The organism is Caulobacter sp. GW821-FHT09B11 (assembly GCF_059418205.1).
Map to the genome: position 1 here is coordinate 1 of NZ_JBWKPK010000030.1, position 55272 is coordinate 55272.

The 55272-nt window shown below is 69.4% G+C and carries 51 protein-coding genes (1 of these 51 only partly in view); 25 read left to right on the forward strand and 26 right to left on the reverse strand.

Annotation, left to right across the window (positions count from 1 at the left end; genetic code table 11):
• The first annotated feature begins 390 nt into the window (after window positions 1–390).
• Window positions 391–1941 carry an alpha-N-arabinofuranosidase gene (locus AC07N1_RS19820; RefSeq protein WP_494673404.1) on the forward strand — a complete coding sequence of 517 codons (1551 nt, stop codon included), beginning with the start codon at window positions 391–393 and terminating at the stop codon, window positions 1939–1941.
• 222 nt (window positions 1942–2163) lie between these two features.
• On the opposite strand, the gene AC07N1_RS19825 is transcribed toward AC07N1_RS19820, so the two are convergent.
• The 3 genes from AC07N1_RS19825 to modA all read right to left on the reverse strand — a co-directional run bounded on the left by AC07N1_RS19825 (window position 2164) and on the right by modA (window position 5764).
• Window positions 2164–4236 (reverse strand): transglycosylase domain-containing protein, encoded by a 2073-nt coding sequence (locus tag AC07N1_RS19825; RefSeq protein WP_494673350.1) that lies wholly within the window; start codon window positions 4234–4236, stop codon window positions 2164–2166.
• Window positions 4237–4337: 101 nt separating this feature from the next.
• The gene (gene modB, locus AC07N1_RS19830; protein ID WP_494673351.1) at window positions 4338–5000 is read right to left on the reverse strand and encodes a molybdate ABC transporter permease subunit; all 663 of its coding nucleotides are present in this window, start codon (window positions 4998–5000) and stop codon (window positions 4338–4340) included.
• A gap of 5 nt (window positions 5001–5005) precedes the next feature.
• Complete coding sequence (gene modA, locus AC07N1_RS19835; RefSeq protein ID WP_494673352.1) at window positions 5006–5764, reverse strand: molybdate ABC transporter substrate-binding protein; 759 nt, start codon at window positions 5762–5764, stop codon at window positions 5006–5008.
• 117 nt (window positions 5765–5881) lie between these two features.
• Between modA and AC07N1_RS19840 the strand changes: the two genes are divergently transcribed.
• From AC07N1_RS19840 to cobA, 8 genes are all read left to right on the forward strand, one after another.
• The gene (locus tag AC07N1_RS19840) at window positions 5882–6667 is read left to right on the forward strand and encodes a TOBE domain-containing protein (RefSeq protein ID WP_494673353.1); all 786 of its coding nucleotides are present in this window, start codon (window positions 5882–5884) and stop codon (window positions 6665–6667) included.
• A 150-nt stretch (window positions 6668–6817) separates the two neighbouring features.
• Window positions 6818–7396, forward strand: a complete 579-nt coding sequence (locus AC07N1_RS19845) for an ANTAR domain-containing response regulator (protein WP_110121845.1) — start codon at window positions 6818–6820, stop codon at window positions 7394–7396.
• Entirely contained in the window at window positions 7393–8559 is a 1167-nt protein-coding gene (locus tag AC07N1_RS19850; protein ID WP_494673354.1) for a CmpA/NrtA family ABC transporter substrate-binding protein, read from the forward strand. The genes AC07N1_RS19845 and AC07N1_RS19850 overlap by 4 nt, the downstream gene beginning before the upstream one ends.
• A 254-nt stretch (window positions 8560–8813) precedes the next feature.
• Window positions 8814–10037, forward strand: coding sequence for a nitrate/nitrite transporter (locus tag AC07N1_RS19855; protein WP_494673355.1), 1224 nt, complete (start codon window positions 8814–8816; stop codon window positions 10035–10037).
• A gap of 25 nt (window positions 10038–10062) precedes the next feature.
• Window positions 10063–12528 carry a nitrite reductase large subunit NirB gene (nirB, locus tag AC07N1_RS19860; RefSeq protein ID WP_494673356.1) on the forward strand — a complete coding sequence of 822 codons (2466 nt, stop codon included), beginning with the start codon at window positions 10063–10065 and terminating at the stop codon, window positions 12526–12528.
• The gene (gene nirD / locus AC07N1_RS19865) at window positions 12525–12878 is read left to right on the forward strand and encodes a nitrite reductase small subunit NirD (protein ID WP_110121841.1); all 354 of its coding nucleotides are present in this window, start codon (window positions 12525–12527) and stop codon (window positions 12876–12878) included. The genes nirB and nirD overlap by 4 nt, the downstream gene beginning before the upstream one ends.
• A 4-nt stretch (window positions 12879–12882) precedes the next feature.
• Window positions 12883–15564, forward strand: coding sequence for a molybdopterin-dependent oxidoreductase (locus AC07N1_RS19870; RefSeq protein WP_494673357.1), 2682 nt, complete (start codon window positions 12883–12885; stop codon window positions 15562–15564).
• Window positions 15557–16351, forward strand: coding sequence for a uroporphyrinogen-III C-methyltransferase (gene cobA, locus AC07N1_RS19875; protein WP_494673358.1), 795 nt, complete (start codon window positions 15557–15559; stop codon window positions 16349–16351). Before AC07N1_RS19870 ends, cobA begins: the two co-directional genes overlap by 8 nt.
• Before the next feature lie 4 nt (window positions 16352–16355).
• Here cobA and mdoH read toward each other — a convergent pair whose 3' ends face one another.
• A complete protein-coding gene (gene mdoH / locus AC07N1_RS19880; protein ID WP_494673359.1) occupies window positions 16356–18260 on the reverse strand; it encodes a glucans biosynthesis glucosyltransferase MdoH in 1905 nt (634 codons plus the stop codon).
• Window positions 18261–18482: 222 nt separating this feature from the next.
• Window positions 18483–19637 (reverse strand): cystathionine beta-lyase, encoded by a 1155-nt coding sequence (metC, locus tag AC07N1_RS19885; protein ID WP_494673360.1) that lies wholly within the window; start codon window positions 19635–19637, stop codon window positions 18483–18485.
• A gap of 157 nt (window positions 19638–19794) precedes the next feature.
• Here metC and AC07N1_RS19890 point away from each other — a divergent pair, with 157 nt between their 5' ends.
• Window positions 19795–20340, forward strand: a complete 546-nt coding sequence (locus AC07N1_RS19890; RefSeq protein WP_494673361.1) for a hypothetical protein — start codon at window positions 19795–19797, stop codon at window positions 20338–20340.
• 39 nt (window positions 20341–20379) lie between these two features.
• Here the strand turns inward: AC07N1_RS19890 and AC07N1_RS19895 are convergent, their stop codons facing one another.
• From AC07N1_RS19895 to AC07N1_RS19935, 9 genes are all read right to left on the reverse strand, one after another.
• The gene (locus AC07N1_RS19895) at window positions 20380–21873 is read right to left on the reverse strand and encodes a GDL motif peptide-associated radical SAM/SPASM maturase (RefSeq protein ID WP_494673362.1); all 1494 of its coding nucleotides are present in this window, start codon (window positions 21871–21873) and stop codon (window positions 20380–20382) included.
• Between the two features lie 101 nt (window positions 21874–21974).
• Window positions 21975–22154: a DUF1843 domain-containing protein gene (locus AC07N1_RS19900; protein ID WP_494673363.1), complete on the reverse strand. Its 180-nt coding sequence runs from the start codon at window positions 22152–22154 to the stop codon at window positions 21975–21977.
• Between the two features lie 8 nt (window positions 22155–22162).
• On the reverse strand, window positions 22163–22342 hold the full coding sequence (locus AC07N1_RS19905) for a DUF1843 domain-containing protein (RefSeq protein ID WP_494673364.1): 180 nt from the start codon (window positions 22340–22342) through the stop codon (window positions 22163–22165).
• Between the two features lie 235 nt (window positions 22343–22577).
• Complete coding sequence (gene sseA, locus AC07N1_RS19910) at window positions 22578–23438, reverse strand: 3-mercaptopyruvate sulfurtransferase (RefSeq protein WP_494673365.1); 861 nt, start codon at window positions 23436–23438, stop codon at window positions 22578–22580.
• A 93-nt stretch (window positions 23439–23531) separates the two neighbouring features.
• On the reverse strand, window positions 23532–24122 hold the full coding sequence (locus tag AC07N1_RS19915) for an N-acetylmuramoyl-L-alanine amidase (protein ID WP_494673366.1): 591 nt from the start codon (window positions 24120–24122) through the stop codon (window positions 23532–23534).
• Window positions 24123–24197: 75 nt separating this feature from the next.
• The gene (locus AC07N1_RS19920; RefSeq protein ID WP_494673367.1) at window positions 24198–25196 is read right to left on the reverse strand and encodes a cysteine synthase A; all 999 of its coding nucleotides are present in this window, start codon (window positions 25194–25196) and stop codon (window positions 24198–24200) included.
• A 113-nt stretch (window positions 25197–25309) separates the two neighbouring features.
• The gene (locus AC07N1_RS19925) at window positions 25310–25594 is read right to left on the reverse strand and encodes a hypothetical protein (RefSeq protein ID WP_494673368.1); all 285 of its coding nucleotides are present in this window, start codon (window positions 25592–25594) and stop codon (window positions 25310–25312) included.
• Between the two features lie 10 nt (window positions 25595–25604).
• A complete protein-coding gene (locus AC07N1_RS19930; protein WP_494673369.1) occupies window positions 25605–26831 on the reverse strand; it encodes a class I SAM-dependent methyltransferase in 1227 nt (408 codons plus the stop codon).
• An 88-nt stretch (window positions 26832–26919) separates the two neighbouring features.
• Entirely contained in the window at window positions 26920–28374 is a 1455-nt protein-coding gene (locus AC07N1_RS19935; RefSeq protein ID WP_494673370.1) for a cryptochrome/photolyase family protein, read from the reverse strand.
• Window positions 28375–28459: 85 nt separating this feature from the next.
• On the opposite strand from AC07N1_RS19935, the gene kdsA reads away from it, so the two are divergent.
• From kdsA to AC07N1_RS19955, 4 genes are all read left to right on the forward strand, one after another.
• A complete protein-coding gene (gene kdsA, locus AC07N1_RS19940) occupies window positions 28460–29341 on the forward strand; it encodes a 3-deoxy-8-phosphooctulonate synthase (protein ID WP_487289585.1) in 882 nt (293 codons plus the stop codon).
• A 236-nt stretch (window positions 29342–29577) separates the two neighbouring features.
• Window positions 29578–30579, forward strand: coding sequence for an ADP-glyceromanno-heptose 6-epimerase (gene rfaD / locus AC07N1_RS19945; protein ID WP_494673371.1), 1002 nt, complete (start codon window positions 29578–29580; stop codon window positions 30577–30579).
• Between the two features lie 14 nt (window positions 30580–30593).
• On the forward strand, window positions 30594–31832 hold the full coding sequence (locus AC07N1_RS19950; RefSeq protein WP_494673372.1) for an FAD-dependent oxidoreductase: 1239 nt from the start codon (window positions 30594–30596) through the stop codon (window positions 31830–31832).
• 87 nt (window positions 31833–31919) lie between these two features.
• Window positions 31920–33404 (forward strand): hydroxymethylglutaryl-CoA synthase family protein, encoded by a 1485-nt coding sequence (locus tag AC07N1_RS19955; RefSeq protein WP_494673373.1) that lies wholly within the window; start codon window positions 31920–31922, stop codon window positions 33402–33404.
• 7 nt (window positions 33405–33411) lie between these two features.
• On the opposite strand, the gene AC07N1_RS19960 is transcribed toward AC07N1_RS19955, so the two are convergent.
• The gene (locus AC07N1_RS19960; RefSeq protein WP_494673374.1) at window positions 33412–33798 is read right to left on the reverse strand and encodes a type II toxin-antitoxin system VapC family toxin; all 387 of its coding nucleotides are present in this window, start codon (window positions 33796–33798) and stop codon (window positions 33412–33414) included.
• Entirely contained in the window at window positions 33795–34055 is a 261-nt protein-coding gene (locus AC07N1_RS19965) for a type II toxin-antitoxin system VapB family antitoxin (RefSeq protein WP_494673375.1), read from the reverse strand. Before AC07N1_RS19965 ends, AC07N1_RS19960 begins: the two co-directional genes overlap by 4 nt.
• 58 nt (window positions 34056–34113) lie before the next feature.
• Between AC07N1_RS19965 and AC07N1_RS19970 the strand changes: the two genes are divergently transcribed.
• Complete coding sequence (locus tag AC07N1_RS19970) at window positions 34114–35316, forward strand: acetyl-CoA acetyltransferase (protein ID WP_494673376.1); 1203 nt, start codon at window positions 34114–34116, stop codon at window positions 35314–35316.
• 33 nt (window positions 35317–35349) lie between these two features.
• The gene (locus AC07N1_RS19975; protein ID WP_494673377.1) at window positions 35350–36468 is read left to right on the forward strand and encodes a DUF3089 domain-containing protein; all 1119 of its coding nucleotides are present in this window, start codon (window positions 35350–35352) and stop codon (window positions 36466–36468) included.
• A gap of 201 nt (window positions 36469–36669) precedes the next feature.
• On the opposite strand, the gene recG is transcribed toward AC07N1_RS19975, so the two are convergent.
• The gene (gene recG / locus AC07N1_RS19980) at window positions 36670–38745 is read right to left on the reverse strand and encodes an ATP-dependent DNA helicase RecG (RefSeq protein ID WP_494673405.1); all 2076 of its coding nucleotides are present in this window, start codon (window positions 38743–38745) and stop codon (window positions 36670–36672) included.
• Between the two features lie 100 nt (window positions 38746–38845).
• On the opposite strand from recG, the gene AC07N1_RS19985 reads away from it, so the two are divergent.
• A complete protein-coding gene (locus tag AC07N1_RS19985; protein WP_494673378.1) occupies window positions 38846–39580 on the forward strand; it encodes an alpha/beta fold hydrolase in 735 nt (244 codons plus the stop codon).
• On the opposite strand, the gene AC07N1_RS19990 is transcribed toward AC07N1_RS19985, so the two are convergent.
• Genes AC07N1_RS19990 through tcyJ form a run of 4 tightly spaced genes read right to left on the reverse strand, consistent with a single transcriptional unit; the run spans window position 39577 to window position 42152 of the window.
• Complete coding sequence (locus AC07N1_RS19990) at window positions 39577–39900, reverse strand: hypothetical protein (protein ID WP_492856204.1); 324 nt, start codon at window positions 39898–39900, stop codon at window positions 39577–39579. The two genes, AC07N1_RS19985 and AC07N1_RS19990, sit on opposite strands and share 4 nt — an antisense overlap.
• 60 nt (window positions 39901–39960) lie before the next feature.
• Window positions 39961–40701 (reverse strand): amino acid ABC transporter ATP-binding protein, encoded by a 741-nt coding sequence (locus AC07N1_RS19995; protein ID WP_494673379.1) that lies wholly within the window; start codon window positions 40699–40701, stop codon window positions 39961–39963.
• Window positions 40698–41351: a cystine ABC transporter permease gene (gene tcyL / locus AC07N1_RS20000; RefSeq protein ID WP_494673380.1), complete on the reverse strand. Its 654-nt coding sequence runs from the start codon at window positions 41349–41351 to the stop codon at window positions 40698–40700. Before tcyL ends, AC07N1_RS19995 begins: the two co-directional genes overlap by 4 nt.
• A 3-nt stretch (window positions 41352–41354) precedes the next feature.
• Window positions 41355–42152 (reverse strand): cystine ABC transporter substrate-binding protein, encoded by a 798-nt coding sequence (gene tcyJ / locus AC07N1_RS20005; protein ID WP_494673381.1) that lies wholly within the window; start codon window positions 42150–42152, stop codon window positions 41355–41357.
• A gap of 168 nt (window positions 42153–42320) precedes the next feature.
• Between tcyJ and AC07N1_RS20010 the strand changes: the two genes are divergently transcribed.
• On the forward strand, window positions 42321–43517 hold the full coding sequence (locus AC07N1_RS20010; protein WP_494673382.1) for a M48 family metalloprotease: 1197 nt from the start codon (window positions 42321–42323) through the stop codon (window positions 43515–43517).
• A 43-nt stretch (window positions 43518–43560) separates the two neighbouring features.
• On the forward strand, window positions 43561–44046 hold the full coding sequence (locus AC07N1_RS20015) for an SRPBCC family protein (protein ID WP_494673383.1): 486 nt from the start codon (window positions 43561–43563) through the stop codon (window positions 44044–44046).
• On the opposite strand, the gene AC07N1_RS20020 is transcribed toward AC07N1_RS20015, so the two are convergent.
• The gene (locus AC07N1_RS20020; RefSeq protein ID WP_494673384.1) at window positions 44033–45148 is read right to left on the reverse strand and encodes a beta-ketoacyl-ACP synthase III; all 1116 of its coding nucleotides are present in this window, start codon (window positions 45146–45148) and stop codon (window positions 44033–44035) included. The two genes, AC07N1_RS20015 and AC07N1_RS20020, sit on opposite strands and share 14 nt — an antisense overlap.
• 307 nt (window positions 45149–45455) lie before the next feature.
• Between AC07N1_RS20020 and AC07N1_RS20025 the strand changes: the two genes are divergently transcribed.
• Window positions 45456–45992, forward strand: coding sequence for a porin family protein (locus tag AC07N1_RS20025; RefSeq protein WP_494673385.1), 537 nt, complete (start codon window positions 45456–45458; stop codon window positions 45990–45992).
• 79 nt (window positions 45993–46071) lie between these two features.
• On the opposite strand, the gene AC07N1_RS20030 is transcribed toward AC07N1_RS20025, so the two are convergent.
• Complete coding sequence (locus tag AC07N1_RS20030; RefSeq protein ID WP_494673386.1) at window positions 46072–46590, reverse strand: DUF805 domain-containing protein; 519 nt, start codon at window positions 46588–46590, stop codon at window positions 46072–46074.
• 125 nt (window positions 46591–46715) lie between these two features.
• On the opposite strand from AC07N1_RS20030, the gene AC07N1_RS20035 reads away from it, so the two are divergent.
• Window positions 46716–47102: a hypothetical protein gene (locus AC07N1_RS20035; protein WP_494673387.1), complete on the forward strand. Its 387-nt coding sequence runs from the start codon at window positions 46716–46718 to the stop codon at window positions 47100–47102.
• Complete coding sequence (locus tag AC07N1_RS20040) at window positions 47075–48037, forward strand: sterol desaturase family protein (protein ID WP_494673388.1); 963 nt, start codon at window positions 47075–47077, stop codon at window positions 48035–48037. The genes AC07N1_RS20035 and AC07N1_RS20040 overlap by 28 nt, the downstream gene beginning before the upstream one ends.
• A 121-nt stretch (window positions 48038–48158) precedes the next feature.
• On the opposite strand, the gene AC07N1_RS20045 is transcribed toward AC07N1_RS20040, so the two are convergent.
• Together AC07N1_RS20045 and AC07N1_RS20050 are read right to left on the reverse strand one after the other, a co-directional pair.
• Window positions 48159–49484, reverse strand: coding sequence for an oligogalacturonate lyase family protein (locus AC07N1_RS20045; RefSeq protein WP_494673389.1), 1326 nt, complete (start codon window positions 49482–49484; stop codon window positions 48159–48161).
• Window positions 49481–51442: a rhamnogalacturonan lyase gene (locus AC07N1_RS20050; RefSeq protein ID WP_494673390.1), complete on the reverse strand. Its 1962-nt coding sequence runs from the start codon at window positions 51440–51442 to the stop codon at window positions 49481–49483. The genes AC07N1_RS20045 and AC07N1_RS20050 overlap by 4 nt, the downstream gene beginning before the upstream one ends.
• 348 nt (window positions 51443–51790) lie before the next feature.
• Between AC07N1_RS20050 and cysT the strand changes: the two genes are divergently transcribed.
• From cysT to AC07N1_RS20065, 3 genes are read left to right on the forward strand one after another with little or no spacing between them, the layout of a single operon-like run.
• Window positions 51791–52660 carry a sulfate ABC transporter permease subunit CysT gene (cysT, locus tag AC07N1_RS20055; RefSeq protein ID WP_494673391.1) on the forward strand — a complete coding sequence of 290 codons (870 nt, stop codon included), beginning with the start codon at window positions 51791–51793 and terminating at the stop codon, window positions 52658–52660.
• Window positions 52660–53502, forward strand: a complete 843-nt coding sequence (gene cysW / locus AC07N1_RS20060; protein ID WP_494673392.1) for a sulfate ABC transporter permease subunit CysW — start codon at window positions 52660–52662, stop codon at window positions 53500–53502. Before cysT ends, cysW begins: the two co-directional genes overlap by 1 nt.
• A gap of 12 nt (window positions 53503–53514) precedes the next feature.
• Entirely contained in the window at window positions 53515–54534 is a 1020-nt protein-coding gene (locus tag AC07N1_RS20065) for a sulfate/molybdate ABC transporter ATP-binding protein (RefSeq protein ID WP_494673393.1), read from the forward strand.
• Between the two features lie 129 nt (window positions 54535–54663).
• Here AC07N1_RS20065 and AC07N1_RS20070 read toward each other — a convergent pair whose 3' ends face one another.
• Window positions 54664–55272, reverse strand: partial view of a transglutaminase family protein gene (locus AC07N1_RS20070; protein ID WP_494673394.1) — the 3' portion only. 378 nt of this gene lie beyond the right edge of the window; only the last 609 of its 987 coding nucleotides appear in the window; its start codon lies beyond the right edge, outside the window; its stop codon occupies window positions 54664–54666.

Genomic DNA, 55272 nt, shown 5'->3' on the forward strand with positions numbered 1-55272 from the left:
CCTCTGGGGGAGCTGTCGCGGAGCGACTGAGGGGGAACCTCCCCTTGTGGGGGAGGCGGCCGAAGGCCGGTGGGGGGATGTTTTCAGCTTTCGAGGTGTTGGAAAATCCCGCACCAACTCCCCCCTCCGGTCGCTACGCGACCGCCTCCCCCACAGGGGGAGGTTCCGCCACCTTCTCCCGCAAGGGGAGAAGGACGCTCCCAATCATCCGACAAGCCCCGAAGCGCCGTGCACCGACTATGTCGTTGTATTGCTGGCCCCCGCACAACCCCCGCCTCGATTGACGCTCCACGCCGCCAAGTATACTCAGACAAATAACAACGTGCCGTGTCGCCACCCGTGCGACCGAGCCGCGTGGCGACCAGAGGGAGAAATCAAGTGAACTCGAAGATGCTGAAGCACGCCCTGATGGGCGGCGTCGCCGCGGTGCTGCTGGCGGCCGGCGCGGCCGGCGCCCAGACCAAGGTCGGCGGGACGCTGCGCGCCGACCAGCCCGGCGCGGTCATCCAGCCCGAGGTCTACGGCCAGTTCGCCGAGCACCTGGGTCGCGGCATCTACGAAGGCGTCTGGGTCGGTGAAGACAGCAAGATCCCCAACATCAAGGGCTACCGCAAGGACGTGGTCGAGGCCCTGAAGGCCCTGAAGGTGCCGGTCGTGCGCTGGCCGGGCGGCTGCTTCGCCGACGACTACCACTGGCGCGACGGCATCGGCCCGCGCGACAAGCGCCCCGTCCGCGTCAACGTCCTGTGGGGCGGCGTCGAGGAGCCCAACAGCTTCGGCACCCACGAGTTCATGGACTTCGCCGAACTGATCGGCGCCAAGACCTATCTGGCCGGCAATGTCGGCGCCGGCACGCCGCAGGAAATGGGCCAGTGGCTCGAGTACCTGACCTCGCCCACCCAGTCGACCATCGCCAACGAGCGCCGCGCCAACGGCCGCGACAAGCCCTGGAAGGTCGACTTCTTCGGCGTCGGCAACGAGAACTGGGGCTGCGGCGGCCAGATGACGGCCGAGCACTACACCAACCTCTACCGCAACTTCGCCGAGTTCGTGCGCGCCCCGCGCGGCAACCGCCCCGTCAAGGTGGCCAGCGGCGCCAACGCCCAGGACTACGACTGGACCGAGGTCCTGATGAAGGGCGCGGCCAAGAACATGAACGCGCTCAGCCTGCACTACTACGTCATCCCGACGGGCGACTGGGGCAAGAAGGGCTCGGCCACCGTGTTCGACGAGCAGGCCTGGGGCGACACCCTGGTCCAGGCCGAGAAGATGGAGGAGCTGGTCTCCAAGCACAGCGCCATCATGGACAAGTACGACCCCGAGAAGAAGGTCGGGCTCTATGTCGACGAATGGGGCGTCTGGTACGACGTCGAGCCGGGCACCGAGCCGGGCTTCCTCTACCAGCAGAACACCATGCGCGACGCCATGGTGGCCGCCACGACCCTCAACATCTTCCACAAGCACGCCGACCGGGTGCGCCTGGCCGCCATCGCCCAGATGGTCAACGTGCTGCAGGCGATGATCCTGACCGACAAGGACAAGATGGTCCTGACGCCCACCTACTGGGTGTTCGACCTCTACAAGCCCTTCCAGGGCGCGACCTTCCTGCCGCTGGAGATCGATGCGCCGCAGTACACCATCGGCAAGTCGTCGGTCCCGGCCGTCACGGCCACGGCCGGCAAGGGCGTGGACGGCCTGGTCCACCTGGCCCTGACCAATGTCGATCCGAACAAGACGGCGACCATCTCGGTGAAACTGACGGGTCTTTCGGCCAAGACCGCCAAGGGCCGCGTCCTGACCGGCCCCGAAATGTCGTCGCGCAACACCTTCGACAAGCCCGACGCCGTCAAGCCGGTCGAGTTCAAGGGGGCGACCATCAAGGGCGACATCCTGACGGCGACCCTGCCGGCCAAGTCGGTGGTGGTGCTGGACCTGAACTAAACCACCACACAGCCCGAAACGACGAAGAGCGCCGGCGTAAGCCGGCGCTCTTTTCGTTCGGCTCTCAAAGTCCGTCATCCCGGCCGAAGCGCGCAGCGCGTAGAGCCGGGACCCAGGGGCGGCCGCAAAGCGTCGGCGACCCCAAGGCGCTGGATCCAACCGCGGCGCCCAGTCCCCTGGGTCCCGGATCGGCCTGCGGCCGTCCGGGATGACGACCGAGGATTACGGGAGCGTAGGGCCGCGCGGCTCGGCCGCCGGGGCAGGAGCCGCCGGAGCCGGAACCGGCACGGGCGCCGGCGATGCAGGAGCTGTCGGATCCGTCGGAACCTCGCCCTCGACCGGCTCAGCGGCGGGGGCGATCGGCAGGCCGTCGGGACCGATCAGCGGGTCGGCCAGGCTCGGATCCTCGGCGGCTGTGGTCGCGTCGTCCTCGACCGGCTTGGGCGCGCCGCCGGTGGCCGACAGGGCGAAGGCCTTCCAGATCTTGGCCGGCAGGCCGCCGCCGACAACGCCGTTCATGGCGCTGTTGTCGTCGTTGCCGACCCAGACGCCGATGACCAGGTCGCCGACATAGCCGACGAAGATCGCATCGCGGTAGCCCTGCGTCGTGCCGGTCTTGCCGAAGGCGCCGGGGATGGCGGCCTCGACGCCGGTGCCGCGGTGCACGGCCGAGCGCAGCAGGTCGCGCATGCCGGCCAGTTCGGCCTTGGAGAGGGCGCGGGGCTTCTTCGACGGCTTCCAGTCGGCCAGGCCGTGGGCCACGACCGGGGTCTCGCCGGCGGCGATGGCGGCGTAGGCGCTGGTCAGCTGCACCAGGCTCATCGGGCCGGTGCCCAGCGCCAGGGTCAGGTCGTCGGGGATCGGTTCGGTGACGCCCAGGTCGCGGGCCGTGGCGACGATGGCCTTGCGGCCGACCTGCTGGGCCAGGCGCACGGCCGCCACGTTGGACGAGCCGGCGAAGGCGGTGATCAGCGGCACTTCGCGGCCGGCGTACTTGCCCTCGTGGTTCTTCGGGCTCCAGCCGCGCACGTCGACCGGCGCGTCGAGGATCGGCGAGGTCGGGGTCATGCCCTGGCGGATGGCGGCCAGGTAGACGAACAGCTTGAAGGCGCTGCCCGGCTGGCGACCGGCGTCGGCGCGGTTGAACTGGCTGGCCTTGTAGTCGCGGCCGCCGACCATGGCGACGACCCGGCCGTCGGTGCGCATGGCCACGATCGCGCCCTGGGTGACGTTCAGCACCTTGCCGTCGCGGGCGATGGCGTCGTTGAGGATCTTCTCGGCCTTGGCCTGCAGCTTGGCGTCCAGGGTCGTCTTGACGATGGTCTCGCCATAGCGGGCGTCATAGGCGGCGCGGGCCTGCGGGAACACCCAGTCGGCGAAGTACGAGCCGGTCGGCAGCTTGTCGCGCGGCGGGATCGGACGGATGTCGCGCTTGGCCTTGTCGGCCTGTCCTTGCGTGATCACCTCGGTCTCGACCATGGCGCCCAGCACGACGTCCATCCGCTCGCGGGCGCCTTCGAAGTTCTCGGTGGGGGCAAGGCGCGAGGGGGCCTTGACCATGCCGGCCAGCATGGCGGCTTGGCCGACGCTGAGCTGCTCGGGCGTGGTGTCGAAATAGTGCCGGGCCGCGGCCCGCAGCCCGAAGGCGCCTTCGCCGAAATAGACCGCCGACAGGTAGCGCGACAGGATCTCTTCCTTGGAGAGCCGGGCCTCCAGCCACAGGGCGATCAGCGCCTCCTGCGCCTTGCGGCGAAGATTGCGGTCGTTGCTGAGGAAGGCGTTCTTGGCGAGTTGCTGGGTGATCGTCGAGCCGCCTTCGGACACCCCGCCGGCCTTGGCGTTGGCGCCCACGGCGCGGGCGATGGCCTTCGGGTCGATGCCCATGTGCGAATAGAAGCGCCGGTCCTCGATGGCGATGAAGGCCCCCGGCACATAGGCCGGCAGCTTCGAGGCCTCGATCGGGGCTTCCTTGTACGAGCCGCGCCGCGCGATCGGCGTGCCGTCCGAGGCCATCAGCACCATGGTCGGGTTGCTGGCCGGCTCCAGGGCCCGGCCCAGCGGCAGCGACCACAGGAGCCAGGTCACGACCGCGACGATGGCCAGCACGAAGACGCCGGCGCCGATCTGCCAAGGCCGCTGCTTCCAGATCGGAACGCGCGGGGCGGGGGCGGGCGCTTCCGTCGTCGCGGGCGGCGCCTCGGCCTCTTCCGTTTCAGGAGCGACCGCTTCCACGGTCTCCTCGACCTTGGGGGCGTCGTCGTCGGAACCGGTGTTCGGAGCGGCGGGATCGGACATGCGCGATGGAACTCGAAAGCGGCCGAGAGGGGCGAAGGCGCGTCAATAGCACAGGCGTAGCGGTCGCCCAGCGTCCGCGTGCCAAATAGGGAAACGCCCGTTCAGGCCGGAGCGCTCCGTCGCCGTTCCAGCAGCAGCAGGGTCAGCGCCGCCAGGAAGCCGAAGGCCAGCAGCAGGGCAGAAAGCTGATGGGCCTTGTCCCACTCCAGGCTCTCGACCAGGCGGTAGATCTCGATCGACAGCACCTGAGTCTCGCCCGGAATGCCGCCGCCCAGCATCATCACCACTCCGAACTCGCCGATCGTGTGGGCGAAGGCCAGCAGGGCGGCCACGGCGTAGCCGGGCAGGGCTAGCGGCAGGGCCACTCGCCAGAAGGTCGCCACCTTGCCGGCGCCCAGCGTCGCGGCCGCTTCCAGCGGCTCGTCGCCGATGGCCAGGAAGGCGTTGCGCAGCGGCTGCACGGCGAAGGGCAGGGAGTAGACCAGCGAGCCGATCACCAGCCCCTCGAAGGTGAAGGCCAGGGTCCGCACCCCGAACGGCGCCAGCAGAAGCATCAGCGGGCTCTTCGGTCCCAGGGCGATCAGCAGGTAGAAGCCCAGCACCGTCGGCGGCAGCACGATCGGCAGGGCGACCAGGGCGCCGACCACCGGCTTCAGCGCCGACTTGCCCCGCGCCAGCCACCAGGCCAGCGGCGTCGACAGCGCCAGCAGCAGCACGGTGACGACCGCGGCCAGCTTCAGGGTCAGCCAGACGACCTCGACCATGGCCGTCAGCGCACCTCGTAGCCGTAGCGACGGATGATCGCCTTGGCTTCGCGGCTCTTCAGGAAGGCCAGGAACGCCTTTGCCGCCTCGCTGTTCTCGCCGGTCTTCAGCAGCACCGCCTGCTGGTCGATCGGGGTGTGGTCGGCCTTGGGCACGATCCAGCGCGAGCCGCCCTTGTCGTCGATCACCTGCGACAGGGCCACGAAACCCAGTTCCGCCGCACCGGTCTGGACGTACTGATAGGCCTGGGTGATCGACGACCCGGTGACGATCTTCGGCTTCAGGGCGTCTTGCAGCTTGAGCTTGGTCAGGGTCTCGACCGCCGCCAGGCCGTAGGGCGCGGCCTTGGGATCGGCGATCGACAGCTTCTGGAAATTCCCCTTGGCCAGCACCGCGCCCTTGCCGTCGACCAGGCCCGGGATCTTGCTCCACAGCACCAGGCGGCCGGTGGCGTAGGTGAACCGCGAACCGGGCACGGCCAGGCCGTCGGTCTGCGCCTTCTGCGGCCGCTCGACATCGGCCGACAGGAAGACCTCGTAGGGCGCGCCGTTGGCGATCTGGGCGTAGAACTGGCCCGACGAACCGAAGCTGAGCGTCGCCTTGTGACCCGTCTTCTTCTCGAACTGGGCGGCGATGGCCTTGGCCGGTTCGGTGAAGTTGGCGGCCACCGCCACCTTTGTCTCGCCCGCGTAGGCCGCGCCGGCGACCAGCGACAGCGCTCCGGCCACGATGGCGGCGAGCAGGGGGCGGCGGGCGAGCGACATGCGGATCTCGATCAGGTTATGTAACTCGACTTCATAACGAGCTTTCGAGCGGCGTCAGACTGTTTTTTCGTCAGCGGCCGGGCGACAAGCGGGCGAACGGAGTCGAAAGGCGTCTCGATGAGCGAAGCGGGCGATCTGAGCGCCAGCCTGATCCTGCGGCGCGGGGCGCTGGCCCGTGTCGGGCTGGAGCGCATCGCCCTGGTCGAGGCGGTGGCCGAGCTGGGCTCGATCAGCGCCGCCGCCAAGCGCCTGGGCCTCAGCTACAAGGGCGCCTGGGACGCCGTGCAGGCGCTCAACAACCTGTTCGACGCGCCGCTGATCGCCGCCAGCGCCGGCGGCAAGTCCGGCGGCGCGGCCCAGGTCACCGCCCGCGGCCACGCGGTCATCAAGGCCTTCCGCGACATGGAGCGCGAGGTCGGGGCGGCCCTGTCGCGGCTGGAGGCGGGCCTGGCGTCCGAAGACGGCGCCGACCTCTTCTGGAGCCTGGGCCTGCGCACCAGCGCCCGCAACGCCCTGCGCGGAACCGTCGTGGCCCTGACCCCCGCCGGGGTGACGGTCGAGGTCCGCCTGGCGCTGGGAGGCGGACTGGAGATCGCCTCGGTGATCACTCGCCGCAGCGCCGAGGAGCTGGGCCTGGCCGTCGGGCGGCCCGCCGTGGCTCTGATCAAGTCGAGCTTCGTGCGCCTCCACGCCCAGCCGCCCGCCGCGTCCGGCGACAACCTGCTGTCGGGCGTCGTTCTCGACCGAGAGGATGGCGAGGCGGCCAGCGAGGTCGTGGTCGCCCTGGCCGAGGGCAAGACCCTGGTCGCCACGGTGGCGCGGGACCTGGCCGAGGCCTTCGAATCCGGGGCCGGCGTCCACGCCCTGATCGCGCCGTCGGACGTTATCCTGGCTGTCGACTAGGCCGGCGCCACTCTTGGTCGCAGAGGCGACGAGCCTGATCTGCACTAGCACTGTGCAACGGCGCCTCATGCTTGAGCGTAACTCTGTACAAGCATGGCCATGGGCGCAAAACGCTCCCCCCGCGCCGTCGCGGTCCTTAGGGCGATAGCCATGCGCGTTCTCGTCATCGATCCGGATCCGGCCCGCGCCGCCTTGGTGGCCGAGGGGCTGGAGGGCGTGCATCCGCTGGAGGTCCGTCGTTCCGCCCGTTTCGACGAGCGCGAGGCGATCGAGTTCGCGCCAGACGTGGTGGTGATCGCCGCCGAAAGCCCCGATCGCGACACCTTGGAAAGCCTGCGCGAGGCCAGCCAGGCCAATCCGCGCCCCGTGGTGATGTTCGTCGACCGCTCTGAGCCGGGACTGGCCGAACAGGCCGTGCGGGCGGGCGTGGCGGCCTATGTCGTCGACGGCCTGGCGCCGGCGCGCGTCCGGCCGATCCTCGACGTGGCCATGAGCCGCTTCGCCCTGACCCAGCAGCTTCGCGGGGACCTGGCCAAGGTGAAGGCCGACCTTGAAGCCCGAAAGACAGTCGAGCGGGCCAAGGGCCTCTTGATGAAGGAGCGCGGCCTCGACGAGGACGGCGCCTATCGCCTGCTGCGCAAGCTGGCCATGGACCGCGGCAAGCCCATCGGCGCGATCGCGGCCGATCTGCTGGCTTTCGCGGGGGTGTTGAAGGGGGACGCCTCGTGAGCGGGCTCGCCGATCTGAAGCTGGGCTTCATTCCGCTGACCGACTGCGCGCCCCTGGTGGTGGCCAGGTCCCTTGGCTTCTTCGCCGAAGAGGGGCTCGACGTCGCGCTGAGCCGCGAGGCCTCGTGGGCCACGATCCGCGACAAGGTGGCCGTCGGCGCGCTGGACGGCGCCCACATGCTGGCGCCGATGGCCCTGGCCGCGGCGGCCGGCGCGACCGGCGGGCTGACGCTCGACGTCGGGCCGTCGCTGATCGCCCCCATGGCCCTGAACCGCAACGGCAGCGCCATCACCGTCTCGATCGCCCTGGCCGACGCCATGCGCGCGGCCGATCCGGCCGCGATGACGGATCAACCGGTCTCGGCCCGCGCCCTGGCCCGGGTGATCGCCGAGCGGGCGGAGCAGGGGCTCCCGCCCCTGACCTTCGCGGTCGTCTTCCCGTACTCGATGCACAATTACGAGCTGCGCTACTGGCTGGCCGAGGCCGGGATCGACCCGGACCGCGACGTGCGCCTCGTCGTCACCCCGCCGCCGCGCATGGTCGAGCAGATGCGGGCCGGCGACATCGACGGCTTCTGCGTCGGCGCGCCCTGGAACGCCGTGGCCGTGCTCGAAGGCCTGGGCGAGGTGCTGATCACGGCCTCGGCCTTCTGGCCGGGCGGTCCCGACAAGGTGTTCGGCGTCACCGAGGCCTGGGCTCACCACTATCCCGACGAGCTGAGGGCGGCGCTGCGGGCGTTGATCCGCGCCTCGGCCTGGGCCGATGATCCGACCAACCGCCCGGACCTGATCGCGCTGCTGGCCAGGCCGGAGCACGTCGGCGTCGCGCCCGAGGCCCTGGCGCGGGCGCTCAGCGACGAGATCGTCTTCCACCGCGACGGCGCCGGCCTGCCGCGCCGCGAGCACGCCCTGTGGTTCCTGTCGCAGATGGTGCGCTGGGGGCAGGTCAGCGCCGAGGCTGATCTGGAGGCGGCGGCCGACGCCGTCTATCGCCCCGACATGTTCCGCGCCGCGGCCCTGACCGCCGGTCCGGTCGTCGATCCGGCCCAGGTCTTCGTCGACGCCCCGCCGGAACTGGCGCCGCTGTTCGAGGGGCCGAGCTTCGATTCCCGCCTCGCCGGCCGTTACGCCGCTGGGTTTTCGATCGGCCGTACGCGCGCCTGAGGCGCTTTCGCCTCTCGCATCTGCACAATGCCTGGGCGCCGCCGGCGCCCTTTTGCTGAGCAATCATGCTGTGGCGACGTTGTGCAGGGCGGCGCCTTTTCGGTTGGTGACATCCGTCCCCGGACCGTTGTTCTGTTAGCTCAAGCCTTCGGACAACGGCGTCCGTGGCTGCCAGAGACGACCGCTCGGATGCGGTCACCCGACGAGGCGACGACGCCTCGCTCTTGCAGACACGCAACACTCCGAGGCGCATCATGATCTCTCGTGACTTCCTCAAGGCCGGCCACACGCCGACCCTGTTCGCCGCGTTCCTCTATTTCGATCTGTCGTTCATGGTCTGGGTGATCCTGGGCCCGCTGGGCGTGGCCATCGCCAAGGACTTCGGGCTCGACCCGGCCCAGAAGGGCCTGATGGTCGCCATCCCCGTGCTGGCCGGCGCGCTGCTTCGCCTCGTCAACGGCATCCTGGTCGACCGCATCGGTCCCAAGAAGACCGGCATGTTCGGCCAGCTGATCGTGCTGGGCGGCCTGGTCACGGCCTGGCTGCTGGGCGTGCACAACTATCACCAGGTCCTGGCCCTGGGCGTGATCCTGGGCGTGGCCGGCGCCTCCTTCGCCGTCGCCCTGCCGCTGGCCTCGCGCTGGTATCCGCAGGAGCACCAGGGCCTGGCCCTGGGCATCGCCGGCGCCGGCAACTCGGGCACGGCGCTCGCCGCCCTGTTCGCGCCGATGCTGGCCAAGACCTTCGGCTGGCAGAACGTCATCGGCCTGGCCGCCATCCCCCTCGCCGTGGCTTTCGTCGTCTACATGCTGCTGGCCAAGGACGCCCCCGAGCAGCCCGCGCCCAAGAAGCTGGCCGAGTATCTCGACGTCCTGAGGGTTCCGGACGCCTGGTGGCTGATGCTGCTCTACGGCGTCACCTTCGGCGGCTTCGTCGGCCTGGCCTCGTCGCTGACCATCTACTTCAACGCCGAATATGGCCTGGATCCGGTGATCGCCGGCTTCTTCACCGCCGCCTGCGTCTTCGCCGGTTCGTTCATCCGTCCGGTGGGTGGGGGCCTGGCCGACCGCTTCGGCGGGGTGCGGACCCTGAGCGTCGTCTACGCCCTGGCCGCCGTCGGCCTGGCGGTCGCCAGCTTCAAGCTGCCTTCGCACTGGCTGGCCTTGGCGGTGCTGATGTTCTCGATGCTGGCCCTGGGCGCCGGCAACGGCGCGGTGTTCCAGCTGGCCCCGCAGCGCTTCCGCAAGGAGATCGGCGTCATGACCGGCCTGATCGGCATGACCGGCGGCATCGGCGGCTTCTACCTGGCCTCGACCCTCGGCCTCGCCAAGAAGCTGACCGGCGACTACCAGATCGGCTTCCTCGGCTTCGCGGCCCTGGCCGTGTTCGCGCTCTTCGCCCTGCACGGCCTCAAGGCCCGCTGGCGCGCCGTCTGGCCGACCCTGCACGGCGCCGAAGCCGCGCCGGTTCGCGTCTGATCCTCTTTTCCAAGTGAGCAAAGTCATGACCAAGGAAAAGCTGGTCGTCATCGGCAACGGCATGGCCGGGTGCCGGGCGGTCGAAGAGATCCTCAAGCGCGATCCCTCGCGCTACGAGATCTCGATCTTCGGCGCCGAGCCGCGGGTCAACTACAACCGCATCATGCTGTCGCCGGTGCTGGCGGGCGAGAAGACCTTCGACGACATCGTCATCAACGACGAGGCTTGGTACCGCGACAACGGCATCACCCTGCATGCCGGCCGCTGGGTCACCGGGGTCGACCTGGAAGGGCGCAAGGTGATCGCCGAGGGCGGCCTGGAAGTCGCCTACGACAAGCTGATCCTGGCCACCGGCTCGGACCCGTTCCGCCTGCCGCTGCCGGGCGCCGACCTGTCGGGCGTGGTCACCTTCCGCGACCTCGACGACGTCGACGCCATGATCGCCGCCTCGGCCAAGCCCGGCGCCCGCGCCGTGGTCATCGGCGGCGGCCTGCTGGGCCTGGAAGCCGCCTATGGCCTGGCCCGTCGCGGCATGGGCGCCACCGTCGTCCACCTGATGGACGTGCTGATGGAGCGCCAGCTCGACGAGAGCGCCGGCTACCTGCTGCGCGAGGCCCTGCTGGAGCGCGGCGTCGAGACCGTGCTCGGCGCCCACTCCGAAGCGATCGTCGGCGAGGACGGCAAGGTCACGGGCCTGAAGCTGAAGGACGGCCGCACCCTGCCTTGCGACATCCTGGTGATGGCCGTCGGCATCCGTCCGAACGCCACGTTGGCCAAGGCCAGCGGCCTGCAGGTCAATCGCGGGATCATCGTCGATGACGCCATGCGCACCTCCGACCCGGCCGTGTTCTCGGTCGGCGAATGCGTCGAGCACCGCGGCAACTGCTACGGCCTGGTGGCCCCCATCTGGGACATGTGCCGCGCCCTGGCCGAGGAACTGACCGACGGGGCAGGGGCCTATGCCGGTTCGGTGCTGTCGACGCGCCTGAAGGTCTCGGGCGTCGACGTGTTTTCGGCGGGCAAGTTCGCCGGCGGGGAGGGCTGCGAGGACATCGTGTTCCGCGACGCCGGCCGCGGCGTCTACAAGCGCGTGGTGATCGAGGGCGGCAAGGTGGCCGGCGCGGTGCTGTTCGGCGACGCCGCCGACGGCGGCTGGTACTTCGACCTGATGAAGGCCGGGACCGACGTCGCCGACATCCGCGACACGATCATCTTCGGCCAGGCGATCACGGAGGGTCTGTCCGGCCTGGACCCTAGTGCGGCCGTTGCGGCCATGCCCGATACGCAGGAAATCTGCGGCTGCAACGGCGTCTGCAAGGGGGCGATCACTTCCGCCATCACCACCCAGGGCCTGACCAGCCTGGACGACGTGCGCGCCGTCACCAAGGCCTCGGCCTCGTGCGGCTCGTGCACGCCGCTGGTCGAGCAGGTCATCCGGGCGACCCTGGGCGACGGCTTCAAGGTCCAGACCGGCCCCAAGCCGATGTGCAAGTGTACGAACCACCCGCACGGCGCGGTGCGCGAGGCGATCCTGGCCCAGGACCTGAAGTCCATGCCCGCGGTCATGCAGGCCATGGAATGGACCACGCCCGACGGCTGCGCCTCGTGCCGGCCGGCCCTGAACTACTATCTGCTGTGCGCCTGGCCCGGCGAGTACAAGGACGACAGCCAGTCGCGCTTCATCAACGAGCGCGTCCACGCCAACATCCAGAAGGACGGCACCTATTCGGTCGTCCCGCGCATGTGGGGCGGCATGACGACGCCCGACGAACTGCGCGCCATCGCCGACGTCGCCGACAAGTACGCCATCCCGTCGGTGAAGGTGACCGGCGGCCAGCGTATCGACCTGCTGGGCGTCAAGAAGGACGACCTGCCGGCGGTGTGGGCCGACCTCAACGCCGCGGGCATGGTCAGCGGCCACGCCTACGCCAAGGGTCTGCGCACGGTGAAAACCTGCGTCGGAAGCGACTGGTGCCGGTTCGGCACCCAGGACTCCACGGGCCTGGGCATCAAGCTCGAGAAGTTCATGTGGGGCTCGTGGGCGCCGGCCAAGGTCAAGTTGGCGGTGTCGGGCTGCCCCCGCAACTGCGCGGAATCGACCTGCAAGGACATCGGCGTGATCTGCGTCGACAGCGGCTACGAGATCCATGTCGGCGGCGCCGCCGGTCTGCACATCCAGGGCACGCAGCTGCTGACCAAGGTCGCCACCGAGGAAGAGGCGATCCAGCTGATCTCGGCGGTTATGCAGATGTACCGCGAGGGCGGCTGGTACCTGGAGCGGATCTACAAGTGGATGGCCCGCATCGGCCTGGAAACGATCCATGCCGCCACCGTCGAAGACCTCGACAACCGCGCGGCGCTCTTCGCCCGCTTCGTGAAGTCGCAGGAGACCGCTCAGGTCGATCCGTGGGCCGAGCGCGCCAGCCACGGCGTCGAGGCCGGTGAATTCAAGCCGATGGCGACGCTTCCGATGGGGATGGCTGCGGAATGACGATCCAGACTTTCGACATCGACCCGGCCTGGCACGACGTCGGCGCCGTCACGGACATCCCCGAGCGGGGCTCGCGTCGGGTGGCGACGGCGCAGGGCGACGTGGCCGTGTTCCGCACCAGCGACGGCCAGGTCTTCGCCCTGGTCGACCGCTGCCCGCACAAGCACGGACCGCTCAGCCAGGGCATCGTCCACGGCCACGGCGTGACCTGTCCGCTGCACAGCTGGGTCATCGACCTGAAGACCGGCCACCCCACCGGCGCCGACGCCGGCAAGGGCTGTACGCCGGTGGTGCCGGTGCGGGTGCAGGACGGCCGCGTCCTGCTGGCCCAGCCGGTGATGGCGGACTGATCGCATGGCCGACGGCTCCGGCGTCATCGCGACGGTCAGGACCACCTGCCCCTACTGCGGCGTCGGCTGCGGCGTGGCGGGGGCTGCGGGACCCGACCGGGCCCTGGCCGTGTCGGGCGACCGCCAGCATCCGGCCAACCTCGGCCGGCTGTGCTCCAAGGGCTCGGCGCTCGGGGCCACGGTCGGCCTCGGCGGACGCTTGCTGGAGCCCACGATCAACGGCCGCGTCGCCTCCTGGGGCGAAGCGACGTCGCTGGTCGCCAAGCGCTTCCGCGACACCATCGCCCGCCATGGCCCAGGCAGCGTCGCCTTCTACGTTTCCGGCCAGCTGCTGACCGAGGACTACTACGTCGCCAACAAGCTGATGAAGGGCTTCATCGGCTCGGGCAACATCGACACCAACAGCCGTCTCTGCATGGCTTCGGCCGTCGCCGCTCACAAGCAGGCCTTCGGCGCCGACCTGGTGCCCGGTTGCTACGAGGATCTCGACGAGGCCGACCTCGTGGTCTTTGCCGGCCACAACGCCGCCTGGACCCACCCGATCCTGTTCCGCCGCCTGGAGGCCGCCAAGGCCCGCGGCCAGAAGCACGTGGTCATCGACCCGCGCCGCACCGACACCGCCGAGGGCGCCGACCTGCATCTGGCCCTGGCGCCGCAGACCGACGTGCGCCTGTGGAACGGCCTGCTGGCCGAGCTCGACCGTCGCGGCCAGCTCGACCTCGACTACATCCGCGAGCACGTGAACGGCTTCGACGCCGTCCGCGAGGCCCTGGCGCAGGACGACCAGTCGCCCGCCGCCGTCGCCGCCGATTGCGGCCTGGCGGTCGAGGACCTGCTGGCCTTCTACGACCTGTTCGCGGCCTATCCGAAGACGGTCAGCCTGTTCTCGATGGGCTCCAACCAGTCGGCCCAGGGCGTGGCCAAGGGCCTGGCGATCATCAACACCCACTTGGCCACCGGCCGGATCGGCAAGCCGGGTGCCTGCCCGTTCTCGATCACCGGCCAGCCCAACGCCATGGGTGGGCGCGAGACGGGCGGCATGGCCAACACCCTGGCCGGCCACATGGACTTTGCGCCGGAAGACCGCGACCGCGTCGCGCGCTTCTGGGGCGCGCCCAACACCGCCCGCGCGCCGGGTCTCAAGGCCGTCGAGATGTTCGAGGCCGTGCGGTCGGGCAAGATCAAGGCGATCTGGGTGATGGCCACCAACCCGGCCGTCAGCCTGCCCGACGCCGGCGCGGTGCGCGAGGCGCTGGAGGCGTGCCCGTTCGTCGTCGTCTCCGACTGCGTCGAGACCGACACCACGGCCTACGCCCATGTGAAGCTGCCGGCCCTGGCCTGGGCCGAGAAGGACGGCACGGTCACCAATTCCGAGCGCCGCATCTCACGCCAGCGGGCCCTGTTCCCCGCGCCGGGCCAGGCCCGCGCCGACTGGCGGATCATGGCCGACGTCGCGCAGGGCATGGGCTTCGACGGTTTCGGCTGGCCGTCCCAGGCCTCGATCTTCCGCGAGTGGGCCCGCCTGACGGCCTACGAGAACAAGGGCTCGCGCCTGCTCGACCTCTCGGGCCTGTCGGCCATGGCGCCCGACGACTACGCCGCCATGACGCCGATCCAGTGGCCGGTGCGCGGCGACGGCGAGGGCACGCCGCGCCTGTTCGTCGATGGCCGCTTCCAGACCCCAGACGCCCGCGCCCGCATGGTCCCGGTCCGTCCCAAGGGGCCGGCCAACGCCGTCAGCGACGCCTATCCGATGTCGCTCAACACCGGCCGCATCCGCGACCAGTGGCACACCATGACCCGCACGGGCCTGGCTCCAGACCTCTGCCGTCATGCGCCCGAGCCCTTCGTCGAGATCCATCCGCGCGACGCCGAAGCCGCCGGGATCAAGGACGGCGCCCTGACCCGCATCTCCACCGTGCGCGGCGAGGCCGTCGCCCTGGCCAAGGTCACCGACCGCCAGCGGCCCGGCGGCCTGTTCATGCCGATGCACTGGACCGACGCCTTCGCGCCGTCGGGCAAGTCCAATCACCTGATCGCGCCGAACCTCGACCCCACCTCCGGCCAGCCGGAATTCAAGCACACGCCCGCTCGGGCGCGGCCCTATCGAGAGACCTGGAAGGGCTTCTTCCTGACCCGCGACAGCATCGCCGCGCCGGCCAATCTCGATCTGGTCTGGCGGCGCATCCCGCAGGACGCCGCCCAGCTGCACGAGTTCGCCGGCCGGGGCGACGCCTCCGAACGCGAGGCCCTGCGCAAGCGCCTGACCAAGGGCCTGACGGGCGAGACCACGATGTTCGAGGACGCCGGCGCCGGCTCGCGTCGCGAGGCCTGGATCGAGGACGGCCGCTTGGTCGCCGTACTGTTCCAGACCGCCGCCGGGCGCCTGCCGCCGCGCGACTGGCTGGCGGATCTGTTCGCGCTGGACCAGTTGTCCGCGCAGGACCGCTCGTCGCTGCTGATCGGCCGTCCGCCCGGCGCGCCGGTCGACAAGGGGCCGATGGTTTGCGCCTGCCTGAAGGTGGGCGCCAAGGCCGTCGACGCCGCCATCGCCGCCGGCGCGGCCTCCGCTGACGCGGTCGGCGCGGCCACCGGCGCCGGAACCAATTGCGGTTCGTGCCGTCCGGAGATCGCCCGGATGATCGCCGCCGCTTCCCTCAAGGCCAAGGAGACCGCCGATGCGTGACGCCAATCTTGGAGACGTCCTGCTGGTCGGCGCCGGTCCGGGTCCGGTCGACCTGATGACCCTGCGCGCGGCCCGAGCGGTCGAGAGCGCCCAGGCGCTGCTCTATGACGCCCTGGTCTCGGACGAGGCCATCGCCCTGGCCCCGGCCGGTTGCGTACGGATCCTCACCGGCAAGCGTTCGGGCCGGCCCAGTATGAAGCAGGAGGCGATCAACCGCCTGATGCTGCGCCTGGCCCGTCGCGGCCTGCGCGTGGTGCGGCTGAAGGGCGGCGATCCTTCGGTGTTTGGCCGGGTGGGCGAAGAGGCCGAGTTTCTCCGTGCGCATGGCGTCTCGGTCGAGGTCGTGCCCGGCGTCACCGCCGCCAGCGCCGCCGCCGCCCAGTTCAACTTCCCGCTCACCCATCGCGGCGAGGCCCGGCGGGTGATCTTCACCACGGCCCGGGTCGGCAGCGGCGACGTCATCGAAGACTGGGCCGCCGCCTCGGATCCCGAGGCCACGGTCGCCGTCTACATGGGCGGGGAGGCCGCCGCGGAACTTGGCCGCCGCCTGATCGCGGCCGGTCGTTCGCCCAGCACCCCGGCCCTGGTGGTTGAACGGGCCGGCGATCCGGCCGCGGCCCTGCGCACCGGCCGCCTCGACACGCTGCCGCAACTGCTGGCCGGCGGAACCGGCGGGCCGGTCCTGATCGTCATCGGCGCCGTCGCCCGCCGCGCTCAGGACCTGCGCTGGACGCCGGAACTGGCCCAGATCGAAGCCCAGATAGAGGTTGAGGCGATCCGGGCCTAAGGGCTCAGGCGGCCGCCATGGCGGCCGCCCTTTCTTCGTCCTCGCGGCGACGCGGCTGCGGACCGGCCGCGCGGCCATAGGCCTCGCGCAGCAGACGCGAGGGCGAAAGCTCGCAAGGCGCGACCAGCAGGCCCCGCTTGCGCAAGGCTGCGCCCCAGCGCGCGCTGCCGGTCAGCACCGAGGCAGCTGGGGCGATCAGCAGGCCGATCGCCGCCGGCAGGATCCAGATCCCCAGAGAGGGGCCGGCTATCGCCGCGCAGGCCAGCAGCCCTAGGCCGGCGACCATCTCCGGCGCGTGCCGCCGCAGGGCCTCGCGCCAGGCCGTGGAGTCGGCGTCGCGGCGCTGGGCGGCCCAGCCGGAATCGCGGCCGGCCAGGATGTCGAGCAGGCAGCGGGCGTGACCGAACAGCACCGTGGGCGCCGTCAGGGTCGAGTGCACGGTCTCCAGCGCCACCGAGGCCCACAGGCGCCGCGCGCCGCCGAAGCCGTCGGCGCGCCCCTCCTTGCAGGCCAGGATCACCGCCAGCAGCTTGGGCGCGGCCAGGAAGCCCAGCGACACGGCGAAGGCCGCGCCGGCGCCCTCTTCGAGAAAGAGTTCCTCCCGCGCGCCGCCCAGCACGGGGAATGCCGCCAGCAGGGCGCTCAGCACCACCAGCAGCAGCCAGACCGGCGCCAGCGCATAGGCCAGGGCACCGCGCAGCAGGTGCAGGCGGCTGACCGGGTGCAGGCCCTTCACGCCGAGTATCCCTAAGTGCTGCAGGTTGCCCTGGCTCCAGCGGCGGTCGCGCACCAGCATGTCGGACAGGGTGGGCGGGGCTTCCTCGTGCACGTCCTCCAGCGTCGGGGCCATGCGCACGGCCCAGCCGCCGCGGCGCAGCAGGGCGGCCTCGACGAAGTCGTGGCTGAGGATCGCGCCGCCGAACGGCGCCTTGCCCGGCAGGTGCGGCAGGCCGCAGCACTCGCCGAAGGCCTTGGTGCGGATCATGGCGTTGTGGCCGAAATAGTTGGCCTCGGCGCCGCTCCACCAGGCCAGAGCCCAGGTCGCCAGCGGCCCATAGGCCCAGGCGGCGAACTGCTCGGCGCGGCCGAACAGGGTGCTCCGGCCGACGATGGTCGAGCCGGCCTGCAGCACGCCCAGCGTCGGGTCGCTCTCCATCGCCCCGGCCATGCGGCGCAGCGAACGGGCGCTCATCAGGCTGTCGGCGTCGAGCACCGCCATGCATTCGTAGGCGCCGCCGAACCGACGGACCCAGTCGGCCAAGTTGCCGGTCTTGCGGTCGGTGTTGGCCTCGCGGCGCCGGTAATAGAGGCGGGTGGGCGAGGGGCCGGCGCGGGCGGCCAGCACCGCGCGGCGCTCGGCCTCGGCGATGTCGGGATCGCGGGTGTCGCTCAGCACGAAGACGTCGAAGGTCGAGGACAGCCGCTCGCGGTCGAGATCGGTCCGCATCGCCTCGATCCGGGCGAAGACCGCCGCCACGTCCTCGTTGTAGATCGGGGCCAGCAGGGCGACGCGCTTGCGCAGGTGCGGCGGCGGATCGTCCAGCCGCCGCTCCCAGCTGTCGGGGTTCAGCGCCAGCTGGAAGCCGCCCAGGGCTGCGGCGCAGGAAAAGCCGGTCCAGGCCAGCAGCGCGGCGACCAGCAGCGCGTCGATCCACTCCAGCGGGGTGACGCCGCCGCCCACGAAGGCGTCGAGCATGGTCGTCAGGCCGAACCCGAAGGACAGCAGGGTGAAGGCGGCCAGAGCCAGCCGCCGCCGCTGGCGAGAGCGCGCCAGCCGTCGCCGCGAGGGCGGGGCCGACAGCGGCCGCACGGGCATGTCGAGTTCGGATTCCTGCGGCAGCCAGGCGTCCGGCGTCGCCTCGTGGGGAATGTTGCAAGGCGGAAGCCGGTCGGCGAGGCGTATGTCCATCGAGGGTCCTTTCGCGCGAAGAACCCTCACCCAGGCAATGGGTTGCGATGCGAAGGAAATATAACCACGGTCACGTTTCGCGAGGCGTGGTCAAGCTCCCGATCTGCTGAAACGAGCAGCAGATTCAGCGATTTGGCCGCAGTCGCGCCTTGTTTGCGGCGAAGCTGTGGCGATTGTTGCGGCGCGGAAAGCAAGCGGTGCGCGGACGGATCCTTGCGCCCGTCAGGCCGCCTTCAGCGCCGCGAAGCCGCGTTCCAGGTCAGCGATCAGGTCGGCCGGATCCTCAAGCCCGATGTGCAGGCGCAGCAGCGGTCCTTCCAGGTTCAGCGGCGTCGAGCGGCTCTTCAGCTGCGGGTCGCAGTGGATCGCCAGGCTCTCGAAGCCGCCCCAGGAGAAGCCGAGGCCGAACAGGGTGAGGGCGTCGAGGAAGGCGTGCACCGATTTCTGCGAGGCCGGCTTCAGCACCACGCCGAACAGGCCGCAGGCGCCGCTGAAGTCGCGCTTCCAGATCGCGTGGCCGGGATCCTCGGGCAGGGCGGGGTGCAGCACGCGGGCCACCTCCGGACGCTGTTGCAGCCAGCGGGCCACGGCCAGGCCGTTCTGCTCGTGGCGCGGCATCCGCGTGGCCAGGGTGCGCAGGCCGCGCAGCATGGCGTAGGCGTCATCGGGCGACACCGACCAGCCCACGTCCCACATGGCGTTGCCCAGTTCGTCGCCGATCATCGGGTCCATGGTCGTGGCGCTGCCCATGAAGCAGTCCGAATGGCCGCCGACATATTTGGTCAGGGCCTGGACGCTGATGGTCACCCCGTGCGCCAGCGGCTTGAACAGCAGGCCCGCGCCCCAGGTGTTGTCGATCAGGGTCAGGATGCCGCGCGCATTGGCGGCCGCGGCGATGGCCGGCACGTCCTGCATCTCGAAGGTCAGGGAGCCCGGGGCCTCCAGCAGGATCAGCCGCGTCTTCGGGCCTGCCAGGGCGATCAGGGCGTCGGCGTCCAGGGCGGGGTCGTAATAGCGGGTCGTGACGCCGAAGCGGGTGAGGAAGCGGTCGCAGAACCGGCGCGTGGGCTTGTAGGCGCTATCGACCACCAGCACGTCGTCGCCGGCCTTGAGCACCGCCATCATCGCCCCGGTGATCGCCGCCAGGCCCGATGGGTAGAGCGTCACGTCCGGCGAGCCCTCCAGTTCGGCCAGGGCCGCCTGCAGGGCGGCGGGCGAGGACAGGCCAGTGATGCCGTAGGTCAGTTGGCTGTCGTCGTACAGCGAGGCGGCGTTGGGCAGCAGCACGGTCGAGCCGCGCTGGATCGGCGGGTTGACGGTCCGCGCCAGCGACTGGGCCTGCAGGCCCGAACGGATCAGGCGGGTCTTTTCGTCCATGGCGGCGGGACTCGTGAGCACGGGAAGGAACGCCTCGTTTAAGAGCGCCGGCGGTTGCGGTTCAAGGATTTGATCGTCGCCGTGGCGACGGGGCGCGAGAATCTGCCATTCAGGCGCGAGCGCGCCGGCGGGGGCCGGCGTCAGGTGGGGTAGTGGCATGAGAGTTTCGGTTCTGGGCTTGGCGCTGTCTTGGGCGCTGTGTTCGGCGCTTTCGAGCGGCGTCGCCATGGCTGAAGAGCCGCCCGTTGGCCCGCCGGCCGAGGTGAAGGCCTTGGCCGGATGCTGGAGCGGCGAGGGGGCAGTGATGGGCAAGCCTGTAACCATCGCCCTGTCGGTCAAGCCCGTGGCCGGCGGCGCGATGATGCTGGTCGAGGCCGACAGCCGCGCCAAGGCCGACCCGGCCGACGCCTACGCCGCCCACCTGCTGTTCGGCGGGCGCACGACCAAGGCGGGCGAGCCGGCCGCGATCGTCGGCCTGTGGGCGGACAGTTTCGGCGGCGACGGGGCCTCCCAGGGGCTCGGCAAGGTGGGTCCGGACGGCTTCGAGGTCATCTATCCCTATGGCGAGGCCGGCTTCGTCAATCGCTGGACCCACAAGGCCGACAAGCTGTCCTGGAGCATCGTCATGCGCGACGCCGCCGGCAAGGAGCAGGGGTTCGCCGCCTACGATCTGGCCAGGACGGCGTGCGCCGCGGGGCGGTGAATTCATTCAGCCGTTCCTTCTCCCCTTGCGGGAGAGGGATCAGGCGCCTTCCCGAATTCCCGCCAGCAGGCGCTGGGCCTGTTCGATCAGCGCCTGGCGGCGTTGGGAGGCGTCGGCGTGCTGGCGTTCGACCTGTTCGATGTCGGCGGCGCAGTGCGGGCAGTCGGTCTCGTGGGGCCAGACGTACTGGTCGCAGGACCGGCAGACGGTCAGCCTGGGCGGCAGGGCGCCGCCGGCTTCCGAGCGCTCGCGATGGTGCACGTGCACGGCGGCCGGGTCGCGGACGGGCAGGGGGATGGTCTGGGCGCCGGGGATGGGTTCGCGCACCAGGGCGAACTCGCCTACGGCGAAGCTGTCGGGCGGGGCGTCCTTGATCTTGGTAACCCGCTCGCGCCAGCCGTGCTTGGCCAGGTCGAGCACCCGGTGATGGCAGTAGGGATTGTCGCCGCGCTTGCCCAGCAGCGACTCCGAGGTCCAGGTGCAGCCGGCCCGGCAGACGTCGGCGTAGTAGCAGGTGCGGCAGTAGCCGTAGAGCTCCTCGACGTCGCGCACGCGGCCAAAGGCCATCTTCTCGCTGTAGCGCCAGATGTCCTCGATGCTCATCTCGCGCACGTTGCCGGCGGCGTAGAGCGAGGTGGCCAGGGACGGACAGCCCTTGATCGTGCCGTCGGCCTCGATGCCGATGCCGCCCTGGCCGGCGGCGCAGCCGGTCCAGTGGTCGGTGTCGTCGCCCAGCCCGCGCCACATCCGCTCGTATGGGCCGAAATAGCCGACATTGTTGCCGACGATCATCAGCAGGCCGCGCTCCAGCCCCTCGCGATAGAGGCGCGCCAGCAGGGGCATGACGTCCAGCAGCTGATAGGGCTGGAGCAGCAGGTCCGGATTGTCGACAGCGTTGCCCATGGCCACGGTCAGCTGGATCTGCCAGTGGGTGGCCCCGGCGGCGATGATCCGCTCCATCAGTTCGGGCAGGTGCCGGGCGGTCTCGGCGCCGATCTGGGTGTTGACCGATACCGCCAGGCCCCGGGCCTTGGCCCGTTGCAGGGCGCTGATCGCCTGGTCGTAGGAGCCGGGCACGCCGCGCACCCGATCATGCAGTTCGGGCAGGCCGTCGATCGACACGCCGATGCCCTGCAGGCCCGCATCCGCCGCCTCGTCCAGCCGCTTGTCTGTGAGGTTTCGGGCGCCGGTCTGGATGGCGGTGCGGATGCCGTGCGAGCGGCTCCTGCGGATCAGTTCGATCCAGTCGCGGCGCAGATAGGCCTCGCCGCCGATCAGGGTCATCTCGCGCGTGCCCAGGGCCGCCAGGTGGTCGATCAGGTCGAGCGCTTCCTCGGTGTTCAGCTCGTCCGGCCGGGGCCGCCCGGCCCGCGAGCCGCAGTGCTGGCACTTGAGATTGCAGGCCAGGGTGACTTCCCAGACAACGTGCACCGGCACGAGGTCCATGTAGTCGCGCTCGGTCCTGAAGCGGACCGGCTTGGTCTTCGACGCGCTTTTCGGCGAGCCGTCGGGCGGCGAGAGGGTGTCGGTCATGCGCGCTCCTCCCCAGGGACGCGGGCCTTGCTGGACGCTCGCTTAGGGACGTCGATGCAAGGGCGAGAGGCGCTTCCGCGGGGCGCGGAAGCGCCGGCGCGTCAGTAGCTCGACTTGGCTTCCAGCTTGGCGATCTCGAGCTTCAGCAGGGTCAGGGCCGTGGCGACGTCGCCATGCTCGGCGAGGTGGGCCTCGGCGGCCGCATGGGCTTCCTTCAGGCGGGCGAGTTCGCCCGAGGCGATGGCGTCGGTCACGGCGACGCCGTAGGGCTTGATGTTCATGGCGGACCTCAGGACGACTTTTCGATCTTGGCGATTTCGACCTTGAGGGCCGCGAGCAGCGTCGGGATGTCGCCGTACTGCTGCAGATGGGCCTCGGCCTCGGCCTGGAGCTTCTTCAGCTCGGCCAGTTCGCCGCCGGCGATGGCGTCGGTGATGGTGACCGCGTAGAGCGGACGGAAGGACGACATGCGTTTTCTCCCCACGGGCGCGCCGGAGGTTCCGCCGGTCGCGCGGTTGCGTGCTCGGCGCCACGATGGTCGCGCCGACGGTCTTTAAGCTGACGGGCACTGGCGGGGAGAGGCGCGCGACGTGGCCGCGCTCCATGGCGGCCTGTGGCCGACCCCCAACACGTCGAGGGTCGGACACGGGATGCGTCTTGTCAATTTAAGATTGTATATATGTTTCGTGTAATCTTGGGTGTTTTTACACAGCCGGACCGGTTTCCACCGGCGCGTCGTCGCGGCCGCCCCATTCGGTCCACGAGCCGTCGTAGACCGCCGCCCTGGGCTTGCCGAGCCGGTGCAGGGCCAGCGACACCACCGAGGCGGTGATGCCTGAGCCGCAGGTCGTGGCGATCGGCTTTTCGATGTCGACGCCGGCGTCGGCGAAGACGGTCTTCAGTTGCTCGGCGGGCAGCATGGCGCCGTCGGCCCCCAGCAGCGCGGCCAGAGGAATGTTGCGCGAGCCGGGGATGTGGCCGCTCTTGAGGCCGGCGCGGGGCTCGGGAACCTCGCCGTTGAAACGCGGCGCGGCGCGGGCGTCGATCACCTGTTCGCGGCCGGTCTCCAGGTTGCGCTTGATCTGGTCGAAGCTACGGACGAGGTCGGCCTGCAGGCGCGGGGTGAAGTGGCGCTCCTGCGGGGCGGCGGGACCGTCCTCCAGCGGACGGCCCTCGGCGACCCACTTGGGCAGGCCGCCGTCCAGCACCACGACGTCCTCGTGGCCCATGACGCGGAAGTTCCACCACACGCGGGCGGCCGGCAGGATGCTGGTGCTGTCGTAGACGACGATGCGCGAGCCGTCGCCGAGACCCAGCTTGCGCACCCGTGAAGCGAACTTCACGCCGCTGGCCAGCATGTGCGGCAGGGGCGAGGTCTCGTCGGAGATTTCGTCGATGTCGAAGAACACCGCGCCGGGGATGTGGCCGGCCTCGAACTCCTGCTTCGGGTCGCGCGGCGTGCCGGGCATGAACCAAGAGGCGTCGACGATGCGCACGTCCGGGGCGTCGAGGTGGTCGGCCAGCCAGGCGGTCGTGACGAGCGGATCGGTGGGCGTGGCGGACATGACGGGCCTCCGGGCGGGGCGTCCCCGCGGACAAGGCCGGCAACTTCACGTGATGCGCCCGGGTCGGCAAGCCTCGATTGCGCCGTGTCGGGCCTAGGCGACGGGCTCCACGTGGGCGTGGTCGGCCGGTCCGACGTCGTGTTCGCGGATTTCGGCCCTCAGCCCGTCTTCCACCCGCTTGATGACCTCGGTCTTGACCACCTTCTTGCCGGGGCAGGCGTGGTCGGTCGCGGGATCTTCCCAGTGCAACTTCATGGTCTGGGGATCCAGGCCCAGAACCCGCGACAGGGTGACCATGGCCGACACCGCGTTGTCATAGACCTTCTTGCCGCGGCCGGTCAGGAAGGCCTCGGTCTCGTAGTCGCCCAGCATCTCGATGCCGAGGGCCGTGTTGTTCCAGGTGGGCGAATGGACGCCGGGCTTGGTCAGTGGCGTGAAGACCCAGATCTGGTGGTCGTCGACGAAGAGATGCGGACCCGCGCTCCAGCCCTTACCCTTGTAGTAGGCCTCCAGGTTGGCGATGTGCTGCCGGGTCAGGCCCTTGGGGCGCTGGGCGAGGCTGGGCGAGGCGGTGTTGTGCAGCGTCACGAAGCTCGGCCGCCAGGTGTTCCAGCTCAAGCCTTCGCAATAGGTCTCGAATTGGCTCGGCGTAAAGCTCAGGCCGACGATCGGTGTCCAGGTCATGGTCGCCCCCATGGGTGTGAGGGTGACTATTTCACGTAACGGCGTTATTGCAACTGTGGCGCGTGTCTTTTCCGCCTACAGCCAGGGCGGCGTCGGCAGGCCCTTCTCGGCCAGGAAGGCGGGGTTGAAGAGCTTGCTCTGGTAGCGCGAGCCGTGGTCGCAGAGGATGGTCACGATGGTGTGGCCGGGGCCCAGGTCCCTGGCCAGGCGCACGGCGCCGGCGACGTTGATGCCCGTGGAGCCGCCCAGGCACAGGCCCTCGTGCTGCACCAGGTCGAAGATCTGCTGCATCATCTCCTCGTCGGAGACGCGGTAGGGATGGTCGATGGCCAGGCCTTCTAGGTTGGCGGTGATACGGCCCTGGCCGATGCCCTCGCTGATCGAATTGCCCTCGGCCTTCAGTTCGCCCTCGGCGTACCAGCTGTAGAGCGAGGCGCCGCCCGGGTCGGCCAGGCCGATCTTCACGTCCGCCTTGCGCTCGCGCAGGGCCTGGGCCACGCCCGCCAGGGTGCCGCCCGAGCCGACGGCGCAGATGAAGCCATCGACCTTGCCGCCGGTCTGCTCCCAGATCTCCGGGCCGGTCGTCTGGTAGTGGGCCTGCCGGTTGGCGACGTTGTCGAACTGGTTGGCCCAGATCGCGCCGTTCGGCTCGGTCTTGGCCAGTTCCTCGGCCAGGCGGCCGGAATAGCGGACGTAGTTGTCGGGGTTGGAGTAGGGGACGGCGTCCACCTCGACCAGCTCGGCGCCGAGCAGGCGGATGGCGTCCTTCTTCTCCTGGCTCTGTGTGCGCGGGATGACGATCGTCGTCTTGTACCCGAGAGCGGAAGCGACCATGGCCAGGCCGATGCCGGTGTTGCCGGCCGTGCCCTCGACCACCCGGCCGCCGGGACGCAGCAATCCTCGCGCTTCGGCGTCGCGGATGATGCTGAGCGCGGCGCGGTCCTTCACCGACTGGCCGGGGTTCATGAACTCGGCCTTGCCCAGGATCTCGCAGCCGGTGGCCTCGCTGGCGCGGTTCAGGCGGATCAGCGGGGTGTTGCCGATGGCTTCGAGAACGTTGGGCGTGACGGGCATGGTCGAAATCTTACGTCTTCGCGCGGAAAAGCGCCGTTGGGGCCAGGGTAGATCGCGATGCGGCCGCCCTGATCAATCCAGATTTCCTGAAAGCGCCAGTTTGGCGCACAGCATCAGTGCGTGGTCGGCTGGGTCTGGATGACGTTGAGCAGGGCCAGACCCCCGGCCGTGGCCGTCGCCGCGCACCAGGCCCCGCAGAGGCCCTCTATGCCGACCAGGCTGTTCTCGACGGCGTCGGCCAGGATGCCCTCGGCCACCACGGACGAGGGCTCTCCCAGCAGTTGGTTGTCGTGCAGTTCGCGGCACCAGGCGCCGACCGCTTCGGTCGGCGTCTCGGCGTCGAACTGCGAGAGGTAGGTGCCGCCGTGATAGTCCAGGACCAGGGTGAAGAGCGACACTGCACGTCTCCTAGCTGCGACTTAGGCCCAATTGAATGACATTGGTCCGCTCCGTGCGGAAGCCCGCTTCGCAATAGGCCAGGTAGAACTTCCAGAGCCGGCGGAAGCGCTCGTCGAAGCCCAGGGGGCGGATGTCGTCCCAGGCCGCCTCGAACCGCTTGCTCCATTGCGACAGGGTGTCGGCGTAGTCCTGGCCGAAGCGCCGGACGTTCTCCCAGGTCAGGCCAGCTTTGTCGGTCTCCTGCCTCAGGCGCTGTTCGCTGGGCAGCATGCCGCCCGGAAACACGTAGCGCTGGATGAAGTCGGTCTGCCGGCGATAGTGGGCGAAGAGCTCGTCGCGGATGGTGATGATCTGCAGGCCCGCCAGGCCGCCGGGCGCCAGCAGGTCGTGGATCCTGCTGAAATAGGTCGGCCAGTATTCCTCGCCGACCGCCTCGAACATCTCGACCGACACGACCCCGTCGAAGCGGCCCCGGACGTCGCGATAGTCCACGAGCCGGATGTCGACCTTGTCGGCCAGTCCCTGGGCGAAGAGGCGCTTGCGGGCGAAGTCGTGCTGGGCAGGCGAGATGGTGATTGCCGTCACCTTGGCGCCGACCTCCTTGGCCGCATATTCGGCGAAGCCGCCCCAGCCGCAGCCGATCTCCAGCACGTGCTTGTCGGGCGTCAGGGCGATCGACTGGGCCAGGGCCTCGTATTTGCGGGTCTGGGCGGCCTCCAGCGAGGCGTGGCGGTCCTGGTCCCTGAGGGCCGACGAATAGGTCATCGTCGGGTCCAGCCACTGGGAATAGAAGGCGTTGCCCAGGTCGTAGTGGGCGTGGATGTTCCGCTTGGAGCCTTCGCGGTCGTTGCGCCGCGAGCGGTGGAACAGCAGGTTCATTAGCCGCGTCAGCGGATTGCCCTGCACCAGGGCCGCCAGCTTGTCGAAGTTCAGGGCGAAGGCGGTCAGCACGGCCGGAAGGTCGGGGGTGTCCCACTCGCCGGCCATGTAGCCCTCGGCGAAGCCGATGTCGCCCGAGGCGAAGGCGCGGCGGATGAAACGGTAGTCGCGCACCCGCACCACGGCTTCGGGACCGGGCGTGCGACCGTCGATGCGGATGGGCTGGCCTGTGGGCAGGACGAAGGTCAGCGACCCGATCGCCCAGTTCTCGCAGGCGACCCGGATCGCCGCCCGAAAAGCCGCCGGGGCGGCGCGGAGGTGGTCGTTACGCCACGAGGCGTGCAGGGTGTCGGTCATCGGCGCTCCCGTCCCGTACCTGGGACAAATCAGACCCCCAAAAAACCGAGTCTTCAGATGGGAACGCGCGCGGCCGCTCGCCAGGGGATCAGTCCCCTGAAGCGTCACCGCGTAATTGGCGATAGGCCTCGAGAGCCCGCGCCCGCGCCCGTCCGTGATCGACGATGGGTCGGGCGTAGCTACGCTTGGCCTCGACCGAAAGATGCGCGGGCGCTGTCCAAGGTTGATGGATGACGTCGGCCGGCAGGTTGGCCAGCTCCGGGATCCACTTTTTGACGTAGGCGCCCTTGGGGTCGAACTTCTCGCCCTGGCCGATCGGGTTGAAGATCCGGAAGTAGGGCGAGGCGTCGGCGCCGCTGCCGGCCACCCACTGCCAGTTGCCGACATTGTTGGCGAGATCGGCGTCCACCAGCGTGTCCCAGAACCAGGACTCGCCATCGCGCCAGTCGACCAGCAGGTGCTTGATCAGGAACGAGGCGGTGATCATCCGCACCCGGTTGTGCATGAAGCCGGTGGCCCACAGCTCGCGCATGCCCGCATCCACCAGCGGATAGCCGGTGCGGCCCTCGATCCAGGCCTCGAAACCCTTGGGGTTCTCGGTCCAGGGAAAGGCGTCGAACTCGGGCCGGAAGTTGCGCTCCGGCAACTGGGGCCAGTTGAACAGGATCGAGTGGTTGAACTCGCGCCAGCCCACCTCCGACAGGAACTTCTCGATCTCGCCGTGCGGAGCATCGCCGGCCTCGGCGGTGGTGTGGGCGGCGGCCCACACCTGGCGCGGACCGATCTCGCCGAAATGCAGGTGCGGCGACAGGCGCGAGGTCGCCTCCAGGCCCGGCACGTCTCGACCCTCGCCATAGCCGTCGACGGCGCCGGACAGGAAGTCGTCCAGCCGTTGCAGGGCGCCGGCCTCGCCGGGCGTCCAGATGGAAAAGCCCTTCGACCAGTCGGGCTTGCGCGGATGCAGGTTCCAGCCGTCGAGGGCGTCGCTATGGGTCCAGTGCTCGGGCGCTTCCAGATGCTTGGGCGCGCGTTCGACCTCGACATGGGTCAGGTGCGCCCGGGCGGCCCGCCAGTAGGGGGTGAAGACCTTGTAGGGCAGCTTGGAGCCGTTCTGCACGGTCCAGGGCTCGTTCAACAGGCCGGCGATGCAGCTTTCCACCACCACGCCGTCGGCCTTCAGCGCCGTCTTGATCTCGGCGTCGCGGGCGATGGCGGCCGGTTCGTAGAGGCGGTTCCAGACCACGCCGGCGGCTCCGGCGTGGGCGACCACGTCCTTCAGCACCTGCTGCGCCGGGCCGCGCCGCAGGACGAGCTTCGACCCGATCGCCTTGAAGCTTTCGGCCAGCGCCCGCAACGACTTGTCGAGCCACCACAGCGAAGCCGCGCCCATCGGCCGCACGCCGGGGGTCTCGTCGAGTATGTAGAGCGGGATCACCGGCCGTCCCGTGTCGGCGGCGGCCTTCAAGGCCGGATTGTCTGCCAGGCGCAGGTCGTTGCGCAGCCACACGATGACGGGTCCGGGGACGTCTGGATCGATCCGCACTTGCACCTTTCCGCCGTTGAGGCCACCTGTGGGCCAAATTCAGCGCCTACGTCTGTCGGCCTCACCTTTATTCGGAAGTCCCGCCTTGAGTCAGCCCGTCGCCCCCAATGCCGTCGTCCCCAATTCGGTTGTGGAAGTGAAGACGGAGACCGGCAAGGCCGTCCGCATCGGCAACGCCGAACGCCTGACCTTCATCGCCGGTCCGTGCCAGATGGAAAGCCGCCAGCACGCGCTGGAAACCGCCCACGCCCTCAAGGAGATCGGCGAGCGCCTGGGCGTCGGCCTGATCTACAAGACCAGCTACGACAAGGCCAACCGCACCTCGGCGACCGCGGCGCGCGGCATCGGCCTCTATGACAGCCTGCCGATCTTCCAGGAGATCCGCGAGGTCACCGGCCTGCCGACCCTGACCGATGTGCACGAGATCAGCCACTGCGCCCCGGTGGCCGAGGCCGTCGACGTCATCCAGATCCCGGCCTTCCTGTGCCGCCAGACCGACCTGCTGCTGGCCGCGGCCGCCACCGGCCGGGCGATCAACATCAAGAAGGGCCAGTTCCTGGCCCCGTGGGACATGAAGAACGTCATCGCCAAGGTCACCGGCGCGGGCAATCCCAACGTCCTGGCCTGCGAGCGCGGCGCCTCGTTCGGCTACAACACCCTCGTCTCCGACATGCGGTCCTTGCCGATCATGAAGGAGATCGGCTGCCCGGTGGTGTTCGACGCCACCCACAGCGTGCAGCAGCCGGGCGGGCAGGGCACGTCCTCGGGCGGCCAGCGCGAATTCGTGCCGGTGCTGGCCCGCGCCGCCGTCTCGATCGGCGTGGCCATGGTGTTCATGGAAACCCACCCCGACCCCGACCACGCCCCGTCGGACGGCCCCAACATGGTGCCGCTGAGCCAGTTCGAAGGCCTGGTGGCCGAGCTGCTGGAGTTCGACGCCCTGGCCAAGCGCAAGCTGGCGGCTTGAGGTAGGGCTCTTAGGCCTCGATAAGTCTGCTGAGCCCCAATAGGTTCGCCTCCCTCGCCCTTGTGGCGAGGGCCCATGCCGGCGGGCGCTCAAACCTCGGTCGTTCTGCCGAGGTCTGAGCGGCGGAACCATGACAAGGCCCAGGAAGGCGGGATTGGGTTGGCCAGGGGAGATGACGGGTCTTCACGAGAAGCCCTCGCTCTTGCCCGCTCCGTCCCCTGTGCCATAACCCGCCCATGTCCAGACGCATCGTTCTCGTCACCGGCGGCGCCGGGTTCATCGGCTCCAACATCGTCGCCAGGCTCTGCGAGGATCCTGCGCTCGACGTCGTGGTCTGCGACTGGCTGGGCCAGGCCGCCGAGGGCAAGTGGCGCAACATCGCCAAGCACCCGATCGCCGACTTCGTCGCGCCCGAGCAGCTGTTCGACTGGCTGGCCGTACGCGGCGACGAGGTCGAGCTGGTGATCCACATGGGCGCGATCTCTTCGACGACCGAGCCGGACGCCGACCTGATCGTGCAGTCCAACTTCGTGCTGTCGCGCGACCTCTGGCGGTGGTGCGCCAAGAACCAGACCCGCCTGATCTACGCTTCGTCGGCGGCCACCTATGGCGACGGCGACCAGGGCTTCGACGGCAAGGACGACTTGGGCAGCCTGATGGCTCTGCGGCCGCTGAACGCCTACGGGTGGTCCAAGGCCCTGTTCGACGTTTTCGCCGTGCGCGAGGCCGCCCGCGGCCACGCGCCGCCGCAATGGGTGGGCTTGAAGTTCTTCAACGTCTACGGCCCCAACGAGGACCACAAGGGCGGCATGAAGTCGGTGGTCTGCCAGATCTGGCCGAAGATCCAGGCCGGGGAGGGCGTGCGCCTCTTCAAGTCGCACCACCCCGACTACGAGGACGGCGGCCAGCTGCGCGACTTCGTCTATGTACGCGACGTGGCCGACGTCATCGCCTGGCTGGCCAAGAGCCCGCACGTCAACGGCGTCTACAACCTCGGCTCGGGCAAGGCCCGCTCGTTCAAGGACCTGGCCGAAGCCACCTTCAGCGCCGTCGCCCGCGAGCCCGAGATCACCTATTTCGACATGCCCGAAGTGCTGCGCGGCAAATACCAGTACTTTACGGAAGCCGACATGAGCCGCCTGCGCGCCGCCGGCTACAATGCGCCGATGACCTCGCTGGAGGACGGCGTGGCCGACTACGTCGCCGGCTTCCTGAACACGGACGACCCCTACCGCTGACGAGAGGCCCCGCCATGCCCGCCGATGCCGCCGTTCTCGAAGTCGATTGCTGCGTGGTCGGGGGCGGTCCGGCGGGGATGATGGTCGGGCTGCTGCTGGCCCGGGCCGGGGTTAAGGTCGCGGTGCTGGAGAAGCACGGCGACTTCCTGCGCGATTTTCGGGGCGACACCGTCCATCCCTCGACCTTGCAGGCCATGGCCGACCTGGGCTGGCTGGAAGACTTCCTCAAGCTGCCGCACACTGAGGTCCGCAGCCTGTCGGCGCAGATCGGCGACGAGACGATCCATCTGGCCGACTTCCACGGCCTGAAGACCGCCGCGCCGTTCGTCGCCCTGATGCCGCAGTGGGACTTCCTCGACTTCCTGGCCGGCCAGGGACGGCGCTACCCGACCTTCGACCTGCGCATGAAGGCGGAGGCCCTTGGGGCGATCGAGCTTGGCGGTCGTGTGATCGGCGTGCAGGCGCGCACGCCTGACGGGCCGCTGGAGGTTCGGGCCCGGCTGGTGATCGCCGCCGACGGCCGTCGCTCGCTGCTGCGCGACGCCGCCGCCCTGCCGGTCGAGGACCTGGGCGCGCCGATGGACGTGCTGTGGATGCGGCTGTCGCGCAAGCCGACCGACGATCCGGAGGCGCCGCTGGGCCGGGCCAGCGCCGGGCGGCTGTTCGTCACCATCCCGCGCGAGGGCTACTATCAGTGCGGCTATGTCGCCGCGAAGGGCGGGTTCGACGCGATCAAGGCGGCCGGGATCGAGGCCTTCCGCCGGCAGGTCGCCGAGGCCGCGCCGGCCCTGGCCGAGCGCGTGGACGAACTGACCAGTTTCGACGACGTCCATTTGCTGACCGTCACCGTCGATCGCCTGACGCGATGGTCCAAGCCGGGTTTGCTGTGCATCGGCGACGCGGCCCACGCCATGTCGCCGGTGGGTGGGGTGGGGATCAATCTCGCCGTTCAGGACGCTGTCGCCGCCGCCAACCTCCTGCACGACGCCTTCGCGCTCGACGCCGCTGCGCTGGATGAGCGCGCCCTGGCCGTCCAGCGTCGCCGCCTGCCGCCGACCCGGGCCATGCAGTCGCTGCAGCTGCTGATCCAGAACCGCCTGGTCAGCGCCGCGCTCAGCGGCAGGCCCCTGAAGCCGCCGGCGGTGATGAAGCTGTTCGAGCGCTTTCCGCGCCTGCGCCGCATCCCGGCCCGCGTGCTGGGCCTGGGCTTTCGCCTGGAGCGGGTGAGGTCGAAGAATGCCTTTCCCGGTTGACCAAGGGGCACGCTTGCGGAGCCTTGCCGCGCGCGTAACCTGAACTCTGATAAGTCGCCGGGACAGGCGTGCGTCAGGGAGTGGAACATGGTCGGCATCGCCGCCTGGGGCGCCTATGCGCCGCGCCTTCGCCTCAGCCGCAAGGCGGTGGTCGCCGCCAACGCCTGGATTGCGCCGGGCCTGGTCGGCAAGGCCAGGGGCGAACGCTCCATGGCCAACTGGGACGAGGACGCCCTGACCATGGCCGTCGAGGCCGCCCGCGACGCGCTTGGTCCGGAAGACGAGGGCCGGGCGGCCGTTGACGCGGCGATCTTCGCCTCGACGACCGCGCCCTTCGCCGACCGCCAAAACGCCGGGATCCTGGCCGCCGCCCTGACCCTGGAGTCCTCGATCGCCTCGGCCGACGTCACCGGCTCGCAGCGTTGCGGCCTCACGGCCCTGGGCCAGGCCCTGGACGCCGCCGCCGCCGGCAAGCGGGTGCTGGTCGCGGCCGGCGAGCATCGCCGGGCCCGCGCGGCCTCGCCCCAGGAACTGGACTTCGGCGACGCCGCCGCCGCTTTCGTCGTCTCGCCCGACGGCGCCGCGGCGACCTTCCTTGGCCGGGGCACGGTCACCGACGACTTCGTCGATCACTTCCGGGGCTCGGACGCGGAGTTCGACTATGCCTGGGAGGAGCGCTGGATCCGCGACGAGGGGATCGTCAAGCTGGTCCCGCCGGCCATTCACGCGGCGCTGGACGCGGCGGGCGTCTCGGCGGGCGAGGTGGACCATTTCTGCTTCCCGTCGGTCTTTCCCGGCATGGGCGCGACCCTGGCCAAGACCCTGGGCGTTCGCCCTGAAGCCGTCCGCGACACCCTGGCCGCCCAGCTGGGCGAGGCCGGCGCCGCCCACGGTCCGCTGCTGTTGGCCCATGCGCTTGAGCAGGCCAAGCCCGGTGAGATCATCCTCGTCGCGCAGTTCGGCCAGGGCGCGGAGGCGCTGGTGTTCCGCGCCGGCGACGGCGTCGGCAACGGCGCGCCGGCTCGCGGCGTGACCGGCGCGCTCGCCGACCGCCAGGAAGAGACCAACTACCTGAAGTTCCTCGTCTTCAACGACCTGGTCGAATGGGACAGGGGCATGCGGGCCGAGAAGGACAACAAGACGGCCCTGACCACGCTCTACCGCAATCGCGACCAGATCCTGGGCCTGGTCGGCGGCCGCTGCCGCGAGACCGGCGTCGTCCAGTTCCCCCGCACCCGCATCTCGGTGGCGCCTAATAACCCAGCCGTCGATACTCAGGAGCCGTACCGTTTCGCCGAGCGCCGCGCCCACGTGCTGACCTACTCGGCCGACTACCTGACCTTCTCGATGAGCCCGCCGAACCACTACGGCATGATCGTCTTCGAAGGCGGCGGGCGGATCATGCTCGACATCACCGACGTCGCGCCGGGCGAGGTCGAGACCGGCCTCCCGGTGAAGATGGTCTTCCGCATCAAGGACCGCGACGAGAAGCGCGGTTTTACCCGCTACTTCTGGAAGGCCGCGCCGGACCGGGCGGCGGTCGCGGCGACCTCGGCCCAGGCGGCGGAGTAGAGCTGTGTCAGAGCGCGCGCTTCACGTCGGTGGCGGCGAAATCCTCGCCCTTGAACAGCAGGGGCAGGTCGCGCGCCTTGGCCAGGGCGTAGGCGAAACAGTCGCCGAAGTTCAGGCCGTGGCGGCCGGAGCCATACTTGGCGAAGGCCTGCTCCGCGAGCGCCAACTGCGGCTCGTCGAACGGCTCCAGGCCGACGTCGAATTCGTCGATGAAGCGTCTGATGTTCTCGACCTCGGGCTCGCCCTTTCGCCGCAGGCAAACGACCTGCAGTTCGAGGCGGGTGGCGGTCGACATCAGAAGAGCGTCCGCGTCGGCGACGACCTTCATGAACGCGTCCGCCTCGGGCTCATCCCAGAGGATGGCCAGAACCGCGGACGTGTCGAGGACGATCACTTCGGCAGGCCGTCTTCGTCGTACAGCATCTCTTCCGGCGTCCGGGGATCTAGGATCGGGAGCGCGGCTGAACGCTTCTGCAGCTCGGCCATGAAAGCCAGCTTTTCCTCGCGTGTCTTGGGCTGCTGCGTGGACGGCATGCGATCGCGTTCGGCTCGCACGGCGTGGGCGAACACGTCGCTCAGGCTCACGCCCTTACGGTCCGCCAACTCCTGCGCCATGCGCAGCGTTTCCTCGTCGTGGATCACCATGCCCATGAGCGCGACGATACACCCGATCAATACGCCCGAGAAGGCGAGCTAAGGGAGACCCACGATGGCCAGCGGCATCCGCGACAAGGTCGCCATTCTCGGCATGGGCTGCAGCAAGTTCGGCGAGCGCTGGGACGCCGGGCCCGACGACCTGATGGTCGAGGCCTATGTCGAGGCGATGGCCGACGCGGGGATCGAGGCCAGCCAGCTCGATGCGGCTTGGTTCTCGACCCATATCGACGAGATCGGCGCGGGCAAGGGCGGCACGCCGCTGTCGATCGCGTTGCGCCTGCCCAACATCGCCGTCACCCGGGTGGAGAACTTCTGCGCTTCGGGCTCGGAGGCCTTTCGGGGGGCGGTCTACGCCGTGGCGGCCGGGGCGGCCGATATCGCTCTGGCGGTCGGGGTCGAGAAGCTGAAGGACACCGGCTATGGCGGCCTGCCTTTCGGCGCGCCGGGCACCTTGGCTCCGCAGGTGATGCCCAACGGCTCGGCCCCCGGCAACTTCGCCCAACTGGCCAGCGCCTATCGCGCCAAGCACGGGGTCTCGAAGGAGGATCTCAAGCGCGCCATCGCCCACGTCTCGGTCAAGAGCCACGCCAACGGCGCCAAGAACCCCAAGGCCCACCTGCGCAAGCCCATCACCGCCGAGCAGGCCCTGAACGCGCCGATCATCGCCGAGCCGCTGGGCCTGTTCGACTGCTGCGGCGTCTCGGACGGCGCGGCGGCGGCGATCGTCACCACGCCGGAGATCGCCCGCGCCCTGGGCAAGCACGACCTAGTCACCGTCAAGGCGCTGCAGCTGTCGGTCTCCAACGGCTACGAGAGCCAGTACAACGGCTGGGACGGCAGTCACTTCCACACCGCCCGCATCGCCGCCGGCAAGGCCTACAAGGAGGCCGGCATCGAGCGTCCGCGCGAGCAGATCTCGATGATGGAGGTGCACGACTGCTTCTCGGTGACCGAACTGGTCACGATGGAGGACCTGTTCATCTCGGCCGAGGGGCGGGGCTGGCGAGACGTGCTGGACGGCTTCTACGACGCCGACGGCGGGGTGCCGTGCCAGATCGACGGCGGCCTGAAATGCTTCGGCCATCCGATCGGCGCCTCGGGCCTGCGCATGCTCTACGAGATGTACCTGCAGCTTCAGGGACGGGCCGGCGAGCGCCAGCTGCGTGATCCCGTCATCGGCATGACCCACAACCTCGGCGGCGCGCCGGCCAGCAATGTCTGCTCGGTGGCCATCATCGGACGGGAAGGGGCGTAGTGCGCCGCCGCGCTCTGGTGTAGTCGAGGGGGCATGGCGGGACGCTTCAAGGGTTTCAAGCGCTGGATCTTCGCGGGATGCGTCCTCTTCCTGGGGCTCGTCCTGACGGCGGCCTTCTATTGGCGCTACGACATCCTGCGCACGACCCTAGACCCCAAGGTGCCGTTCCAGACCTACGACCCGCCGCCGGCGCCCAACTACGCCGATCCGGCCGCCTGGGCGCTGCTGCCGAGAGGCGCGACCGGCATGGACCGCGCCGCCGACGTCTTCTTCGTGCACCCCACCACCTTCGACGGCGGGCGCGACTGGAACGCGCCCTACGACCAGCCCAAGGCCAGCCGTTATCTGAACCGCGTGGTCCTGCCCAACTACGCCGCGCCGTTCGCGCGGGTGGGACGGATCTTCGCGCCGCACTACCGGCAGGCCAGCCTCTACACCTTCCTGACGCTGCGCGACGACGCCCGCGAGGCCCGCCGCTTCGCCTATGGCGACGTGCGCGACGCCTATCGGGCCTGGCGCGACCGCTACGACAAGGGCCGGCCGCTGGTGATTGTCGGGGTGGAGCAGGGCGGGAGCCTCGCCGCCCGCCTGGTCGCCGAGGAGATCGCGCCCGACCCGGTGATGAAGGCCCGCCTGGCGGGGGTCTATCTGATCGAGACCGCCGTGCCCGCCGATGAATACGTCTCGACCTCGCCGGTCCCGGCCTGCGTGCGCCGCGACGAGGCCGGCTGCGCGGTGGCCTGGGCCTCGCTGACCGACGGCGACTTCCAGAAGGCCCAGGAGCTGCTCGGCCGCTCCCTGACCTGGATCGGCGGCGACCAGCTGGAAAACCTCAACGGCCGCCAGCCGCTGTGCGTCAATCCGCTGCTGGGCGCGCGCACCGACGAGCGCGCCCCGGCTCGCCTGAACCTCGGCGCGGTCAACGCCACGGGCCTCGAATGGGGCGCGCGCCCGGCCTTCCTCAAGCGCCAGGTCTGGGCCCAATGCGAGAACGGCCTGCTGCACACCGGCCGCCCCAAGTCGCCGTCCCTGCGCGACACCGGCTCGTGGACCGATCGCCGCAAGGTCGACGGCTACAACCTGTTCTGGGCGGACATCGAGGCGGATGCAGCGGCGCGGGTGGCGGCGCTGGATAAGCGGCCGAAGGGCTGAGATCTTCTGTTCGGAGGCCGGATAGGGACGTTCAGATTCTGAACCGCCGTCCGTTCCTTCATCCCGTAAAATCCCCGCGAAAGCGGGGACCCAGGCTTTTTCTGAAACGCGCGGCGCTCGACGATAAAACACCTGGGTCCCCGCTTTCGCGGGGATTTTACGGTTTGGGGAACGGACGGGGACGAGCCCGCCGTTATGCGCCTACCCCGCGTCGTTGATCCCCGACGCCGGTTTCCAGTCGAACAGCGCCTGCAGCGTGCGCACCGCCTCGCCGCGCGGCGAGGTCAGGCCGGGGTCGCGCGCCAGGATCAGGCGGGCGTCGTCGGCGGCGACGGCGATCAGGTCGCGGTGGGCGACTGGGTCGGCCAGGCGATAGGCGGGGAAGCCGCTCTGCTTGAGGCCCAGCGGGTCGCCGCCGCCGCGCAGTTCCAGGTCTTTCTCGGCGATCTCGAAGCCGTCGTCGGAGCGGCGCAGGATGTCGAGCCGCTGCTGGGCCACCTCCGACAGCGGCGGGTCGTAGAGCAGCACGCAGGAGCTTTCGCGCATGCCCCGGCCCACGCGCCCGCGAAGCTGGTGAAGCTGCGCCAGGCCGAAGCGGTCGGCGTGTTCGATGACCATGATGCTGGCGTTGGGCACGTTGACGCCGACTTCGACCACGGTGGTGGCGACCAGCACCCCGACCTCGCCGTCGACGAAGGCCTGCATCACCGCATCCTTCTCGGCCGCGGGCATCTGGCCGTGCACGAGGCCCACGCGCGAACCGAGAATCTTCTTGAGGTCCGCCGCGCGATCCTCGGCCGCCCGCAGGTCGACCTTCTCGGACTCCGAGACCAGCGGGCAGATCCAGAAGGCCTGGGCGCCGCCCTCGATGGCGACCCGCAGGCGATCGACGATCTCGGGCACGCGCGGTGTCGGCGCGGCGCGGGTGGCGACTGGCGTGCGGCCCGGGGGCTTTTCGTCGATGCGCGAGACGTCGAGGTCGCCGAAGACGGTCAGTTCCAGCGTCCGGGGGATGGGCGTGGCCGACATGGCCAGCAGGTGGACGCCGTCACCCTTCTCCTGCAAGCGCCGGCGCTCGTTGACGCCGAAGCGGTGCTGCTCGTCAATGATGGTCAGGGCGAGCGACTTGAAGGCCACGTCGTCCTGGAAGAGGGCGTGGGTGCCTACAGCCACGGCGGCCGAGCCATCCGCCAGCTTCTGGAGCTTGGCCGCGCGGGCGGCGCCCTTGTCGCGTCCGGTCAGCAGCACGACGGCCAGGCCTTGTGCCTCGAGCGGCGGAGCCAGGGTCTCGTAGTGCTGGCGGGCCAGGATCTCGGTCGGGGCCATCAGGGCCGACTGGAAGCCCGCGCCGGCCGCGTCGGCCATGGCCAGCATGGCCACCACCGTCTTGCCCGAGCCGACGTCGCCTTGCAGCAGCCGGCTCATCCGCTCGCCATGGGCCAGGTCGCCGCGCACTTCCGACAGCGCCCGCACCTGGGCGCCGGTCAGGCGGAAGGGCAGGGCCTTTTCCGCCGCCTCGGCCAGGTCGCCGGAGAGGATGCGCGGCCCCAGCTGGGCGCGCTTGCCGGCCTTGCGCTGGGCCAGGGCCAGCTGGTGGGCCAGCAGTTCGTCATAGGCCAGGCGCCGCCGCGCGCGCGACAGCGGCGAGAGGTCGGCCTCGCTTTCGGGGCCGTGCAGCCGCTCGAAGGCCTCGCGCCAGGGCGGCAGGTCCTCGCGCTCCAGCCAGGCGGGATCCTGCCACTCGGGCAGCTGCGGCGCGCGCGACAGGGCCTCCAGGGCGAACTTGCGGAAGGTGCGCGAGGGCAGGCCGGCCGTGGCGGGGTAGACCGGCTCCACGGGCGGGATCTCATCGACCCGCTCGGCCTCGAGCATGTAGTCGGGATGGGCGACCTGGATCTCCGAGCCGTAGCGCTCGACCTTGCCGCTGACCGCCCGCCGCGCGCCGACCGGATGCTGGCGCTCCAGGTGCGGGCCGTGGCCCTTGAACCAGGTCAGGGTGACGAAGCCGGTGTCGTCCCAGCCCCGGATCCGCCAGGGCTGGCCCGAGCGCTGCGGCGGCAGGTGGGCGTCGATGGTGACGACGAAAGTCGCCACCTGGCCGTCCTGGGCCTGGACGGCCGTGGTCGGGGTGCGGCGGATCAGGGCCTGGGGCAGGCTGAACAGCACGTCGCGCACCAGCGACCCGGCCAGCCTCTCGACCAGGGGCGCGACGCGAGGCCCCACCCCCTTCAGGGTCGAGATCGCGGCGTACAGCGGAAAGAGCGACTCGGGACGCATCGGCGGCAGGATAGCCAAGCCGCGCTGTTCCCGTCCCGTTCGCCTTGCGTGAATTTGTGGATCGGCTCGACTGGCGGCCTCATTCCACCGAGAGTCGTGCATGCCCTTCGCCACCCATCGCGGCCAGAAGATCCGCTACACGGTCGAGGGCCAGGGGCCGCTCGTGGTGCTGCAGCACGGGCTGTTCATGGACGCCGACAGCTGGCGGGCCAATAGCTTCGTCGCTGCCCTGGCGAGGCGCTTCACGGTGGCCTGCATCGACTCCCTGGGCCATGGCCTCAGCGACAAGCCGTCTGATCCCTCGCTCTACGGCCAGGAACAGCGGGCCGGCGACATAGTCGCCGTGCTCGACGCCCTGGACGCGGAGAAGGCCCATCTGGTCGGCTATTCGATGGGCGCGTGGATGGCGGTGGGCGTGGCAAAGCATCATCCCGGGCGCCTGGCCTCGCTGACCGTCGGCGGCTGGGACCTGGTCAATGGCGTGCCGAAGGGACCGGCCGGGCCGATCCGCTTCGATATCTTCTGGAGCTTCTCCCAGCAGGTCGCCCCGGCCCTGGTGGCCTGGGTCACGCCGGAGATCGTGCCGGCCATGCAGGCCTGCTTCGAGGCGCTGGGTCAATTGGACGGCGCGCCCGAGGCGGTGCTCGGGGCGGGCGTTCCGGTGCTGCTGTGGGACGGGATCGCCGATCCCTATCACGGGCCGTCCCAGGCCTTCGCGGCTGGGAACGGCCTGCCGTTCCTGTCGACGGCCGGCGATCACCTGGGGGCGATCATCACGCCGGCCTCTGACGTGGTCGAGCGGCTCGGCGAGTTCTTCGCCGAGGCTCGATACTAGTCTTTAGGCGTTTCGGGGGACGGTTCGGGGTTGCCGACCGGCGACAGCGCCGCCAGCAGATCGGCCAGTTCGTCGGCGCGGGCGGCGCCCGAGACGTTCAGGCGCACATAGAGATATTCGGCCGCGTGCTTCTCGGCGGCTTCGGAAAAGCCGCGCGTGGAGTCATGCAGATTGTTGGCTTCACCAGCGAACACCACGTCGCCTTCGGCGTTGAGATACAGGTAATTGCCAGCGATCGTGGTCCGCGGGTCGCGATCCTCGGCCAGCTTGTAGCGATATACGGCGCCGGAGGCGCCTTTCAGGTCGATATAGGGTTTCACGAATCCTCGCCTCTAGACACACGGCGTAGCCCGGAGGCGTGCCGGGCGCCAGAGGCCAAATTATGGCTGCAAGCTTCGCAATTTACTGAGAAACCTTTGGGTACGTTCCTGACGGGGTGAAGCGAAAAGCTCCGCCGACGGTCCCGCTTCGAGAATGCGGCCCTCATCCATGAAGATCGTGCGGTCGGCGACCTCGCGCGCGAACTCCATCTGGTGGGTGACGATGACCATGGTTCGCTTCTCGGCGGCGAGGTCTCGGATCACCGCCAGCACCTCGCCGACCAGCTCCGGATCGAGGGCCGAGGTCGGCTCGTCGAACAGGATGACCTTGGGGTCCATGGCCAGGGCCCGGGCGATGGCGCAGCGCTGCTGCTGGCCGCCGGAGAGGGCGCGGGGATAGGCGTCGGCGCGATGGGCTAGGCCGACCTTGGTCAGCAGGGCCAGCGCCTTCTCCCTGGCCTTGGCGGGCGGATCGCCGCGCACGGCGATCGGCGCCTCGGCGACGTTCTGCGCCGCCGTCCGGTGCGGGAAGAGGTTGAAGCTCTGGAACACGAAGCCGACCCGGCCCTTCAGCGCCCGGGCCAGCGGGACCTTGCCGCCGGCCGCGACGCCGGCGATCGAAAGCGTTCCGCCATCCAGCGCCTCAAGTCCGGCCAGGCACCGCAGCAGGGTGCTCTTGCCCGAGCCGCTGGGGCCGATGACAGCCACCACCTCGCCGGGCGCGACGTCCAGGTCGACGCCGTCCAGCACCGTGGTGTCGCCGAACCGCTTGACGAGGCCCTGGGCCAGGATGGCGCTCATCGGCGGGCCTCCGCGCGGCGTTCCAGCCAGCCCTGGCCCAAGGCGAGCAGGCTGGAGACGATCCAGTAGATGGCCGCGGCGCTGAGATACATGGCGAAGATCTCGTAGGTGCGGGCGGTGATCAGCTGGGCCTGGCGGAATAGTTCGGGCACCTGGATGGTGGCGGCCAGTGAGGTGTCCTTGACCAGGCTGATGAAGCTGTTGGACAGCGGGGCCACGGCCGTGCGGGCCGCCTGGGGCAGGATGATGCGGCGCATGGCCTGGCCTCGGGTCAGGCCCAGCACCGCGGCGGCCTCCCACTGGCCCTTGTCGACGGCGGCGATGGCGCTGCGCAGGATCTCGCCGGCATAGGCGGCGACGTTCAGCGAGAAGCCGATGCCGGCCGCGACCAGCGGCGGCAGCTCCAGGCCTAGCTGCGGCAGGCCGTAATAGATCAGGAACAGCTGCACCAGCAGCGGCGTGCCCCGAAAGGCCGAGACATAGATGGCGGCCGGCCAGCGCAGCAGCGGCGTGCGCGACAGCCGCATCAGGGCCAGGCCGAAGCCGAGCACCAGGCCCAGGCCCATGCCGATCAGGCTGAGCGCCACGGTGTAGACCGCGCCCTTCAGCAGCAGCGGGGCCGACTGGGCGATGAGCTCGGCGGCGGTCATCGGCTAGAGCGTCACGTCCTGGGCGAACCATTTCTGCGAGATGGCGGCCAGGCGGCCGTCGGCGCGCAGGGCGTCGATGGCCTGGTCGATCAGCACCTTCAGGGCCGGATCGCGCTTCATGACAACGCCCTGGCTCTGCGGGGCGAAGGGCGGGCCGGCGGCCACGAGGTCGGGCGCGGTCTTCAGGAAGTCGGCGGCGACCAGGCGGTCGTTCAGCACCGCGTCGATGCGGCCGGCCCTCAGGTCCTGGTACTTGGTGGGGTCGTCGTCATAGGTGCGGATTTCCGCCTTGGGCTGGTTGTCGCGCAGCCATTGCTCGTAGTGGGTGCCCAGGCCCACGCCGACCTTTTTGCCCGCCAGGTCGGCGGGGCCGACGATGCCGCCCTTGCCCTTGGGCGTGATGATCAGGATGCCCGAGACCGTGTAAGGCTTGGAGAAGTCGTACTTGGCCTCGCGCTCGGGCGTGATGGTGATCTGGTTGATGACGACGTCGGTGCGGCCCGACTCGAGCGCGCCCAGCAGGCCGGCGAACGGCGCGGCGACGAACTCCGGTTTCACCTTCATCTGCTCGGCCAGGGCCCTGGCGAAGTCGACGTCGAAGCCGGTCAGCTGGCCGTCGGCGCCCTGGAAGTTGAACGGCGGGTAGGTGCCTTCCAGGCCGATGCGGAGGGTCTTGGTGGCCTCGACACGGGCCGCGCCGCTCTGGCCCGCGCCGGCCTCCTTGCCGCCGCAACCGGCCAAGGTGAGGGCGCTTCCGGCGCCCAGGCCCAGCAGGACGTCACGACGGGCAAGGAATCGCATGGCGGGCCTCGAAGCAAAGGTCATCGGTGCAGTTCTATACCGAGCCTTGGCCGCCGCCAGGGGGAAGACGCTTGTGTGACCGTCCGTGCGCGACCTGACGGCGATTTAACCTGACGTGGAGCATCGGCTCTGGCTTGCTGCCGCCAGTCGGCTTTTCGGGGGAGACGAATGGCGCAGAACTTTGATCCGATCGCGGCGACCGCCGCCTATCTGGCGCAGTTGCCGCCGGCGGCCCACGCCAAGGCGACCGCCTACACCCAAGGCGGCCACTGGCTGCTGCTGTGGGGCGCTCTGGTCGCCGTGCTGGTCTCGTTCCTGATCGTGCGCAGCGGCCTGCTGACCGGGCTGCGGCGCAAGGTCGAGGGGCGGCGCACGCGGCCGATCCTGGCCAGTTTCGTGGTCGGGGTCGTCTATCTGGTCGTCGACAGCGTGCTGTCGCTGCCGTGGGCGGTCTACAGTCAGTGGTGGCGGCAGAAGCAGTACGGCCTGACCAGCCAGGCCTTCAGCGGCTGGCTGATCGAGGGGACGATCTCGCTGGCCATTACCGCGGTGATTGGCGGCCTGTTCTTCACGCTGCTCTACGCCCTGATCCGCAAGGCGCCGCGCACCTGGTGGGTGTGGAGCGGCGGCCTGACGGCGGTATTCATCGCCGCCAGCCTTCTGCTGGCCCCGCTCTACATCGAACCGATCTTCAATCACTATACGCCGGCGCCGGCTGGTCCGGTGCGCGATGAGGTCGTGGCCATGGCCAAGACCGTCGGCGTGCCGTCCGACAAGATTTTCGTCTACGATGGCTCCAGGCAGTCCAACGCCTACACCGCCAACGTCTCGGGCCTGTTCGGCTCGGCCCGCGTCGCCATGAGCGACACCATGTTCAAGAAGGGCGCGGATATCGCCGAGGTGCGCGGCGTGGTCGGCCACGAGATGGGCCACTACGCCCACCAGCATTCGATCTGGATCGCCGGGGTGATGAGCCTGCTGGCGATCGCCGCCTTCTTCCTGGTCGATCGCCTGTTCGCCCCGGCCGCGCGCCTGCTGGGCGCCGACCAGGTCAAGGGCGTGGCCGATCCGGCCGGCCTGCCGGTGCTGAGCGCCGTGCTGACGGTGCTGTTCCTGCTGGCCACGCCGGTGACCAGCAGCCTGATCCGCATCGCCGAAAGCGACGCCGACCGCTTCAGCCTGGTGCATTTCAACGAGCCGGACGGCCTGGCCAAGGCCCTGGTCAAGACCATCGAGTACCGCGCCGCCACGCCGGGTCGGCTGGAGGAGATCATCTTCTACGACCACCCCGCCGTCGGCCGCCGCATCCAGCGGGCGATGGACTGGAAGGCGGCGCATCCGAAGCCGGAAGATGCTTCCCACTGATCGCTTCGCGGCCGTGCGCGTTCATCCGCCAAGGAGGACGTTCATGGCCGCACCGATCGTCAGCGAGATCACCGTCGAGGCCCTGCCGGCCGAAGCCTTCGCCCGCTTCGTCGGCGACATGGGGCGCTGGTGGCCGATGGCCTACAGCCGCAGCGGCGCGCGCTTCGCGGCCGTGCATGTCGAGCCGGTGGCCGGCGGGCGCTGGTTCGAGGTCGACAAGGAAGGCGGGGAAAGCCCGTGGGGCGATGTGCGGGCCTACGATCCCGGCCACCGCCTGATCGTCGGCTTCAACGTCGCGCCCGATCGCGGCGTCGAGCCGCTGGAGCGCCAGAGCGAGATCGAGTTCCGGTTCGAGCCGTCGGGCGAGGGGACGCGGATCGTCGTTGAGCACCGCGACCTGGATCGTCACGGCGAGGGCGCGCAGGCCATCCGCCAGGGGATGGCCTCCGACCATGGCTGGCCGCTGATCCTGGCCAGCTTCGCCCGCGAGCTCAAATACCCGCGGGCAGCTCCGCTCAGCGCTTCCTGACGAACACCGTGCCGGCCGAATAGCCGGCGCCGAAGCTGCAGATCAGGCCCGTGTCGCCGGCGGCGAAGTCGTCGTTGGCGGTGTGGAAGGCGATGATCGAGCCGGCCGAGGAGGTGTTGGCGTACTCGTCGAGGATGATGACGTTCTCGCCGGCCTCGGGATCGCGGCCCAGCACCTTGCGGGCGATCAGGTCGTTCATGTTGATGTTGGCCTGGTGCAGCCAGAGGCGCTTGAGGGCCGTGGCGTCCAGGCCGATGTCGCCGGCGTGCTCGACGATCATCTCGCTGACCATCGGCACCACCTCGCGGAACACCTTGCGGCCTTCCTGCACGAACAGCTTGTCGCGAGCGCCGACGCCTTCCGGGGCGGCGTTGTTGAGGAAGCCGAAGTTGTTGCGGATGTTGTTGGAGAACTGGGTCTTCAGGCGCGTGCCCAGGATCTCCCAGCCCCCCGTAGCCTGCGAGGCCTCTTCGATGATCACGGCCGTGGCCACGTCGCCGAAGATGAAGTGGCTGTCGCGGTCCTTGAAGTTCAGGTGGCCCGAGCAGATCTCGGGATTGACCATCAGCACGGCCTTGGCGCTGCCGGTGGCGATGAAGTCGGCGGCGGTCTTGATGCCGAAGGTGGCCGACGAGCAGGCGACGTTCATGTCGAAGGCGAAGCCCTCAATGCCCAGGGCCTGCTGCACCTCGATGGCCATGGCCGGATAGGCGCGCTGCATGTTCGAGGCCGCGCAGATCACCGCGCCGATCTCCGACACGGGTTTGCCCCAGGCGGCGATCGCCTGCTCGGCGGCCTTCACCGCCATCTCGGCCAGGATCGAGATCTGGTCGTTCGGGCGCTCGGGCAGGACCGGCCGCATGACTTCGGGATCGACGATGCCGTCCTTGTTCATCACGAAGCGCGACTTGATGCCCGAGGCCTTCTCGATGAATTCGGGCGAGGAGGGGGCCAGGGCCGTCACTTCGCCGGCTTCGATGGCCTGGGCGTTGGCGGCGTTGAAGCGCTCGACATAGGCGTTGAAGGCGTCGACCAGTTCGGTGTTCGAGATGCTGAACGGCGGGGTGAAGAGTCCCGTGGCGGCGATGACGGCTTGATGCAAGGCGACTGTCCCGATGGCCGGCGCGCGACATGGGCGCGCCGATCTGATCACTGTTTGGTCGGGATCAATAGCACGCCCCGCGCCCGCGTCACCTGCTAGCGACCGTGTCCCGGGCGCATCGCCCGCGGCTATTCGCCCTGCCGTCGGGGAACTTTCGGGGGGCGGCCACAATCCCCGGTGCAAATGTCGAAAACGACACGCAATGGCCTCAAACAAGTCCGCGGACGGTCAAATACGGGCCGCGTTGGCCCCATACCCAGAGGAGGCTGAGGGAGCACAAGAAATCCCAGTACCATGGAGTAAAAAAATGAAGGTTCTCATGTCTGCGGCCCTGGCCGCCGCGTCGGTCGCTGCTGTTCCGGTTCTGGCCCATGCTCAATCGAGCTCGCCGGAGATCTACGGCAACCTCGGTTACAACAGCTCGCGCGCGGAAGGCGCCGACACCGGCGCCGTGCAAGGCCGCCTGGGCGCGAAGCTGACCCCGCACTTCGGTGTCGAGGGCGAACTGTCCGGCGGCGTGAAGGACGACAACATCGACCGCGCCGGCGTCCGCTCCAGCCTCGAGCAGACCCACTCGGCCGCCGTCTATGGCGTCGGCTTCCTGCCGGTGACCCCGAACATCGACCTGATCGGCCGCGTCGGCTACGGCAACACCCAGTTCAAGCAGACCACGGCCGGCGTGCAGAGCAAGTACGACGCCGACAGCGTCAACTACGGCGTGGGCGCGCAGTACAAGTTCGACGACAAGAACGGCGTGCGCGTCGACTACACGCGCCAGCAGTTCCGCGACAACGACGCCGACGACGCCAATGTCGTCTCGGTCGGCTACGCCCGGAAGTTCTAAGCTCCAGGCCTGAAATGAAGAAAGGCGCGTCGTCCTCGCGGGCGGCGCGCCTTTTCGTGTCCAGCTTCCGAGCGCGCGGTCAGACCACGGGCGGAGCCTGTTCGGCCGTCTGGTAGTGATAGTGGTGGTGAACGGTCCCGGGACCGCTGAAGCCGTCGCGCCCCTTCGGGTCCGGCCCGTAGCGGTTCGGACCGGGCGTGCCGTCGAGCAGGTCGAAGATGAAGACCACGAAGCCGCCGAACGGGATGAAGCCCAGCAGCAGCCAGAAGCCCGACTTGTCGCTGTCGTGCAGGCGGCGCACGCTGACGGCCAGGGTCGGGACGAGCAGGCCCAGGGTGACGACGCCGAAGACCGCGAAGAACAGCGTCGCGAAGACACCGGCGGCCGCAGTGTTCCGATCGGCCAGATTGCTCGAATAGATGCCGGAGGCCGATGCGACGATGACGGTCGCGATGGTCAGCGCCGTGTACAGAAGAAAGCGGAACAGGAAGAACAGCCAGTATTCCGACCGGGTCGCCCGACCTTCGAAGTCGGCGTATTTGCGCAAGGGCTCCAGCATCAGCATCGAAACGGTCCAGGATTCGCGCGAAACGCGCATGTGGCTGTTTCGTCAAGTCTAGGAGGTTTGAAGCCTCGCCGTAAAGCGGCCTTCGGCGGCAAGACTTGACCGGCCGGGCGCTCCGTCGGAACGTTCTTGGAAAACAAGAGCATGGGGGGAGGACCTTGAGCGTCTTCATGGTCATTCAGCTGGCCGGTTCGGCTGTGGCCGTCGCCGCCGTGGTGGCGCTGGCCGCCTGGGCGCGACTCGCCCGGCCGACTCCGCCGCTCGACGTCGACGCGGCCATGCGTCTGCTGGCCGAGGAGTTTCCGGATCACCGCATCGACAGCGTCTGGCTGGCCGGCGACGGCGCCGGCCTGGTCGCCCGATCGGGCGCCGAGGCGCTGGTGCTGTGGCGGCGCGGCGACGGCTATGTCGCCCGCAGCGCGCCCTGGGCCGGGGTCGTCGCCAGCGGGGCCACGGACGGCCGGATCAGGCTGCCCGGCGTCGACGGCGCGCCGCGCCTCGTCCTGGGCGATCGGCCATGGCCGCCGGTGGAGACGGCCGCGTGAAGCCGGCCTTCGATCCCGTCCAGCTGGCCATTCCGTTCTTCGTGGTCGCCATCGTGCTGGAGGTGCTGCTGGCCCGATTCGGCAAGGCCAAGGCCAATTACGAGCCGCGCGATGCGGCCACCTCGCTGATGATGGGCCTGGGCAACAGCATCGTCGGCCTGCTGACCGGCGGCGCGGTCTTCGCCGCCAGCGTCTGGGTGTACCAGCACCGGATCTTCACGATCCCGATGAGCGCCGTCTGGGCCTGGGTCGTGCTCTTCTTCGCCGAGGACCTGACCTATTACTGGTTCCATCGCCTCAGCCACGAGCGGCGGTTCTGGTGGGCCAGCCACGTCAACCACCACAGCTCGACGCACTACAACCTGACCACGGCTTTGCGCCAGACCTGGACCGGCGGGGTGGCCGGCACCTGGCTGCTATGGCTGCCGCTGTCGTTTCTGGGCTTCCCGCCGGCCATGGTGGCGATCCAGAAGGGGATCAGCCTCGTCTACCAGTTCTGGATCCACACCGAGGCGGTGCGCCGCATGCCGGTCTGGTTCGAGGTGGTGTTCAACACGCCCTCGCACCACCGGGTGCACCACGCCCGCAACCCGCGCTATCTGGACGCCAACTACGCCGGAATCCTGATCATCTGGGACCGGATGTTCGGCACCTTCATCCCCGAGGACGACACAGAGCCGTGCCGGTACGGGATCGTGCGGAACCTGCCCAACTTCAACCTCTTCACCAACGTCTTCCACGAGTGGATCGGCATCGGGAAGGACCTGGCGGGGTCTAGGTCGCCGAGGGAAGTGGCGGGCTATCTCTTTGGCCCGCCGGGCTGGAGCCCGGATGGCTCGCGCGAGACCTCGCATACGCTGAAGGCCCGGTGGCGGGCGCGGGAGGCTCTGAAATCCCCTCTCTCAGAGGGAGAGGAAGGAAAGGGCGGCGGCTGAACCCCATCCGTAAAATCCCCGCGAAAGCGGGGACCCAGGTGTTTTATCGTCGAGCGCCGAGCGTTTCAGAAAAAGCCTGGGCCCCCGCTTTCGCGGGGGTTTTACGGGTTTTGGAGTTCGCTCACTGAGCCGGAGCGGCCTTCGCCAGCTCCACCGCATAGACCTGCTGGCCGCCGTGCATGTTGGAGCGGAACACCAGCCACTTGCCGTCGGGCGTGAAGTTGACGTTCGGCTCCAGGCGGTAGTCGTGGCCGCTCATGTTCACCAGGCGCTCGGCGTCGATGACGCCCGGGCGGATCAGGTGCTCGGAGTCGGGGGCGTGGATGCCGGCGACGTCCGGGATGCCGCGCGGATGCATCAGGTACAGCCACTTTCCGTCCGGCGCATGGGCGACCATCTCGCTGTCGCCGCCGTCGCCGGCGAACAGCTTGCCGTCCGGGCTGGAGTTGAAGTGCACCGACCAGGCGTTGCGCTCGACATGGAACTGGCTGCGCTTGCCGGTGGCGATGTCGTAGCCGGCCACCCAGAAGTCCTCGCCGCGCGGGGTCTGCAGGTCGTACCAGACGGTCTTGCCGTCGGCGCTGAACCATTCGTGCCCGGCGATCTCCATGTTCATGGTCCGGGTGTGGATCTTCACCGGCTTGGCGTTCGCCTGGTCGGTGCGCAGCAGCCACAGGCGGTCGACCTTGTGCCAGGGACCCTCGTGGCAGAACATCAGGAGGTTCGGGTCGGTCGGCGAGAACTGCAGGTGGTTCAGCCAGTCGGTCGCCGCGTGCACCACGCGCTTCTGGCCGGTGCGCAGGTCGATAACGAACATCTCCATCGGCGTCTTCGAGTCGAGCCGCTCGTTCAGCCGCACCTCCTTGGCCTCGGCGAAGGGCAGGGGCTTGCCGTCCGGGCCGTTGGCGGCGTAGGCGGCCTGGTCGAAGCGGGTGTCGCGCTTGAGCATGCCGTCGGGGCGGGTCTCGATCTTCGGATCGCTGACCACCACGCCGCCCAGCAGGGTCTCGTCGGCGTTGATGGTCTGGATGTCGCCGCGATCGAACGTGGCGACGACGCGGACCTTTTTGCTGTCGATGTCGACGGCCTTGACCACGCGGGTCTCGCCTTCGGTGACGATGAAATAGGCCGAGCGCGTCTTGCGGCCGACGAACAGGAACTTGCCGTTCTCCTCGACTAGCGGCGCCAGCTTGCGGGTGGCGAGATCCACCGTGCTGAGCCCCTTGGGCGTGGAGATCACCAGCTTGTCGCCCTGGGGCGTGTAGCCGTTGAAGTTGAAATAGAGGCTGCTCGACCCCGGCTCGTCCGACAGGCGCACGACGCGGTGGCCGGTGTCCTTGTCGATCCACTCGCGCGGCGCTTCGGCCGCTTGGGCCAGCGCGGAGGGCGCGAAGGCGGGCAGGGCGATGGCGAACGCGGTCGCCAAGCCGATCAGGGCGTTCTTCACGGCTTCACCTTCACGATGGCGATGTCCGGACGGTCCGGGTTCCTCATGCCGTTGCCCAGGAAGAAGCTGGTGTGCGGCGGCTGGTTGTAGGCGGTGTTCTGCCAGGCGATCCCGGCGCGATAGACCGGATCGTGCATCAGGGTGACCAGACGGCGGTCGGTCGGATAGGGCGTGACGTAGATCCGCAGGAAGGTGTTGTCCTCCGAGCGCAGGATCAGCTCCTCGCGCCAGTCGCCCAGGATGTCGGCCGACAAGGTCGGCGTGGCCTTGGTGCCGTTGTTCGACAGCATGCCCTCGGCGGTGAACAGCACCTTGGCCTGGCCCGTGGTCCAGTCCCACTTGGAGATCTGGTTCTTGTCGAGCAGTTCGCGCAGCTCATCGCCGTCCCACCAGATGCCGAAATTGGTCTGGCGCGGGTGCTTCACGCCTTCGATCGGCTTGCCCTTCACGGTGTAGAGCGTGTCGGAATTGCTGGCCCAGACCTCGGCGCCGGGGAAGCGCGGGTCGATGTCGAAGGCCACGCCCCGGCCGGTGTCGCTTTGCGTCGGCGTGGTCCACAGCACTTCGCCGGTTTTGGCGTCGACCATGGCCGAGCCGATGCCGCCGTTCATCTTCGGGCTCTCGTTGACGCCGAAGCGCTCCAGGCCCGGACGGGTCGGATCCAGGTCGCCCAGGTGCAGGGTGTCGCCGTGATAGAGCTTGGCGGTCCACAGCGGCTTGCCGTCGTCGTCGATCGCCATCGAGCCGTAGACGACCTCGTCGCGGCCGTCGCCGTCGACATCGGCCACCGCCAGCTGGTGGTTGCCTTGGCCGCCGAAGCCTTCCGGCACGCCGGGGGCGGCGCTGTCGAACACCCAGCGCTGGACGATCTTGCCATCGCGGAAGTCCCAGGCGCTGACCGTGGTGCGGGCGTAGTAGCCGCGGCCCATGACGATGCTGGGCCGCTGGCCGTCGAGATAGGCGGTGCCTGCCAGGAAGCGGTCGGAGCGGTTGGCGTAGCCGTCGCCCCAGAGCTTGGTCATCTGCTCGGCGGTCGGCTGGTCGGTGGTCGGGTCGCGCGGGGCGGCGAACCGGACCGAATCGAGCGCCGCGCCCGTGCGGCCGTCGAACACGGTCAGGAACTCGGGACCCTTGAGGATGCGCCCGGTGAGCTTGGCAACCTTCGTGCCGTCGGGCTTGATCTCGGCGCCGGTCTTGTCGTTGGTCGGCCGCTCCTCGGGGCCTTCGCGCCAGTCGGCCTTCGGGTCGCCCAGCACCTTGCCGGTCCCGTCCACCGTGCCGTCGGAGGTGCGCACGGCGATCTCGGCCCGGCCGTCGCCGTCATAGTCGAAGACCTGGAACTGGGTGTAGTGCGCGCCAGCGCGGATGTTGCGGCCAAGATCGATGCGCCACAGGCGCTTGCCGTCCAAGGTGTAGGCGTCCAGCAGCACAGGGCCGGTGTAGCCGGCGAAGGCGTTGTCCTTGGAGTTGGTCGGGTCCCACTTGAGGACGATCTCGTAGCGGCCGTCGCCGTCGAGGTCGCCGACCGAGGCGTCGTTGGCGGTGTACTCGTAGGCCTGACCGTCCGGCGTGACGCCGCCGGGCGGTTTTTGCAGCGGGATGGTCAGAAAGCCGTCCTTCAGGGCGGCGGTCTCGCCGGCCAGGGCGACTTCCTTGCCCTTGATCACGGTCTTGAGGCTGTAGCGCGAGCCCGCGACGCCGCTCTTGTCGACGAAGTTGGTGGCGAAGGCGAGCGGCTTGGCGTTCAGCTTCTTGCCGTCGCGATAGAGGTTGAAGGCCAGGCCCAGGGCGTCGTCGCCGCTGAGCCGCCAGGACACCAGCACGCCGCCGTCGATGGCGGGGGCGGCGACCAGGCCGCGGTCGAGGCGTTCGGCCTGTCGGGGCGCGGCGAGGACGGGAAGCGCCAGCAGCGAGGCGGCGGAGGCCAGCATGGCGGCCTTGCGGAAGCAACGAGGCATGGATTTCCCCCCAAGGGACCTTGAACTTTGTTGCCGCGATCTTCGCACGGCGGCCAAAAGGCGCAACACATTTCCCATAAATTGCGTCGTGACTTCACATTGTGAAACTTGATTCGAGCCGGTTGAGCGGCCCGCCGATTTCGCTTCTCGGTTTCGAAGCGGGGAGGCAGGGTGGCGGCGAGACAGATTTTCTGCGGGGTTCGCTCGCTAAATCTCAATTGACCCCACAGACGTGGTGGGGATTTAAGCGGTCCAGCTTGACGCTGCGCCGGCGCCGGGAGGATGGCTGGCGCATTCTTACTTTCCAAGGCCTTCGGCCGCAGACGGATCCAGGACGACGATCAGACGATGACCGCCGATTCCCCCGCCGCGCAACGCCCCGTCGCGGCGCGCCGTCCCTTGTTCCGCCGCCGTTCGGCCATTCCCGGTTTCGGACTGACCCTGGGCGTGACCCTGTCGGTCCTGTCGCTGATCGTGCTGATTCCGCTGTCGGCCGTGGCCCTGAAGGCCGCCGAGCTGTCGCCGAGCGAGTTCCTGGCCGCGGCCTTCTCGCAGCGGGCGCTCGCCGCCTATCGCCTGACCTTCGGCGCGGCCCTGGTGGCCGCCATCGTCAATGGCGTGTTCGGCGTGCTGACCGCCTGGGCGATGGTGCGCTACGAGTTCCCCGGCAAGACCGTGCTCAACGCCCTGGTCGACCTGCCGTTCGCCCTGCCGACCGCCGTGGCTGGCATCGCCCTGGCCACCCTCTACGCCCCCAACGGCTGGGTCGGGCAGTTCCTGACCCCGCTGGGGATCAAGGCCGCCTACAACCCGGTCGGCGTGACCATCGCCCTGGTGTTCATCGGCCTGCCGTTCGTGGTGCGCACCATCGAGCCGGTGATGCGCGACCTGTCGGCCGATGTCGAGGAAGCCGCCGCCAGCCTGGGCGCCGGCCGCCTGGCCACCATCTGGCGGGTGATCCTGCCGGCTCTCGGTCCGGCCTGGCTGACCGGCTTCGCCATGGCCTTCGCCCGCGGGGTGGGCGAGTACGGCTCGGTGATCTTCATCGCCGGCAACATGCCCTACAAGTCCGAGATCGCGCCGCTGCTGATCATCATCCAGCTGGAGCAGTTCCAGTACGCCCAGGCCGCGACCATCGCCGTGGTCATGCTGGTGGTCTCGTTCCTGATGCTGCTGGTGATCAACGCCATCCAGGCCTACTCGCGGAGGTTCGTCTGATGGCCCGCGCCCGTCACCCCACCGAGGATCCGACCTGGGTCAAGGCGCTGGTCCTGGCCGTCGTCGCGGCCTTCCTGGCGCTGGTTTTGATCCTGCCGCTGGCCGCGGTGTTCGCCGAGGCCCTGCGCAAGGGTCTGCAGGTGGCCATCGACGCCATCGCCCACGCGGACGCCCTGGCGGCGGTCAAGCTGACCCTGATCACGGCGGCGATCACCGTGCCGTTCAACGTCGTCTTCGGCCTCTGCGCCGCCTGGGCCGTGGCCAAGCACGACTTCCCCGGCAAGGCGTTCCTGATCACCCTGATCGACCTGCCGTTCTCGGTCTCGCCCGTCGTGGCCGGCCTGATCTACGTGCTGGTGTTCGGTCTGCAGGGCTGGTTCGGCGAATGGCTGCTGGACCACGACCTGAAGGTCATCTTCGCCGTGCCCGGCATCGTGCTGGCCACCATCTTCGTGACCTTCCCGTTCGTCGCCCGCGAACTGATCCCGCTGATGCAGGAGCAGGGCGTCAGCGAGGAGGAGGCCGCCATCTCGATGGGGGCCTCGGGTCTCTACACCTTCTGGCGGATCACCACGCCCAACGTCCGCTGGGGCCTGCTGTATGGCGTGCTGCTGTGCAACGCCCGCGCCATGGGCGAGTTCGGGGCCGTGTCGGTGGTCAGCGGCCACATCCGCGGCCTGACCAACACCATGCCGCTGCACGTCGAGATCCTCTACAACGAGTACGACTTCGTGGGGGCCTTCGCGGTCGCCGCGCTGCTCTGCCTGCTGGCCATCGTCACCCTCGTGCTCAAGACCGCCCTCGAAGTCGCCCAACCGGCCGTGCGCCGGGGCGGCCACTAACGGAACGCCGCCATGACCATCTCCATCCGTTCCGTCCAGAAGCAGTTCGGCCGCTACCCGGCGCTGAACAATGTCGATCTCGAGATCGCCGACGGCGAACTGCTGGCGCTGCTGGGGCCGTCGGGCTCGGGCAAGACCACGCTGCTGCGCGCCATCGCCGGCCTGGAATTCCCCGACAGCGGCCAGGTGCTGTTCCACGACAACGACGTGACCTACGCCTCGGCCGCAGCGCGCCGGGTGGGCTTCGTCTTCCAGCAGTACGCGCTGTTCAAGCATATGACCGTGGCCAAGAACATCGCGTTCGGCCTCGATGTGCGGAAGGGCAAGGACAAGCCGCCGAAGGCCGAGATCGCCCGACGCGTCGAAGAACTGCTGAAGCTGGTCGAGCTGGACGGCCTGGGCGGCCGCTATCCCTCGCAGCTGTCGGGCGGCCAGCGCCAGCGCGTGGCCCTGTCGCGGGCTCTTGCGGTTCAGCCCAGCGTGCTGCTGCTCGACGAGCCCTTCGGGGCCCTCGATGCGACGGTCCGCAAGTCGCTGCGCAAGGAACTGCGCCGTGTGCACGACGCCACCGGCGTCACCACCATCTTCGTGACCCACGACCAGGAAGAAGCCCTGGAACTGGCCGACCGCGTCGCCATCCTCAACAAGGGCCAGATCGAACAGATCGGCACCCCGCGCGAGGTGCACGACAATCCGGTCTCGGCCTTCGTCTGCGGCTTCGTCGGCGAGGCCAGCCGCTTCGAAGGCCAGGTCTCGGGCGGCCGCTTCACGGCCGGCCCGCTGGCCCTGCCGGCGCCCGGCGTCGCCGACGGCGCGGCCGTGGGCTTCGTTCGCCCTCACGACTTCGCCCTGGCCGACGACGGCGTCGAGGCCAAGGTCGAGCGCGTCAACGTCCAGGGCGCCCTGGTGCGCGTCGATGCAGTTCTGGCCGGCGGCGGGCGGATCGAGATCGCCGCCTCGCGCGCCGACGCTGACCGCTTCGCCGGCACGGTGAAGCTGGCGGTCGCCAAGAGCCACGTCTACGCGGCTTAAGTCACCAGATGCTCCCCCTCTGGGGGAGCTGTCGCGAAGCGACTGAGGGGGTCTGGCGCTGGCGCTGGCCCCCTCCGGCCCTCTGGGCCACCTCCCCCAGAGGGGGAGGATCTACGAAACCGCCCACTACTACTGCTGCTGCTGTTGCTGCTGCTGGCGCTGCTGGTCCTGATGAGCCGCGGCGGCGTCGCCGCGGCGGCGGCCGCCGAAAGCGGCGGGTTTGGCCAGGCGCAGGAACTCCGGCTCGGCCAGGGCCGCGCGGGCCCTGCGCACCGTCACGCCGACCGCAAGATGGCTCTCGGCGTCGCCCTTGTAGACCCCCCGTGAAGGCGTGACGTCGGCATAGTCGCGGCCCACCGCCACGGCCACGTGGCGCTCGCCCGTCAGGCAGTTGTTGGTCGGATCGAAGCCCACCCAGCGCAGGCTGGGCAGGAACACCTCGATCCAGGCGTGAGTCGCGTCGGGATCGGAGCGGTCGCCAGCGTCGCGGTCGGTGAACAGGTAGCCCGAGACATAGCGGGCCGGCAGGCCCCAGCTTCGGCAGATGGCCAGCATGATGTGGGCGAAGTCCTGGCAGACGCCGCTGCCGGCCTCCAGCGCCAGGTCGATGGGGCTGTCGGCGTCGGTGACGCCCGGCTGGTAGCCGAACGACTGGTAGAGCGTCTCGTTCAGACGCTTCAGGGCCGTCAGCGGGTCCTGCCGGCGGAGGTCTTCCAGATCGTGCTTGGCGATGAACGC

Bases quoted from the DNA above. Each gene is read 5' to 3' on its own strand.
- AC07N1_RS19820 (WP_494673404.1), top strand. From the start codon at position 391: ATGCTGAAGCACGCCCTGATGGGCGGCGTCGCCGCGGTGCTGCTGGCG.
- AC07N1_RS19825 (WP_494673350.1), bottom strand. From the start codon at position 4,236: ATGTCCGATCCCGCCGCTCCGAACACCGGTTCCGACGACGACGCCCCC.
- modB (WP_494673351.1), bottom strand. From the start codon at position 5,000: ATGGTCGAGGTCGTCTGGCTGACCCTGAAGCTGGCCGCGGTCGTCACC.
- modA (WP_494673352.1), bottom strand. From the start codon at position 5,764: ATGTCGCTCGCCCGCCGCCCCCTGCTCGCCGCCATCGTGGCCGGAGCG.
- AC07N1_RS19840 (WP_494673353.1), top strand. From the start codon at position 5,882: ATGAGCGAAGCGGGCGATCTGAGCGCCAGCCTGATCCTGCGGCGCGGG.
- AC07N1_RS19845 (WP_110121845.1), top strand. From the start codon at position 6,818: ATGCGCGTTCTCGTCATCGATCCGGATCCGGCCCGCGCCGCCTTGGTG.
- AC07N1_RS19855 (WP_494673355.1), top strand. From the start codon at position 8,814: ATGATCTCTCGTGACTTCCTCAAGGCCGGCCACACGCCGACCCTGTTC.
- nirB (WP_494673356.1), top strand. From the start codon at position 10,063: ATGACCAAGGAAAAGCTGGTCGTCATCGGCAACGGCATGGCCGGGTGC.
- nirD (WP_110121841.1), top strand. From the start codon at position 12,525: ATGACGATCCAGACTTTCGACATCGACCCGGCCTGGCACGACGTCGGC.
- AC07N1_RS19870 (WP_494673357.1), top strand. From the start codon at position 12,883: ATGGCCGACGGCTCCGGCGTCATCGCGACGGTCAGGACCACCTGCCCC.
- cobA (WP_494673358.1), top strand. From the start codon at position 15,557: ATGCGTGACGCCAATCTTGGAGACGTCCTGCTGGTCGGCGCCGGTCCG.
- mdoH (WP_494673359.1), bottom strand. From the start codon at position 18,260: ATGGACATACGCCTCGCCGACCGGCTTCCGCCTTGCAACATTCCCCAC.
- metC (WP_494673360.1), bottom strand. From the start codon at position 19,637: ATGGACGAAAAGACCCGCCTGATCCGTTCGGGCCTGCAGGCCCAGTCG.
- AC07N1_RS19890 (WP_494673361.1), top strand. From the start codon at position 19,795: ATGAGAGTTTCGGTTCTGGGCTTGGCGCTGTCTTGGGCGCTGTGTTCG.
- AC07N1_RS19895 (WP_494673362.1), bottom strand. From the start codon at position 21,873: ATGACCGACACCCTCTCGCCGCCCGACGGCTCGCCGAAAAGCGCGTCG.
- AC07N1_RS19900 (WP_494673363.1), bottom strand. From the start codon at position 22,154: ATGAACATCAAGCCCTACGGCGTCGCCGTGACCGACGCCATCGCCTCG.
- AC07N1_RS19905 (WP_494673364.1), bottom strand. From the start codon at position 22,342: ATGTCGTCCTTCCGTCCGCTCTACGCGGTCACCATCACCGACGCCATC.
- sseA (WP_494673365.1), bottom strand. From the start codon at position 23,438: ATGTCCGCCACGCCCACCGATCCGCTCGTCACGACCGCCTGGCTGGCC.
- AC07N1_RS19915 (WP_494673366.1), bottom strand. From the start codon at position 24,122: ATGACCTGGACACCGATCGTCGGCCTGAGCTTTACGCCGAGCCAATTC.
- AC07N1_RS19920 (WP_494673367.1), bottom strand. From the start codon at position 25,196: ATGCCCGTCACGCCCAACGTTCTCGAAGCCATCGGCAACACCCCGCTG.
- AC07N1_RS19930 (WP_494673369.1), bottom strand. From the start codon at position 26,831: ATGACCGACACCCTGCACGCCTCGTGGCGTAACGACCACCTCCGCGCC.
- rfaD (WP_494673371.1), top strand. From the start codon at position 29,578: ATGTCCAGACGCATCGTTCTCGTCACCGGCGGCGCCGGGTTCATCGGC.
- AC07N1_RS19950 (WP_494673372.1), top strand. From the start codon at position 30,594: ATGCCCGCCGATGCCGCCGTTCTCGAAGTCGATTGCTGCGTGGTCGGG.
- AC07N1_RS19955 (WP_494673373.1), top strand. From the start codon at position 31,920: ATGGTCGGCATCGCCGCCTGGGGCGCCTATGCGCCGCGCCTTCGCCTC.
- AC07N1_RS19965 (WP_494673375.1), bottom strand. From the start codon at position 34,055: ATGGGCATGGTGATCCACGACGAGGAAACGCTGCGCATGGCGCAGGAG.
- AC07N1_RS19970 (WP_494673376.1), top strand. From the start codon at position 34,114: ATGGCCAGCGGCATCCGCGACAAGGTCGCCATTCTCGGCATGGGCTGC.
- AC07N1_RS19975 (WP_494673377.1), top strand. From the start codon at position 35,350: ATGGCGGGACGCTTCAAGGGTTTCAAGCGCTGGATCTTCGCGGGATGC.
- recG (WP_494673405.1), bottom strand. From the start codon at position 38,745: ATGCGTCCCGAGTCGCTCTTTCCGCTGTACGCCGCGATCTCGACCCTG.
- AC07N1_RS19985 (WP_494673378.1), top strand. From the start codon at position 38,846: ATGCCCTTCGCCACCCATCGCGGCCAGAAGATCCGCTACACGGTCGAG.
- AC07N1_RS19995 (WP_494673379.1), bottom strand. From the start codon at position 40,701: ATGAGCGCCATCCTGGCCCAGGGCCTCGTCAAGCGGTTCGGCGACACC.
- tcyL (WP_494673380.1), bottom strand. From the start codon at position 41,351: ATGACCGCCGCCGAGCTCATCGCCCAGTCGGCCCCGCTGCTGCTGAAG.
- tcyJ (WP_494673381.1), bottom strand. From the start codon at position 42,152: ATGCGATTCCTTGCCCGTCGTGACGTCCTGCTGGGCCTGGGCGCCGGA.
- AC07N1_RS20010 (WP_494673382.1), top strand. From the start codon at position 42,321: ATGGCGCAGAACTTTGATCCGATCGCGGCGACCGCCGCCTATCTGGCG.
- AC07N1_RS20015 (WP_494673383.1), top strand. From the start codon at position 43,561: ATGGCCGCACCGATCGTCAGCGAGATCACCGTCGAGGCCCTGCCGGCC.
- AC07N1_RS20025 (WP_494673385.1), top strand. From the start codon at position 45,456: ATGAAGGTTCTCATGTCTGCGGCCCTGGCCGCCGCGTCGGTCGCTGCT.
- AC07N1_RS20030 (WP_494673386.1), bottom strand. From the start codon at position 46,590: ATGCGCGTTTCGCGCGAATCCTGGACCGTTTCGATGCTGATGCTGGAG.
- AC07N1_RS20040 (WP_494673388.1), top strand. From the start codon at position 47,075: ATGGCCGCCGGTGGAGACGGCCGCGTGAAGCCGGCCTTCGATCCCGTC.
- AC07N1_RS20050 (WP_494673390.1), bottom strand. From the start codon at position 51,442: ATGCCTCGTTGCTTCCGCAAGGCCGCCATGCTGGCCTCCGCCGCCTCG.
- cysT (WP_494673391.1), top strand. From the start codon at position 51,791: ATGACCGCCGATTCCCCCGCCGCGCAACGCCCCGTCGCGGCGCGCCGT.
- cysW (WP_494673392.1), top strand. From the start codon at position 52,660: ATGGCCCGCGCCCGTCACCCCACCGAGGATCCGACCTGGGTCAAGGCG.
- AC07N1_RS20065 (WP_494673393.1), top strand. From the start codon at position 53,515: ATGACCATCTCCATCCGTTCCGTCCAGAAGCAGTTCGGCCGCTACCCG.